This window comes from Sphingobium sp. MP9-4, assembly GCF_005281675.1.
GTDB classification, from domain to species: Bacteria; Pseudomonadota; Alphaproteobacteria; order Sphingomonadales; family Sphingomonadaceae; genus Sphingobium; species Sphingobium yanoikuyae.
Genome location: NZ_LUFI01000026.1, coordinates 1 through 57,671, shown reverse-complemented (window position 1 = coordinate 57,671; position 57,671 = coordinate 1). Strand labels below are relative to the sequence as shown.

At 64.3% G+C, this 57,671-nt stretch carries 44 protein-coding genes and 1 pseudogene (1 of these 45 running past the window's edge); 22 read left to right on the top strand and 23 right to left on the bottom strand.

Going from position 1 to position 57,671, the window contains the following annotated elements; all coding sequences use genetic code 11:
* Positions 1-1,089, bottom strand: the 5' portion of a protein-coding gene (locus tag A0U87_RS07525) for a dicarboxylate/amino acid:cation symporter (protein ID WP_037521091.1). It extends 213 nt beyond the left edge of the window; only the first 1,089 of its 1,302 coding nucleotides appear in the window; the start codon lies at positions 1,087-1,089; its stop codon lies beyond the left edge, outside the window.
* A 194-nt stretch (positions 1,090-1,283) separates the two neighbouring features.
* On the opposite strand from A0U87_RS07525, the gene A0U87_RS07515 reads away from it, so the two are divergent.
* Positions 1,284-2,666 carry a M20/M25/M40 family metallo-hydrolase gene (locus A0U87_RS07515; protein ID WP_234415746.1) on the top strand — a complete coding sequence of 461 codons (1,383 nt, stop codon included), beginning with the start codon at positions 1,284-1,286 and terminating at the stop codon, positions 2,664-2,666.
* A gap of 118 nt (positions 2,667-2,784) precedes the next feature.
* Here A0U87_RS07515 and leuA read toward each other — a convergent pair whose 3' ends face one another.
* The 8 genes from leuA to miaA form a co-directional block, all read right to left on the bottom strand.
* The gene (leuA, locus tag A0U87_RS07510) at positions 2,785-4,458 is read right to left on the bottom strand and encodes a 2-isopropylmalate synthase (protein WP_048937305.1); all 1,674 of its coding nucleotides are present in this window, start codon (positions 4,456-4,458) and stop codon (positions 2,785-2,787) included.
* A gap of 229 nt (positions 4,459-4,687) precedes the next feature.
* Positions 4,688-5,293 (bottom strand): YceI family protein, encoded by a 606-nt coding sequence (locus A0U87_RS07505; protein WP_048937304.1) that lies wholly within the window; start codon positions 5,291-5,293, stop codon positions 4,688-4,690.
* Between the two features lie 4 nt (positions 5,294-5,297).
* Entirely contained in the window at positions 5,298-5,918 is a 621-nt protein-coding gene (locus A0U87_RS07500; RefSeq protein WP_037507477.1) for a YceI family protein, read from the bottom strand.
* Between the two features lie 115 nt (positions 5,919-6,033).
* A complete protein-coding gene (gene ilvC, locus A0U87_RS07495) occupies positions 6,034-7,053 on the bottom strand; it encodes a ketol-acid reductoisomerase (RefSeq protein ID WP_004211826.1) in 1,020 nt (339 codons plus the stop codon).
* Between the two features lie 89 nt (positions 7,054-7,142).
* Positions 7,143-7,658 carry an acetolactate synthase small subunit gene (gene ilvN, locus A0U87_RS07490; protein WP_004211828.1) on the bottom strand — a complete coding sequence of 172 codons (516 nt, stop codon included), beginning with the start codon at positions 7,656-7,658 and terminating at the stop codon, positions 7,143-7,145.
* Entirely contained in the window at positions 7,658-8,005 is a 348-nt protein-coding gene (locus A0U87_RS07485; protein WP_010337168.1) for a hypothetical protein, read from the bottom strand. Before A0U87_RS07485 ends, ilvN begins: the two co-directional genes overlap by 1 nt.
* Positions 8,002-9,753 carry an acetolactate synthase 3 large subunit gene (locus A0U87_RS07480; RefSeq protein WP_048937302.1) on the bottom strand — a complete coding sequence of 584 codons (1,752 nt, stop codon included), beginning with the start codon at positions 9,751-9,753 and terminating at the stop codon, positions 8,002-8,004. Before A0U87_RS07480 ends, A0U87_RS07485 begins: the two co-directional genes overlap by 4 nt.
* Positions 9,754-9,857: 104 nt before the next feature.
* On the bottom strand, positions 9,858-10,802 hold the full coding sequence (miaA, locus tag A0U87_RS07475) for a tRNA (adenosine(37)-N6)-dimethylallyltransferase MiaA (protein WP_048937301.1): 945 nt from the start codon (positions 10,800-10,802) through the stop codon (positions 9,858-9,860).
* On the opposite strand from miaA, the gene serB reads away from it, so the two are divergent.
* The 3 genes from serB to A0U87_RS07460 all read left to right on the top strand — a co-directional run bounded on the left by serB (position 10,801) and on the right by A0U87_RS07460 (position 13,719).
* On the top strand, positions 10,801-11,739 hold the full coding sequence (serB, locus tag A0U87_RS07470; RefSeq protein WP_048937300.1) for a phosphoserine phosphatase SerB: 939 nt from the start codon (positions 10,801-10,803) through the stop codon (positions 11,737-11,739). The two genes, miaA and serB, sit on opposite strands and share 2 nt — an antisense overlap.
* A gap of 160 nt (positions 11,740-11,899) precedes the next feature.
* On the top strand, positions 11,900-12,157 hold the full coding sequence (locus tag A0U87_RS07465) for a hypothetical protein (protein WP_010337163.1): 258 nt from the start codon (positions 11,900-11,902) through the stop codon (positions 12,155-12,157).
* Positions 12,158-12,225: 68 nt separating this feature from the next.
* Entirely contained in the window at positions 12,226-13,719 is a 1,494-nt protein-coding gene (locus A0U87_RS07460; protein WP_048937299.1) for a L,D-transpeptidase family protein, read from the top strand.
* Positions 13,720-13,771: 52 nt separating this feature from the next.
* On the opposite strand, the gene A0U87_RS07455 is transcribed toward A0U87_RS07460, so the two are convergent.
* Entirely contained in the window at positions 13,772-14,536 is a 765-nt protein-coding gene (locus tag A0U87_RS07455) for a MauE/DoxX family redox-associated membrane protein (protein WP_048937378.1), read from the bottom strand.
* Between the two features lie 67 nt (positions 14,537-14,603).
* On the opposite strand from A0U87_RS07455, the gene A0U87_RS07450 reads away from it, so the two are divergent.
* On the top strand, positions 14,604-15,011 hold the full coding sequence (locus A0U87_RS07450) for a MerR family transcriptional regulator (RefSeq protein WP_048937298.1): 408 nt from the start codon (positions 14,604-14,606) through the stop codon (positions 15,009-15,011).
* On the opposite strand, the gene A0U87_RS07445 is transcribed toward A0U87_RS07450, so the two are convergent.
* The 3 genes from A0U87_RS07445 to A0U87_RS07435 form a co-directional block, all read right to left on the bottom strand.
* Positions 14,993-15,157, bottom strand: coding sequence for a hypothetical protein (locus tag A0U87_RS07445; protein WP_004211842.1), 165 nt, complete (start codon positions 15,155-15,157; stop codon positions 14,993-14,995). The two genes, A0U87_RS07450 and A0U87_RS07445, sit on opposite strands and share 19 nt — an antisense overlap.
* A 299-nt stretch (positions 15,158-15,456) precedes the next feature.
* Positions 15,457-15,930 (bottom strand): Holliday junction resolvase RuvX, encoded by a 474-nt coding sequence (ruvX, locus tag A0U87_RS07440; RefSeq protein ID WP_048937297.1) that lies wholly within the window; start codon positions 15,928-15,930, stop codon positions 15,457-15,459.
* A 5-nt stretch (positions 15,931-15,935) separates the two neighbouring features.
* Positions 15,936-17,060: a DUF3089 domain-containing protein gene (locus A0U87_RS07435; protein ID WP_122928160.1), complete on the bottom strand. Its 1,125-nt coding sequence runs from the start codon at positions 17,058-17,060 to the stop codon at positions 15,936-15,938.
* A gap of 171 nt (positions 17,061-17,231) precedes the next feature.
* Here A0U87_RS07435 and gatC point away from each other — a divergent pair, with 171 nt between their 5' ends.
* The 3 genes from gatC to gatB are packed head-to-tail and all read left to right on the top strand — an operon-like array spanning position 17,232 to position 20,510.
* The gene (gene gatC, locus A0U87_RS07430) at positions 17,232-17,519 is read left to right on the top strand and encodes an Asp-tRNA(Asn)/Glu-tRNA(Gln) amidotransferase subunit GatC (protein ID WP_004211845.1); all 288 of its coding nucleotides are present in this window, start codon (positions 17,232-17,234) and stop codon (positions 17,517-17,519) included.
* A complete protein-coding gene (gene gatA / locus A0U87_RS07425; protein ID WP_137405401.1) occupies positions 17,519-19,003 on the top strand; it encodes an Asp-tRNA(Asn)/Glu-tRNA(Gln) amidotransferase subunit GatA in 1,485 nt (494 codons plus the stop codon). The genes gatC and gatA overlap by 1 nt, the downstream gene beginning before the upstream one ends.
* A gap of 1 nt (position 19,004) precedes the next feature.
* The gene (gatB, locus tag A0U87_RS07420; RefSeq protein ID WP_010337156.1) at positions 19,005-20,510 is read left to right on the top strand and encodes an Asp-tRNA(Asn)/Glu-tRNA(Gln) amidotransferase subunit GatB; all 1,506 of its coding nucleotides are present in this window, start codon (positions 19,005-19,007) and stop codon (positions 20,508-20,510) included.
* A 275-nt stretch (positions 20,511-20,785) separates the two neighbouring features.
* On the opposite strand, the gene A0U87_RS07415 is transcribed toward gatB, so the two are convergent.
* The 4 genes from A0U87_RS07415 to A0U87_RS07400 form a co-directional block, all read right to left on the bottom strand.
* A complete protein-coding gene (locus A0U87_RS07415) occupies positions 20,786-24,001 on the bottom strand; it encodes an autotransporter domain-containing protein (protein ID WP_048937294.1) in 3,216 nt (1,071 codons plus the stop codon).
* A gap of 102 nt (positions 24,002-24,103) precedes the next feature.
* Complete coding sequence (locus A0U87_RS07410; protein WP_048937293.1) at positions 24,104-26,548, bottom strand: TonB-dependent receptor; 2,445 nt, start codon at positions 26,546-26,548, stop codon at positions 24,104-24,106.
* Entirely contained in the window at positions 26,532-27,461 is a 930-nt protein-coding gene (locus A0U87_RS07405; protein ID WP_037507458.1) for a FecR domain-containing protein, read from the bottom strand. Before A0U87_RS07405 ends, A0U87_RS07410 begins: the two co-directional genes overlap by 17 nt.
* 55 nt (positions 27,462-27,516) lie before the next feature.
* Entirely contained in the window at positions 27,517-28,029 is a 513-nt protein-coding gene (locus A0U87_RS07400; protein WP_029547652.1) for a sigma-70 family RNA polymerase sigma factor, read from the bottom strand.
* A 158-nt stretch (positions 28,030-28,187) separates the two neighbouring features.
* Between A0U87_RS07400 and A0U87_RS07395 the strand changes: the two genes are divergently transcribed.
* The 7 genes from A0U87_RS07395 to A0U87_RS07365 all read left to right on the top strand — a co-directional run bounded on the left by A0U87_RS07395 (position 28,188) and on the right by A0U87_RS07365 (position 39,591).
* Positions 28,188-29,393 carry a serine hydrolase domain-containing protein gene (locus A0U87_RS07395; RefSeq protein ID WP_048937292.1) on the top strand — a complete coding sequence of 402 codons (1,206 nt, stop codon included), beginning with the start codon at positions 28,188-28,190 and terminating at the stop codon, positions 29,391-29,393.
* A gap of 119 nt (positions 29,394-29,512) precedes the next feature.
* Positions 29,513-31,978: a glycogen/starch/alpha-glucan phosphorylase gene (locus A0U87_RS07390; protein ID WP_048937291.1), complete on the top strand. Its 2,466-nt coding sequence runs from the start codon at positions 29,513-29,515 to the stop codon at positions 31,976-31,978.
* Between the two features lie 39 nt (positions 31,979-32,017).
* Positions 32,018-34,192 carry a 1,4-alpha-glucan branching protein GlgB gene (glgB, locus tag A0U87_RS07385; protein ID WP_048937290.1) on the top strand — a complete coding sequence of 725 codons (2,175 nt, stop codon included), beginning with the start codon at positions 32,018-32,020 and terminating at the stop codon, positions 34,190-34,192.
* A 48-nt stretch (positions 34,193-34,240) separates the two neighbouring features.
* Complete coding sequence (gene glgC, locus A0U87_RS07380; RefSeq protein ID WP_048937289.1) at positions 34,241-35,500, top strand: glucose-1-phosphate adenylyltransferase; 1,260 nt, start codon at positions 34,241-34,243, stop codon at positions 35,498-35,500.
* Between the two features lie 8 nt (positions 35,501-35,508).
* Positions 35,509-36,960, top strand: coding sequence for a glycogen synthase GlgA (glgA, locus tag A0U87_RS07375; RefSeq protein WP_137405400.1), 1,452 nt, complete (start codon positions 35,509-35,511; stop codon positions 36,958-36,960).
* On the top strand, positions 36,957-38,861 hold the full coding sequence (gene glgX / locus A0U87_RS07370) for a glycogen debranching protein GlgX (RefSeq protein WP_048937287.1): 1,905 nt from the start codon (positions 36,957-36,959) through the stop codon (positions 38,859-38,861). Before glgA ends, glgX begins: the two co-directional genes overlap by 4 nt.
* Positions 38,862-38,958: 97 nt before the next feature.
* Complete coding sequence (locus A0U87_RS07365; protein ID WP_048937286.1) at positions 38,959-39,591, top strand: PaaI family thioesterase; 633 nt, start codon at positions 38,959-38,961, stop codon at positions 39,589-39,591.
* 123 nt (positions 39,592-39,714) lie between these two features.
* Here the strand turns inward: A0U87_RS07365 and A0U87_RS07360 are convergent, their stop codons facing one another.
* Positions 39,715-40,779 carry a Gfo/Idh/MocA family oxidoreductase gene (locus A0U87_RS07360; protein ID WP_137405399.1) on the bottom strand — a complete coding sequence of 355 codons (1,065 nt, stop codon included), beginning with the start codon at positions 40,777-40,779 and terminating at the stop codon, positions 39,715-39,717.
* 20 nt (positions 40,780-40,799) lie between these two features.
* A complete protein-coding gene (locus tag A0U87_RS07355; protein WP_048937284.1) occupies positions 40,800-41,309 on the bottom strand; it encodes a hypothetical protein in 510 nt (169 codons plus the stop codon).
* A gap of 113 nt (positions 41,310-41,422) precedes the next feature.
* On the opposite strand from A0U87_RS07355, the gene A0U87_RS07350 reads away from it, so the two are divergent.
* The 4 genes from A0U87_RS07350 to A0U87_RS07335 all read left to right on the top strand — a co-directional run bounded on the left by A0U87_RS07350 (position 41,423) and on the right by A0U87_RS07335 (position 45,452).
* The gene (locus A0U87_RS07350) at positions 41,423-42,448 is read left to right on the top strand and encodes an oxidoreductase (RefSeq protein ID WP_137405398.1); all 1,026 of its coding nucleotides are present in this window, start codon (positions 41,423-41,425) and stop codon (positions 42,446-42,448) included.
* A gap of 88 nt (positions 42,449-42,536) precedes the next feature.
* On the top strand, positions 42,537-43,058 hold the full coding sequence (locus A0U87_RS07345; RefSeq protein ID WP_048937283.1) for a sigma-70 family RNA polymerase sigma factor: 522 nt from the start codon (positions 42,537-42,539) through the stop codon (positions 43,056-43,058).
* Positions 43,059-43,061: 3 nt separating this feature from the next.
* Positions 43,062-43,826, top strand: coding sequence for a hypothetical protein (locus tag A0U87_RS07340; protein WP_004211880.1), 765 nt, complete (start codon positions 43,062-43,064; stop codon positions 43,824-43,826).
* Entirely contained in the window at positions 43,827-45,452 is a 1,626-nt protein-coding gene (locus A0U87_RS07335) for a GMC family oxidoreductase (protein ID WP_048937282.1), read from the top strand.
* Between the two features lie 257 nt (positions 45,453-45,709).
* Here A0U87_RS07335 and A0U87_RS07330 read toward each other — a convergent pair whose 3' ends face one another.
* Positions 45,710-48,805, bottom strand: a complete 3,096-nt coding sequence (locus A0U87_RS07330; protein WP_137405397.1) for a DUF4982 domain-containing protein — start codon at positions 48,803-48,805, stop codon at positions 45,710-45,712.
* 143 nt (positions 48,806-48,948) lie between these two features.
* Positions 48,949-50,868: a rhamnogalacturonan lyase gene (locus A0U87_RS07325; RefSeq protein WP_276309029.1), complete on the bottom strand. Its 1,920-nt coding sequence runs from the start codon at positions 50,866-50,868 to the stop codon at positions 48,949-48,951.
* A 193-nt stretch (positions 50,869-51,061) separates the two neighbouring features.
* Between A0U87_RS07325 and A0U87_RS07320 the strand changes: the two genes are divergently transcribed.
* The 3 genes from A0U87_RS07320 to A0U87_RS07310 all read left to right on the top strand — a co-directional run bounded on the left by A0U87_RS07320 (position 51,062) and on the right by A0U87_RS07310 (position 55,960).
* On the top strand, positions 51,062-54,142 hold the full coding sequence (locus A0U87_RS07320; RefSeq protein ID WP_240700529.1) for a TonB-dependent receptor: 3,081 nt from the start codon (positions 51,062-51,064) through the stop codon (positions 54,140-54,142).
* A gap of 496 nt (positions 54,143-54,638) precedes the next feature.
* Positions 54,639-55,058 (top strand): helix-turn-helix transcriptional regulator, encoded by a 420-nt coding sequence (locus A0U87_RS07315; protein WP_199909701.1) that lies wholly within the window; start codon positions 54,639-54,641, stop codon positions 55,056-55,058.
* Between the two features lie 128 nt (positions 55,059-55,186).
* Positions 55,187-55,960 carry a hypothetical protein gene (locus A0U87_RS07310; RefSeq protein WP_137405395.1) on the top strand — a complete coding sequence of 258 codons (774 nt, stop codon included), beginning with the start codon at positions 55,187-55,189 and terminating at the stop codon, positions 55,958-55,960.
* On the opposite strand, the gene A0U87_RS07305 is transcribed toward A0U87_RS07310, so the two are convergent.
* On the bottom strand, positions 55,949-57,061 hold the full coding sequence (locus tag A0U87_RS07305; protein ID WP_206366585.1) for a DNA cytosine methyltransferase: 1,113 nt from the start codon (positions 57,059-57,061) through the stop codon (positions 55,949-55,951). The two genes, A0U87_RS07310 and A0U87_RS07305, sit on opposite strands and share 12 nt — an antisense overlap.
* A gap of 481 nt (positions 57,062-57,542) precedes the next feature.
* Positions 57,543-57,671 (bottom strand): annotated as a pseudogene (locus A0U87_RS07300) (IS5/IS1182 family transposase); the annotation flags it as partial.

Here is a 57,671-nt window from a genome sequence, read left to right as displayed (position 1 = left end):
GGTCAGGCCGGCGGTCGCGGCCGAGCCGATGACCGAGACGAAGACGATCAGCACATAGTCGATGAAGTGCAGCGGGATGCCATAGAAGCCCGCGACGAAGATCGCTGCCAGTGCCGGATAGATGGAGGCGCAGCCGTCCATCTTGGTGGTGGAGGCGAGCGGGATCGCGAAGGCGGCATAGCCCTTGTCGACGCCCAGCCGCTCGGTCACGGTCTCGGTCACCGGCAGGGTGCCGACCGACGAGCGCGAGACGAAGGCGAGCTGGATCGCCGGCCAGGCCTTGGCGAAGAAAGGGCCGGGCTTCAGGCCATTGGCGATCAGCAGCAGCGGATAGACCACCAGCAGGACGAGGCCGAGGCCGAGATAGATGGCGGCGGTGAAGGTGCCGAGCTGCGCCAGTGCGCTCCAGCCATAGGTGGCGATCGCGGTGCCGATCAGCGCGGCCGAGCCGATCGGCGTCAGGCGGATGACCCAGCCCAGGATCGCACGGACGACGGCGAGCAGCGAGCGGACGAAGGAGAGGAAGGGCTCCGCCTTGTCGCCGACCTTCAGCGTGGCGAGGCCGACCGCGATCGAGATGACCAGCAACTGCAGGATGTTGAACGAGATGCTGGTGCTGGCGCTGCCGTCAGTGATCTTGGTGCTACCCGACAGGGCCAGGCTGTTGCCGGGGACCAGACCCTTGAGGAAATCGAGCCAGCCGCCGACCGAATCCGCCTTGCCCATGGCGAGCGCGGTGCCGTGCAGGCCCGCGCCCGGCTGAACGATCAGGCCGATGGCGAGGCCGATGCTGACCGCGATCAGTGCGGTGATCGCGAACCAGAGCAGGGTCTGGCCGGCGAGACGGGCGGCATTGTCGAGCGCGCGCAGATTGGCGATCGACGCGACAATCGCGGCGAAGACCAGAGGTGGAACGATCGCCTTCAAGAGCGAGACGAAGATCGATCCGACCGTCTTGAGCGTGGTCGCCAGCCAGTTGAGGTCGCCATCCGGACCGGCGCCAATCTGGCGCGCGACGAGACCGAGGGCAAGGCCCACGACCATGCCGAGCAGAACCTGGAAGCCGAAGCTGCGATAATTGAGGGCCATGATGGCATTTTTCCTTTGGACGACCGGCGCGCTATATCGGATGGCATCTATCCGATTGCGCGCAAGCAATTCTTTCAAGGGGTTCAGTGCGGATAAGGTGGCCCTCTTTCCGCGCGCCGTCCGATCAAACGCATGGAACGGCGCGATCCGCTATGCCACAATCGTCGCTCGGGTCCATCAGGGAGTATAAATATATGCAATTGCGGGGGATATTGCTGGCAGGGGCGATGCTGGGAGTAGGGGGGCTGGCAATGCCAGTCGGGGCGCAGGCGGCAGCGGATGCCGGCGCGGCCAAGGAGATATTGAAGCGATCGGTCGCGTTCAAGACGGTCGAGGGGGCGGGGCAGGTGCCCGCGCTCGCGACCTATTATGCGTCGGTGCTCAAGCAGGCGGGCTTTGCCGATGCCGATATCGTCATCACCCCGATGGGCGAGACCGCGACCCTGGCGGCGACGATCAAGGGGCGGGAACCCAGCCTCAAGCCGATGCTGATGATCGGTCATATGGACGTGGTGGCCGCCAACCGCGCCGACTGGACGCGCGATCCCTTCGTCCCGGTCGAGGAGGATGGCTATATTTTCGGGCGCGGGTCGGAAGATAATAAATATGACGTGGCGATGATGGTTGCGACGCTGGCGCAGCTCAAGAAGGAGGGCTGGACCCCGCGCCGCAGCGTCATCCTGCTGTTGTCGGGCGACGAGGAGACCAACATGGTCACCACCAAGGCGCTGGCGGCCAAATATAAGGATGCCGAACTGCTGCTGAACGGCGATGGCGGCGGCGGTCTGCTCGACGAGAGTGGCAAGCCCGTCCTCTACCAGTTGCAGGCGGGCGAGAAGACCTATGCCGATTTCGAGATCGGCTTCACCGATCCGGGCGGCCATTCGAGCGCGCCGACGCCAGGCAATCCGATCTATCGGTTGGCCAAGGCGATCGACCGGATCGCGGCCTATCAGTTCCCGCCGATGATCAACGAACTGACCAAGGCGTCGCTCAGCTTGTCGGCGCAGCGGATCGGCGGCGATGTGGGGGAAGCGATGCGCCTCTATGCCGCGACCCAGGATCCGGCCTCTGCGGAACTATTGTCGAGCCGGCCCGAATTTGTGGGGCAGGTGCGCACCACCTGCGTCGCGACCATGCTGTCGGGCGGCCATGCGCTCAACGCCCTGCCGCAAAGTGCCAAGGTCAGCGTCAATTGCCGCATCTTTCCCGGCGTGAAGATCGACGATGTGAAGGCGCAACTGATCAAGGTGGTGGATGATCAAAGCGTGACCTTCACCACGCTCAACGACCCCACTGGCAGCGACGCCTCGCCGTTGCGCGACGATGTGGTGAAGGCGGTGGCGGCCGCGATCAAGGCGCGCTCGCCCGCGATCACGGTGATGCCGGGGATGTCGGCCGGCGCGACCGACAGCCTCTATTTCCGCGCGCTGGGCGTGCCCAGCTATGGCGTATCCAGCCTGTTCATGAAGGCGCAGGACGGCTTTGCCCATGGCCTCAATGAACGGGTGCCGGTGGCGGGCATCGCCGCCTCGCTGGCCCAGTGGGACAGCGTGGTCCGGGCGCTGGCGAAGTAAGGTTTATCCTTAATTCGTTTGGGCTGAGCGAAGTCGAAGCCCGACACTGAGCGAAGCGAAGTGGCCTCCCGATGGTCGGCCGTGCCCTTCGACTTCGCTCAGGGCGAACGGATGGATATCAGCCTCGCACGGCCACCGCATTGGCGGCCGAGAGGACGGCCTTGACCGATGCGGTCGCGACGTCGCTGTCGGTGCCGATGCCGAAGACGGTGCGGCCGTCGGCGGTGCGGCATTCGACATAGGCGGCGGCGTTCACGTCGGTGCCGGCGCCGATGGCGTGCTCATTATAGTCGGCAACCTCCAGCACCACGCCCAGTTCGTCGCGCAGCGCAGCCAGCACCGACGAGATGAGGCCGTTGCCGCGACCCGAGATCGAGCGTTCGCCGCCTTCATGGACGATCTTGCCGGTGAAGATGCGGTCGCCCGCGCTGCCGCTCTCATGATAGTCGATCAGGCTATAGGCCTGGTCGCCGGTCTGATGATAATAGTCGTCGAACGCGGCCGAGATGTCGGCGGCGTTGAGTTCGCGGCTCGACTGGTCGGCCAGCGCCTGCACCACCTTCGAGAAGTCGGCCTGCATCCGCTTGGGCAGCTTATAGCCCTTGTCCTGCTGCAGCACCCAGGCGACGCCGCCCTTGCCCGACTGCGAATTGACGCGGATCACCGCCTCATAGTCGCGGCCCAGATCCTTGGGGTCGATTGGCAGATAGGGGACGTTCCAGAACAGGTCGTTGCGCGCTTCCTGCGCGGCAAAGCCCTTCTTGATCGCGTCCTGGTGGCTGCCCGAGAAGGCAGTGAACACCAGTTCGCCGGCATAGGGGTGGCGCGGGTGGACGGGCAGCTGGTTGCAATATTCGACGGTCTGGATGACTTCGTCGATGTCGCTGAAGTCCAGCTCCGGATCGATGCCCTGTGTGTACATGTTGAGCGCGACGGTCACCAGGTCGCAATTGCCCGTGCGTTCGCCATTACCGAACAGGCAGCCTTCGACGCGGTCGGCGCCGGCCATGATGCCCAGTTCGGCGGCGGCGACGCCGGTGCCCCGGTCATTATGGGTGTGCAGCGAGATCACCACGCTGTCACGGCGCGAGATGTTGCGGCAGATCCATTCGATCTGGTCGGCATAGATGTTGGGGGTCGCGCACTCGACGGTGGCGGGCAGGTTCAGGATCAGCGGCCGATCCGGTGTCGGCTGCAGGATGTCCATCACCGCCTCGCAACATTCCAGGCTGAAATCCAGCTCGGCGGTCGAGAAGGTTTCGGGGCTATATTCGAAATGCCAGTCGGTGTCGGGCATTCGCGCCGCATTGTCGCGCAGCAGCTTGGCGGCGTTGATCGCGATCTGCTTGATTTCCGGGCGTTCCATCTGGAACACGATGTTGCGCCAGGCCGGCGAGATCGCGTTATAGACATGGACGATCGCCTGCTTCGCGCCACGCAGGCTTTCGAAGGTGGTGGCGATCAGATCCTCGCGCGCCTGGGTCAGCACCTGGGGCATGACATCGTCGGGGATCGCGCCTTCCTTGACCAGGCCCGAAATGAAGTCGAACTCGGTCGCGCCGGCGGCGGGGAAGCCGACCTCGATCTCCTTGACGCCGACCTTGACCAGCAGGTCGAAGAAGCGACGCTTCTTTTCCGCGTTCATCGGGTCGATCAGCGACTGGTTGCCGTCGCGCATGTCGGTCGACAGCCAGCGGGGCGCCTTGGTGATGACCTTGGACGGCCATTGGCGATTGGGCAGGTCCACCTGGGGGAAGGGGCGGTATTTCTGCGAAGGATCGGTCAGCATCATGGGATCAAACTACTTCCTGGCTCGGGACGCTATTGCGCGCTCCGGGGTACGACTTGACTGTGATGAATGCCCTTAGGCGGATCGACGCTGCCCTTAGCCGGAAGGCAGCACAAAAGCCACGCCTAAGGGCGTGTAAGTCGTAGCAGGGTAAGAAGCGCGACGCTCTGCATGATGCTGTCCCATAAACGCGGACAGGAGGAGCGTAAAGCCGTTTCTTGCGAAAGGGGCGTCAGGCGCGACGGAAAATTGCGTCGATGGTCAGGTCGACCTTGTCCGACACGAAGGGGCGGCCAAAGCCCATGCCATAATGGCTGCGCTCGACGCTCATGCTGCCGGTGAAGTGCAGGATGGCGATCCCAGGCGCTTCGTCGGGCGTGACGCCGGTCAGCCGGACCGACAGGGTGACCGCGCGGGTCTGGCCATGCATGGTGAGTTCGCCCGGAATGATCGTCGCGCTGTCGCTGCCGGCCAGCGGCGCGTCCCTGGCGGTAAAGCGCACGGTCGGGAAATGGACCATGTCGAAAAAGCTCTCGCCTTTCAGTATGGCGTCGGTCGAAGGATCGCCCGTGGTCATCTTCTCGACCGGGAAGCGGATATCGACGTCGGCCCGCTCGGGCCGGGCGGGGTCGATCATCACCATGCCCTCGGGCTGGGTCAAATCGCCTTCATAGCCGCCAACCAGCGCCTTCACATGGAAGTGGACTTTGGTCGCTGCGCCATCCACCAGATAGCGGCCCGGCGCATAGAGCGCAGGGCCGCCATCCGGACTGGCCACCGCCGGCCCGCACGCGATCAGGCTCAGAAGCAGGATCGCGCGGGCCGGGCGGGGGATCATCGCATCACTTCTGGAAGGCGACGATGATCTTCAGTTCGACATTGTCGCCGACGACGGGGACGAAGCCGCCCATGCCGAAATCGCTGCGCTTGATCGTGCCGGTCGCGACGAAGCCGACATTTTCCTTCTTGTTCATCGGGTTCGCACCGGCGCCATAGAATTCGGCATCCAGCGTCACCGGCTTGGTGATGCCCTTGATGGTCAGGTTGCCGGTGATGTCCGCGCCGGTCGCGCCGTCGGGCTTCACGCCGGTCGACACGAAGGTCGCGGTCGGGAATTTGGCGGCGTCGAAAAATTCGGGCTTGGCGAGATGCTCGTTCAGCGCCGGGATGCCGGTGGTGAGGTTGGCGATCGGCAGGGTGATCGACACCTTCGATGCCGAGAGATTGGCCTTGTCCAGTGTCAGCGTGCCGGTCGGCTGGGTGATGACGCCCATATTGTTGGTGAAGCCCATATGGTCATAGGCGAAGACGATCTGGGTGTGGCTGGGCTCGACGCTGTAGGTACCGCCGGTGACCTTGGCGACATCCTTGCTGCCGGGGACGGCCATCGGGGCCTGGGCGATGACGACAGTGCCGCCGGCGACCGCGATCAGGGCAGCGGCAGAGATCAGATATTTGCGCATGGGAAACGCTCTCCAAAAGCATTCAAGGGACGCGGCACAGAATATGCCACGTCCCTCGATTGTTCCAGAGGCGTAACCGGAAACGGATCGTTCCGTTTCCGGTGCGCGAAAGGGCTTAGTTCTTGTCCTTGTTGACCAGCTTGTTGGCGCCGATCCAGGGCATCATGGCGCGCAGCTGCGAACCGGTCTTTTCGATCTGGTGGGCGGCAGCCTGCTTGCGGCTGGCCTTGAGTTCGGGCTGACCGGCGCGGTTGTCGAGGATGAAGTCCTTGACGAAGCGGCCCGACTGGATGTCGGCCAGAACGCGCTTCATTTCCTTCTTGGTTTCCTCGGTGATGATGCGCGGGCCGGTCTTGATGTCGCCATATTCGGCGGTGTTCGAGATCGAGTAGCGCATGTCGGCGATGCCGCCTTCATACATCAGGTCGACGATCAGCTTCAGCTCGTGCAGACATTCGAAATAGGCCATTTCCGGGGCATAGCCGGCTTCGACCAGGGTTTCGAAACCTGCCTGGACCAGCGCGGTGGCGCCGCCGCACAGAACGGCCTGCTCGCCGAACAGATCGGTTTCGCATTCCTCGCGGAAGTTGGTTTCGATGATGCCGCTGCGGCCGCCGCCGACGCCCGAGGCGTAGGACAGGGCGATGTCATGGGCGTTGCCGGTCGCGTCCTGATGGACGGCGATCAGGCAGGGGACGCCGCCGCCGCGCTGATATTCGCCGCGCACGGTGTGGCCGGGGCCCTTGGGCGCGATCATGATGACGTCGATGTCGGCGGGGACCTCGATCAAGCCGAAATGGATGTTGAGGCCATGGGCGAAGGCGAGCGCGGCGCCGGGGCGCAGATTGCCCTTGATGTCGGCTTCATAGATGGCGGCCTGATGCTCGTCGGGCGCCAGGATCATCAGTACGTCGGCCCACTGGGCGGCTTCCTTGTTCGGCAGCACCTTGAAACCGGCGCCTTCGGCCTTCTTGGCGCTGGGCGAACCGGGGCGCAGGGCGATGGCGACTTCGGCAACGCCGGAGTCGCGCAGATTCTGCGCATGGGCGTGGCCCTGCGAGCCATAGCCCAATATGGCGACCTTCTTGCCCTTGATCAGGCCGATGTCTGCGTCGCGATCGTAATAAACCTTCATTGGAAAACCCCTTCTCGTCCCCCCATGCAGGGGGCGTTAGACAATAGTGGTGGAAAGAAACGCCGCCTGTGACGGCGCGGAATGGAATATCAGGCCGGCTCCTTGCCGCGGATCAGGCCGGCTACGCCGGTGCGACCGACCTCGACCAGGCCGATCTGGCGCATCAGGCCGACGAAATTGTCGATCTTCTCGGTCGTGCCGGTGATCTCGAAGATGAAGCTCTCGATCGTGGTGTCGACCACCTTGGCACGGAACACGTCGGCCAGGCGCAGCGCCTCGATCCGGTCCTCGCCGGTGCCGGCGACCTTGACCAGCGCTAGTTCGCGCTCGACGAACGGGCCGGCGTCGGTCAGGTCGGTGACCTTGTGGACCGGCACCAGCCGATCGAGCTGGGCGATGATCTGGTCGATCACCTTGGGCGGGCCGTTGGTGACGATGGTGATGCGGCTGATCGCATGATCGTCGGTAATGTCGGCCACGGTCAGGCTGTCGATATTATAGCCGCGCGCGGTGAACAGGCCGGCGATGCGGGCCAGGATGCCCGCCTCGTTCGACACCGTCAGCGACAGGACGTGCCGCTCGCTCTGTTCTTCGTGGATATGCATCAGATGCTGTTCCCGTCTTCCATTTCTTCGCGCTCGGGGCGCGGCGAGATCATGCCGATAAAGGCATAGTGCCAATCATCGTCCTGCGGGTGGGCGAGGCGGACGGGAAAGGCCGTCACCGCGTCGAACATCCGCAGAAGATGTTCGCCCACATAGCGTGGGCCGGCCAGCAGCCGATCGACCTGCAGGCCATGATATTCGAACCCGCTATCCAGATGCACTTCCCATTCCTCATTGTCGGGGTCAGCATGGTCGCTGGTCCAGCCGGTGAGTTCGGTCGTGCCTGTGATCCGTTCGAAATCCCAGGGTTCGGTCACGAAAATGCGGACCTTGGCGGGGGTGGTCACACCAGTGCCTTTGCCTCGTCCGACATGACGCCTTCGATCTGGTTGGGATCGAGCAGCATTTCGGTATGGGCCGCACCCGACGGGATCATCGGGAAACAGTTGGACAGCTTTGCCACGCGGCAATCGACGATCACGGGGCCGTCGGTTTCCAGCATCTGGCGGATGCCGGCCTCCAGTTCCTGCGGTCCTTCGATGCGGATGCCGGTCCAGCCATAGGCTTCGCCCAGCTTCACGAAGTCGGGCAGGCTGTCCGAATAGCTGTTGGAATAGCGGCTTTCATAGGTCAGTTCCTGCCACTGGCGGACCATGCCCATATATTCATTGTTCAGGATGAAGATCTTGACCGGCAGGCGATACTGGCTGGCCGTCCCCATTTCCTGGATGTTCATCTGGATCGAGGCGTCGCCGGCGATGCAGATGCTGATGCTGTCGGGATTGCCCATCTGCGCGCCGATGGCGGCGGGGAAGCCATAGCCCATGGTGCCCAGGCCGCCCGAGGTCAGCCACTTGTTCGGTTCTTCAAAGCCGAAATGCTGGGCCGCCCACATCTGGTGCTGGCCGACTTCGGTGGTGATGATGATGTCCTTGCCGGTCGCGCGGGTGGCCTTGTAGAGGTCTGCGATCGCCTTTTGCGGCATGATCTCGCTGCCGCTTTCGGGGTAGGACAGGCTCTTCTTGGCACGCCATTCGGCAATCCGCGCCCACCAGGCCGACAGGTCCGCCTTTTCATGGCCGCGCTGCTTCCACAGGGCGATCATGTCCTCCAGCGCGCTGCCGACATCGGCAACGACCGGGACGTCGACATCGACGATCTTGTTGATCGAACTGCGGTCGATATCGATATGCACCTTGCGGCTGTTGGGCGCGAAGGCGTCCAGCCGGCCGGTGACGCGATCGTCGAAACGCGCGCCGATGCACAGGATCAGGTCCGCCTGGTTCATCGCCCAATTGGCTTCATAGGTGCCGTGCATGCCCAGCATGCCGACCCACTGGTCGGACGACGCGGGGAAGGCGCCCAGGCCCATCAGGGTCGAGGTGACGGGCGCGCCGGTCATCGCCGCCAGTTCGCGCAGCAGGGCGCTGGCCTGCGGACCCGAATTGATGACGCCGCCGCCTGTGTAGAAGATCGGCCGCTCGGCCGCGGCCAGCATTTCGACCGCCGTATCGATCGCGGCGGCATCCGCCTTGGTCTGCGGATGATAGCTGGCATGGACCTTCAGTTCCGGCCGGGCATAGGGCGCGGTCGCGATCTGGACATTCTTGGGAATGTCGACGACGACCGGGCCGGGGCGGCCGGTGGTGGCGATATGGAACGCCTCATGGACGATGCCGGCCAGCTTGGCCGGATCCTTCACCAGATAATTATGCTTGGTGCAGTGGCGCGTAATGCCGACCGTGTCCGCTTCCTGGAAGGCGTCGGTGCCGATCAGTTGCGTCGGCACCTGACCCGTGATGACGATCATCGGGATCGAATCCAGCAGCGCGTCGGTGATACCGGTGACGGCATTGGTCGCGCCGGGGCCAGAGGTGACCAGGACGACGCCGGGCTTGCCGGTCGAGCGGGCATAGCCCTCCGCCATGTGGGTCGCGCCCTGCTCGTGGCGCACTAGGACATGCTTGATCGTGGGGTGATTATAGAGCGCGTCATAGATGGGCAGCACGGCGCCGCCCGGATAGCCGAACACAACTTCGACGCCCAGATCAACCAGGCACTCGACCAAAATGTCCGCGCCGCTCTTTTCGGCCACGATGAAACTCCTCTTTTTTAAGATGCTGGCTCGCGGGTCTGCGCCGTCGCGCCCGCATTGGCAAGGCGCCAGCGTCTAGAGGACATAAAATGCGTGGTCAACCCCTATTGTTGTAATTTAATTGCTAATTCATTGGCAATTTCAGCATCAATCGATCTCTTTTCGCGATGCCAGTCCTGCGGCGGCTGGTTGGAGAACCAGGTATATTGGCGTTTGGCATATTGGCGCGTGGCGAGCTGGCCACGCGCCATCATCGTGTCACGATCGATGTCACCTTTGAGCCAGGCGGCGATTTCGGGCACGCCGATCGCCCGCATCACCGGTAGGTCGGGGGTGAGGTTGCGGGGCAGCAGCGCCTCCACCTCGGCAACGGCACCCTGATCGACCATCTGTTCGAACCGCCGGTCGCAGCGTTCGATCAGCCAGTCGCGGGGCGGCAGCAGGATCATCGGGGACAGGTTGATGCGGTCGGCGATGCCGCCCTGCTTGTGCTGCTGCCATATCTTCAGCGGCTTGCCGGTCGATCGCACCACTTCCAGCGCGCGGGCGACGCGGGTGGTGTCGGCCGGGGCGAGGCGGACGGCGGCTTCCGGGTCTTCGCTGCGCAGTGCTTCATGCGCCTGCGCCACCGGCATGGCGCGGACGGTGGCGCGGATATCGGCGTCTATCTCCGGCACCGGCGCGATGCCGTCGAGCAAGGTCCGTATATAAAGGCCGGTGCCGCCAACCAGCACGGGCAGCTTGCCGGCTTCATGGGTGGCGTCGATCTCCGCCCTGGCCTCGGCGGCCCAGCGTGCGGCGGAGCAGGCTTCCGCTCCATCGATATGGCCGAACAGGCGATGGGGCACGCCGCCCATTTCCTCTTGCGACGGGCGGGCGGACAGGATGGCGAGGTCGGCATAGACCTGGCTGGCATCGGCATTGATGACGACGCCGTCGGCGATCTGGGCCAGGCGGACGGCGAGCGCGCTCTTGCCGCTGGCGGTCGGCCCGGCAATAAGCGCGACCGGTGGGCGGGATTCGCCCGGCATATGTGCGGGAGTGTTCATGTTCGTCGCGACCTTAGTGGCAAAAGGTGGGTTGGACCACGACCTGCTCAGCGAAATTGCGCACCAGTTTGATCGCGATTGTACTGCGGGCGCTGGTTACTCCATATCCATGATCGACGACGGCATCGCTGCGGACATCTTCTTTGAACCGGCGGACGGTGTCGAAAAATCGGATTGCCTCGAAATTTCGCGAGCGATCAAAGAGATCGCACTTTCCATCGCGCAGGGCGGGTATGGCCGCGACTTGGCTTTGGATGTGATCGTCCAACCTGCCGCCACACGCGAGAAGACGCTGCTGATCGCCGACATGGATTCGACCATGATCACGGTCGAGTGCATCGACGAACTGGCCGATTATGCCGGGATCAAGCCGCAGATTGCCGAGATCACCGAACGGGCGATGCGCGGCGAACTGGATTTCGAAGGCGCGCTGCATGGCCGCGTCGCCCTGTTGAAAGGGCTGCCCGACAGCGCGATCGACCAGTGCCGCGAGGAGCGGGTGGTGATCATGGGCGGTGCGCGCGAACTGGTGCGCACAATGAAGGCGCGCGGCGCACGCACCCTGCTGGTTTCTGGCGGTTTCACCCGCTTCACCGGGCCGGTCGCGGCGGAAATCGGCTTCGATGTGCATGTCGCCAATGTGCTGGAAATTGCCGATGGCGCGCTGCTTGGCACCGTCACCGTCCCGATCGTCGATGCCGCGCGCAAGCGCACCGAACTGGAGGCCGCGATCGACGGCGGGATCGACCGTGCGCTGACGCTGGCGGTGGGTGACGGCGCCAATGACATTCCGATGATCGAGGGGGCTGGGCTGGGCGTCGCCTATCATGCCAAGCCCAAGACCCGCGCGGCGGCAGCGGCCGAGATCGTCCATGGCGACCTGTCGGTGCTGCTTTATGCGCAAGGCATCGCTTCGGCCGAATGGGTCCGCGACTGATCCCATATGCTCAACGGTTGGGCGCGCTTGAGGCACGCCCTGCCGTCATTGCACAAGGGTAATGGATTCCATTTCGCCCCTGAACCGTTGTCGTCGCACTGCATCCCGGCAGTGGGTCCAATTGGCGTCGCGACAGGATCGTGGCGCACAGGGAGATGGTATGAAAATCCAGACAATGGCGCTGGTCGCCGGTAGCCTGCTGGCGCTGAGCGCCTGCTCGAAAAATGATGCGCCGGTGACCAGCGCGCCGCCGCTCGGGCCGGGCGCGATTGCCGGCACGGTGGCCGCAGACCGCAACGGCGATGGCTATGTCGACGGCTATTATACGTCGGATGGCATCTATCACCCGGTCCAGGGACCGCCCTGTCCGCCGCCCCCGCCGCCGCCGGCGCCGCCCCGTTCCGGAGAACGCGGCTGAGCAATCTTCCTTTCCGGGCGCGGCATTTCCGCCGCGCCCCCCGACATCCTGTTTCCCTGATCCTCGTCATGCTGATCGCCGGTTCCGTGCCGGGGATGGTGGCTGCGCAGCCGGCTGCCAGCGACACGGCGGCGCGGTCGAGCGTGGCAGCTGAAATCCGGTCGGCGGCAAGCGGCAAGCTGCGCGATTTCTATGGCACGCGCGGCTATTGGCCGCTGTGGAGCGACAAGGGCAAGGTCCGCGCCGAACCGGCGCAAGCGCTGCTGACGCTGCTCGACAGTGCCGATCAGGACGGGCTGCGATCGCGCGACTATGATGCCAGGGGGGTGTTGCGGGCGATCAAGGAGGCCGATGCCTCGGGCGACCCCAAGGCGCTTGCGCGGGTCGACGTCGCCCTGTCGAAGGCGCTGGCCACCTATGTCGCCGATGTCCGCCGCCCGTCCAAGGCGGTGAAGATGCGCTATCTCGACCCCGAGGTGGAACCGCAGGCGCCAGATGCGGCGGAGGTGCTGCGCGCGGCGGCGGTCGCGCCGTCGCTGGCGAGCTATGTCGAGAAGGCGGGCTGGATGAGCCCGCTCTACATGAAGCTGCGCGCGGCAAGCGGCGCCTATGCAACGCGCTGGGGCGGCCTGCCGGCGGTGAACGTGCCGACCGACGTCAAGCTGCGGCCGGGCGGATCGAGTGGCGAGATCGCGATCCTGCGTCATCGGTTGGGGCTGCCCGACGGGGTCGATTATGACAAGGCGCTGGCGGCCAAGGTCAAGCTGTTCCAGGCCGATCACGGGCTGGATGCGGACGGCATTGCCGGCGCGCAGACGATCGAGGCGCTCAATCGTGGTCCGGGCCATTATGGCCGGATATTGACCCTCAATCTGGAGCGTGCGCGGCTGCTGCCCGGCCCATGGGTGCGGCATGTCGAGGTCGATGCGGCATCAGCGCGGCTCTATTATTATAGCGGCGGCGAATTGGACGGATCGATGAAGGTCGTGGCCGGCGCCAAGGAAAGCCAGACGCCGATGATGGCGGGCATGATCCGCTATGCGACGCTCAATCCCTATTGGAATGTCCCGCCCGACCTGGTCGAGCGCAAGATCGCCCCCAAGATCCTGGACGGGGCGACGCTCAGGAAGATGCGCTATGAGGCGTTGAGCGACTGGACCGCTGACGCGCAGACGCTTAACCAGAGCGAGATCGACTGGCAGGCGGTGGCAGCGGGGCAGCGCGAATTGCGCGTGCGCCAGTTGCCCGGCGGCAATAATGCCATGGGGAAGATCAAGTTCATGTTCCCCAATGACCTGGGCATCTATCTGCACGACACGCCCGACCGGGCGCTGTTCGCCAAGCCGGTGCGCCATTTCAGCAATGGCTGCGTCCGGCTGGAGGATGCGCAGCGTCTGGGGCGCTGGTTCTTCGGCAAGACGCCGACCGCAGAGAGCGACGCGCCCGAACAATATGTGCCGCTGCCCCGTCCGGTGCCGGTCTATCTTACCTATCTGACGGTGGTGCCGACGGCGGACGGGGTGCAGTTCCTGCCCGACGATTATGGACGGGACGGGGAGTGATCTCCCCGTCCTGCCGGCTCAATGGATGCTGGCAACCATCCGCGTTGTTGGATTAGTGTATGCCTGCCAGCATCCACAGGGCCATGGCGACCATCATGACATTCTCGGTGAGCGAGACGAAGCCGAGCGGCACGTTGCTGCTGCCGCCGACGCAGGCGCATTTGAGTTCGCGCTTCTCGATATAGACCGCCTTGAACACCGACACGGCGCCGATGCCGCCGATGAACAGGGCGACCGGGATCGACAGCCAGGGGGCGAGGCCGGTCAGCATCAGCGCGCCCGCGCCCAGTTCCAGGAAGGGATAGATACGGCCATAGGGAATGACGCGGCGGGCGAGCAGGTCATAGTTGAGGAACATGGTCGCGAACCGCTCCACATCCTGCAGCTTCAGCATGGCGAGCAGCATCATGGCGATGGCGATGAACCGTTCGAGTGTCAGCAGTCCGATCAGCGGCGCCAAGGTCAGCCAGTTGATCGCCAGTGCCAGCAGCGCGGCGACGGCAAAGACGGCGAGGACGGGCACATAGCTGGTCGCGCCGGGAACCGGCACCTTGAGGCCCAGGAAGCGGCGCAGATCGTCATGGCCGCCGATCCGCCGGCCATCGATGAAGATTTGCGGCGTCGTCTTTACGTCATGCTGTGCCTTGAAGGCGTCGGTCTCGGCCCGGCTGCTAAGGGCATGATCCTCGACCCGATAGCCATGGCGGCGCAGCAGCCAGCGCGCCTTGAGGCCATAGGGACAGACATGGCCGGGCATCACCATGCGGTAGAGCTGGGCCGGCTTTTCCGGGGCCGGATTTCCCGAGGCTGGGGACATTGCATCATCCTTGTTTACGCTGCGATGCCCCTCATATAGGGTCTGTACCATGGTACGGAGTCAAGGCATGAGCATGACAATTTCCGCACTGGCCCGCGCGGGCGATGTCGGGGTGGAGACGGTGCGCTTCTACCAGCGGCGCGGCCTGCTGGATGCGCCCGATCGGCCGGAGGGCAGCGTGCGCCGCTATGGCGAGAGCGACGTGCGGCGGTTGCGCTTCATCCGGTCGGCGCAGGCGGCGGGCTTCACGCTGGAACAGATTGGCGAACTGCTGCAGCTCGATGCCGGGCAGGATCGCAAGCGGGCGCGCGAGCTGGCGGCCGATCGGATCGCGGCGCTGGATGTGAAGATCGCGGAACTGGAGGCGGCGCGGGCGGCGCTGACGCGGCTGGCCCGGCAATGCCATGCCTCCGATGAAGGGCCGTGCCCGATCATCGCGGCGTTCGAGGACGGCGCTCAGACGTCCTGCGTCTGATCGTCCTGCTTCTGCGCCATCTGCCGGCGCGACATTTCCCGACGCACCGAGTAGCTGGTGGGATCACGGCGAAAATGGTCGCGCATCATGCGCCGCTGTTCGCTGATGATGTGCCAGATATCTTCCGGACTCTTGCCTTCGGTCATTGATCCGTCCGCCCTTTTCCGTTCGACTGCAGGGCAGGGAATATCGCTTTCGCAACGATCAATCCGTGAGCGCGATCACGTAAACGGCGCTTTAACGCTGTTACTTCAGATATATGCAACTCCGGCAGCGCGCGCTGGGCGGGATGACTGTTGGAAATCGCACGCTTAACTTCGCATATTTCCCGCACATTCTGACATTATGTTGCGTTCCGCTGATCCTATCGGAAAGCGGCGTGGGATCACGATGGGAAAGAGCCGCCGGGAATGTAGCGGGGCGGGACGTTGTAGGACAGGCGTGCCTATTCCAGCCCGGCGACGAGGCCGTCGATCGCGCCCTGAAGGATGTAGCTGGCGGCGAGTTTGTCGACCAGTTCGTCGCGGCGGGCGCGGCTGGCGTCCGCCTCCAGCAGGGTGCGGGTGACGGCCTGGGTCGACCAGCGCTCGTCCCAGAGCAGCACGGGCAGGCCGATATCCGCCACATTATGGGCGAAGGCGCGGCTCGCCTGGCTGCGCGGGCTGTTGGTGCCGTCGAGGTTGAGCGGCAGGCCGATGACGATGCCCTTGACCTGCTGCCGCGCCATGAAGGCTTCGAGCGCCGGCTTGTCCTTGCTGAACTTGCCGCGATTGACGGTGTAGGCGGGGCTGGCGATCGACCATTGGGCATCGCACAGGGCAAGACCGATCGTCTTCGTCCCCACATCCATGCCGATCAGGCGGCCGCCCTCGGGCAGGGCTGCGCGAAATTCCGCGCGGTCAGTCGTGACAAGTTTCATGGGTCTCAGTGTGTCTTGGTGAAAGCGGCCAGTCGCTGGCGGGCGTCGTCGCGCACATTGCCCCAGAACAGGCTGTAATCATAGACATGATAATTATTGCCCGGCAGCGTGTAGGGGCCCATGTCGACCGGCTCGCCGATCATCAGCACGCCGCTGGTGTCGCAGCGGGCAGGGACGATGCCGGCGACCAGATGAGCCGGCTTGTCGGCGGCTCGGGCGTCGAGCGTGCCGATATTGGCGCTGGCGGGCGCATTGCCGTTGAAGGTGCCGGTGATCGGATTGGTGCAGAGCATGTGCGTGCCCTTGCGCGGCTGGCCATTGAGGCCCTGCTTGCGCTCGAAGCTTTCGACCACGGCGGACGGATCGGCCGGTTCGGCATAGCTTTGCCAGCTGACGATGCAGTGCGATTGATCCCGCCTGGCACAGGCGGGGAAGCCCAATGCAGGCAGGTCGGCCTCGACCGAGATCGGCCAGCCCACGGCATAGATGGCGGCGACCCGGTCAGCGACCGGCTTGCCCGCCACCTGTTCGCGCACCAGTTGCAGCAGGTGGCGTGACCCCTGGCTGTGGCCGGCGAGGATCAGCGGGCCGGTGGGATTGGCCTTGAGGAAGGCGGCGAAGGCCTGGGTCACGTCGCGATAGGCGGCTGCGAGCGCCTGGTCGCCCTCTGCCCCGGTGGTGAGGAAGGCGCCATAATTGGCCTGGCGATAGCGCGGCGCCCAGACATTGCCGGCGGCGCTGAAGGCACTGGCCTGGCCGAGCACGAAGCGGCGCGCGGTCGCATTGCTTTCCGCATCGTCCAGCGGTGCATTCCAATGGGCATTGCCAAGCGGCGTCACATAGCTGGTCGGGTGGATGAAGAAGACCGCGGCCTTCTGCGCAGGCGGCGCGAGCCTGGCCGCGCCTTGTGGTGTCCAGAGCGCGGGATTGTCCTTGGTCAGGTCGGGGCGGGCGATCCACATTTTCGGATCGTCATAGGCGTTGGCGGGCAGGGGCTGGAGCGGCTGGAACGCTTCGCGCGGGACCATCACCGCCCGCATGATCTGCATCCCCCAGATGCGATAGGCGAGCAGCATCGCAAGCACCAGCACGACCAGGCCGGCGACGATATAGAGGAATTTGCGGGCCACTTGCTCTCGTCTCCATCCCTGTGCGGGGATCGCCCCGCCTTCGTGCGGCCTGTCTGGCCCATGCGCGGCAGTCATGCAAGATGGGGGCATGCAAGATGGGCGCATGCAAGATGGCAGATGGTGCAGCAGGACACTTGAAGCGGACTGGTGCGGGTGCTAGCGGCTTGGCCCATGTCGATAGACCTTCAGACCGTGAAAAAGATCGCCAGCCTTTCGCGCATTTCGGTGACGGATGCGGAAGCGGAAGCCATGGTGCCCGAACTCAACAATATCCTTGGCTGGGTGGAACAGCTGGGCGAGGTGGACGTGACCGGCGTGCAGCCGATGACGGCCGTCATCCCCAACCATCAACGCCTGCGCGACGATGTCGTCACTGACGGCAATGTGCGTGACAAGGTGCTGGCCAATGCGCCGCAGGCCGAACATGGCTTCTTCGCGGTGCCCAAGGTGATCGAATAATGACTAATCTGACTGATCTGACGGTTGCGGAAATCCGCGACGGCTTCCGCGCGGGCGATTTTTCGGCGCGCGAAGTGGCCGAGGGCTTCAATGCCAATGTCGCTGCTGCCAAGGCGCTGAACGCCTTCATCGTCGAGACGCCCGAAAAGGCGCTGGCAGCGGCCGACGCGGCCGACAAGGCCAAGGCCGCCGGCGAGACGCTGGGCCAGCTGGCTGGCGTGCCGATCGGCATGAAGGACCTGTTCTGCACCGAAGGCACGCAGACCACCGCCGCGTCGCACATGCTGGAAGGCTTCGTGCCGACCTATGAATCGACCGTGTCGGGCAAGCTGTGGGCGGCCGGCGCGGGCATGCTGGGCAAGCTCAACCTCGACCAGTTCGCCATGGGTTCGTCCAACGAGACCAGCTATTATGGCAATGTGATCTCGCCCTGGCGGCGCGGCGGCGGCGATAACGCCGCACTGGCGCCCGGCGGTTCGTCGGGCGGTTCCTCCTCGGCCATTTCCGCGCGGCTCTGCCCGGCGGCGACCGGCACCGACACTGGTGGCTCGATCCGCCAGCCCGCCGCCTTCACCGGCATCAGCGGCATCAAGCCAACCTATGGCCGCTGCTCGCGCTTCGGCCTCGTCGCCTTCGCCAGTTCGCTGGACCAGGCCGGGCCGATGGCGCGCACCGTGCGCGACAATGCGATCCTGCTGGAAGTCATGTCGGGCTTCGATCCCAAGGATTCGACCAGCCTCGATCTGGCGGTTCCGCAGTGGGAAGCCAATTTGTCGAGCGATCTCAAGGGCAAGAAGGTCGGTATTCCCAAGGAATATCGCCCCGATGGCCTGAACGCCGAAATCTCCGCCATGTGGGATCGCGGCATCGAATGGCTCAAGGACGCCGGCGCCGAAGTGGTCGAAGTGTCGCTGCCGCATACCAAATATGCGCTGCCGACCTATTATATCATCGCGCCTGCCGAAGCCTCGTCGAACCTCGCCCGTTATGACGGCGTGCGCTATGGCCAGCGCGACCTGCCCGATGGCGCAGGTTTGCAGGACATGTATGCCGCGACCCGCGCTGCCGGCTTCGGCCCGGAAGTGAAGCGCCGCATCATGATCGGCACCTATGTGCTGTCGGCCGGCTTCTACGACGCCTATTATACCCAGGCGCAGAAGGTGCGGGCGCTGATCGCGCGCGATTTCGAGCTGGCGTTCGAAAAGTGCGATCTGCTGCTGACGCCGACCGCGCCGAGCGCCTCCTTCGCGCTGGGCGAGAAGCAGGCCGATCCGCTGGCCATGTATCTGAACGACGTCTTCACCGTGCCGGCCTCGCTGGCCGGGCTGCCGGCGATGGCGATTCCGGGCGGGCTGGATTCGGCCGGCCTGCCGATCGGCCTGCAGGTGATCGGCAAGGCGCTGGACGAACAGACCGTGCTGAACGCCTCGCTCGCAATCGAAGAACGCGCTGGTTTCAGCGCACGCCCTGACAAGTGGTGGTAATATGACTGAATCAACCTATCGCATCCAGGGCGCAACCGGCGAGTGGGAGGTCGTGATCGGCCTGGAAGTCCATGCGCAGGTGACGTCGAACGCGAAGCTCTTTTCCGGCGCCGCGACGGCGTTCGGCGCGGAGCCCAATACGCAGGTCAGCCTGATCGATGCGGCCATGCCCGGCATGCTGCCCGTGCCCAACCGCGAGTGCATCCGCCAGGCGGTGCGCACCGGCATGGCGATCGACGCGCAGATCAACAAATGGTCGCGTTTCGACCGCAAGAATTATTTCTATGCGGATCTGCCGCAGGGCTATCAGATCAGCCAGCTCTATCACCCGATCGTGGGCGAAGGGCAGATCGAGATCGTGCTGGACGAGAAGAACCCCGAAGCCAGCACCAAGGTGATCGGCGTCGAGCGCATCCATGTCGAGCAGGATGCCGGCAAGCTGATGCATGACCAGCATCCGACCAGCTCCTATGTCGACCTCAACCGGTCGGGCGTGGCGCTGATGGAAATCGTGTCGAAGCCGGACATGCGTTCGCCTGCCGAAGCAGGGGCTTATCTCTCGAAGCTGCGGACCATTCTTCGCTATGTCGGCTCGTGCGACGGCAATATGGACCAGGGGTCGATGCGCGCCGACGTCAACGTCTCCGTGCGTCGTCCCGGCGAAGAATTCGGCACCCGCACCGAGACCAAGAATGTGAACTCGGTCCGCTTTGTCATGGCCGTGGTCGAGCATGAAGCGAACCGCCAGGTCGACGTGCTGGAAGCCGGCGGCAAGATCGTGCAGGAAACGCGCCTCTATGACCCGGATCGGAACGAGACCCGTTCGATGCGGTCGAAGGAAGATGCGCATGACTATCGCTACTTCCCCGATCCCGACCTGTTGCCGCTGGAACTGGACGATGCCTTCCTGGAGGAATGCCGCCAGTCGCTGCCGGAACTGCCGGACGCGAAGTTGCGCCGCTATGCCCAGGATCTGGGCCTGTCCGCCTATAATGCCGCGACCCTGACCGCCGACGCCGACACGGCGCGCTGGTTCGAGGCGCTGCTGGCCGAAGGCGCGCGCATCCAGAAGAAGAGCGAGGGCGAGGTCGCCAAGGCATCGGCCAACTGGCTGCTGTCGGAGCTGTATGGCGCGCTCAACCGCATTGGCAAGAGCCTTGAGGAAAGCCCGGTAAGCCCCGAGGAAGGCGCCGAATTGCTGGCGCTGGTGGCCGATGGCACGATCAGCGGCACGATCGCCAAGCAGGTGTTCGAGATCATGCTGGAAACAGGCGACAAGCCCGGCAAGATCGTCGAGGAAAAGGGCCTGAAGCAGACCAGCGACACTGGCGCGATCGAGGCGGCTGTGGCCGATGTCCTCGCCAAGAATGGCGACAAGGTCGAGCAGTATCGCGGCGGCAAGGAAGCCCTGTTCGGCTTCTTCGTCGGCCAGACGATGAAGGCGATGCAGGGCAAGGCCAACCCCCAGGTCGTCAACGAACTGGTCAAGAAGGCGCTCGCCGGCTGACAGCAGGACGTCAATTGATAGGCAAAGAAGGGGTGATGGCGATGCCATCGCCCCTTTTTCTTGGTCGTAGCCACATGGTTGGACGTTGCTGCACCAAGCGACTGCGAGGGCGGAACGGAACTAGCCCATGAAAAAAGGGGCGCCGCTCGGGTGAAACCCATGCGACGCCCCTCTTTTTTGCCTTGGCGTCCCTTGGGGAGGAACATCATGCCGTGGCGCAACTGGCGGACCGGGAGGGTCTGTGGGGTGTGGCCCGCCAATTCCTTATTCAGACGTCACAGGACGAAGTTAACCGTCGCCCGGAATGAGATTGCGACGTGATTTTGTTGTTCTTCCGCACCGAACTCACCGCCGACGCGGAACGTGTCGGTGCCGCCATAGAGGCGAGCCCGGCCGGTCCAGCCGCTGGTGCGCTTGTCGGCGACCAGGACGAAATCATCGCCATCCTTGAAATGGGCGACCGTGTCGCCGAGCGACCCGCCGATCAGTTGGCGGCGTCCGCCTTCCAGTTCGAACCGTGCCCAGCCATCCTCGCGATTGAGGCTGCCGAAATCATAGCCGGCGGCGATCGTGCCGTTGGCGGTCATTTCGTCGCTGGTGCGGCCATCGACGGTCAGGTTGAACGCGTCGCCGCCGCCGCTTTCGCTATAGCCGCTTTCCTTCAGGCGATAATAGTCGAAGCCCACGCCCGGACGCAGGCTGAAGCGGTTGAACTGGAGCTGATAGGAAGCCCCGGCCGTGGCCGAATAGAGCTTGCCCGACCAGTCACCGGTCGCCTTGCGCACGACATCGTCGAGCGCGAAGTTGCGGGTGCCGTCAAAGTCGATATGCGCCGCCGAAACGCGCGCGAAGGCTTGGAGCGGACCCCAGCTGCCGCGCCAGTGCGCCGCCAGTTCGAACTGGTCGGAATCCGCCGAGCTGTTGGAGCTGTCGCTGGTGTCCCGGCCATGGATATAGGCGAAGGAACCACCGAAGGCGCCAAGATCGGTCAGATATTCGACGCCGCCGCCAGCGCCCCAGCCATTGATGTCGTAGGAAGCGGTGTCGCCGATGCTCTTGGAACTGCCGAACGCGACCTGCTGCAACCAGAAGCCCAGCTTGCCGTCCTTGGTCCGGTAGATGCCGTTGGGATCGGACAGGATGCGCGCGGTCGCCCGCGAGCCGGCGGTGACGGCTTCGAAGGTGCTGCCGGAATGTTCAGGCAGCATCTGGCGCAGCGCACCGTTCAGCGTCTGGCCGTCGGTCACGTCCAGATAGGCGTTGGCCAGCGTGCTGTCATTGTCGAGCGCGTTGAAGATCGCCGAATAGGCCCTTGAAAGCGAACCGGTCAGGCCCAGTTCCGACGTGGTCTTGGCGGCGATCGACAGGGTTACGTCACCGGTCGTGGTGTCGCTGCTGACGCTGCCCTTGAACATATAGGGCAGCAGGGTCGCGCTATCGAGCGCCGGGGTGCCGGACAGCGATGCGGCGCGGACGATGACATAGTCGCCTTCCGATCCGCCGACCTGGGTCAGCGCCACCTTCACCTTGGAACCGCTGGCGAAGCTGGCAGCGCCGGCCACGTCATAGACGGTGTTGGTGCCATCGGCGCCGTTGATGGTGACGCCCAGCGCCGAGCCGGAGGAGGCGCTGAGCGAGGCGAGCGCGACCGAACCGGTGTTGCTGACAGCCAGCGTGCCGCCGTTCAGCACCAGCGCCATATTGCCGCTGTTGCTGATCGCGCCGGTATAGCTGGAGGTGCCGTTCAGCGTCATCGTGCCGCTGGCGCCGCCAAAGTCGAGCGCGCCGGTGACGCTGGCGGTATCGGCCAGTGTCAGGGTGGCGCCGGTGCCGGCATAGCTGAGATCGCCGGTCAGGGTCGAACTGCCCGAGAGCGACAGGCTGTTGTTGCCGGCGCCCAGGCTGACATCGCCGACGATCCGGCCAGCCGATACCGTCATGACGTCATCGCCCGAGCCGAGCTTGACGTCGCCGACGATGCTGGGCGCGGTCGCGGTCGAGGAGGCGAGTGCCTGGGTCAGCGTCACGCCGCTGCTGTTGGCGCTGAGGTCAATGGCGGTGTTGGTAAGGCCGCCGGTCGCCGAGATGGTGCCGGTGTTGCTGAGGCTGGAGACGGTGCCCGAGGAATCGAGGATCGCGATCGCGCGACCCTTTTCATCATCGGCGGCGACGGCCGCGACGGTGCCGCTGACCTTGACCGAATTCACCTGTGCCCCGGCGTCGATCACCACGCCGCGCGACGTGGTGTTCGCGAGCGCCGCGCCCGATGCGGCGACGGTGCCCGAAATCTCGATCGCGTCGCTGGTCGCGCCCGAACCCAGGCGCAGCGCGGTGGCGTTGCTGTCATAGGAGATGGCGGTGATCGATCCGGCGACCAGGACGCCCTTGGCAATGTCGACATCGCCGCCCAGGCCGCCGATCACCATCGCATTGGCATCGACGCCGTCATAGATGCCATAGCCCGCGATCGCGCCGCGCACGACCACGCCATAGCCCGAACTGTCGCCCTGGACCACGCCGATGCTGGTGTCGGCCGTGGCCGAGCCGATCTGCACCGCAGCCGCCGAGCCATAGTTGATGACCGTGGCGGTGGTTTCGGTGCTGTCGAGCAGGCCGTCATCATCGATGTCGGTGTCATCTTCGTCGTCATCGTCGCTGGCGGTCGGCGCGACGTCGAACACGATGCCGCCGCTGGCATTGCCGGCGATGACGAGGGCGGGGCCGCCCTGCAGCAGGTCGTCGGCATCGAGCTTGGTGACGTCGCTCGGGCGGGTGGTGGAGCGATAGCCGGTGCTGACGATCGTGCCCTGGATCTTCACTGCGCCATCGACATCGCCCAGCAGGGCGACGGCGGTGCTGTTTGCGCCCTTAGTGCTGATCGAACCGCGGATCGTGGCGTTGCCGTCAATATCGTTGGCGACCACGCCATAGCTGTTGTCGCCGACGACGGAGATGGTGCCATAGGTCGACAGATTGCCGATCAGGGTCGAGTTGACGCGGATGCCGGCGCTGTTGTTGCCTTCGATCGAGATCGCGCCAGTGGTGTCGATATTGCCGGTGTGGGCCGCGCCGGATTCGACCAGGATGCCATTGCGGTTCGTCCCTTTGGCGAACGTCCCGTCAATGTCGCCGTCACTGTCCGTGTCCGTCGCGGTATAATCTTCCGTCAGCGTGATCGTGCCGCTGTTGGTGATGTTGCCGGTGGTGCCGGCCTTGATCAGAATGCCGGTCGCATTGTCGGCATCGTTGATGGTCAGCGAACCGGCGTTGCTGACATTGTTGTTGCTGTCCATCGTGATCGCGGTGCCGCTGGTCAGCGTGATGCTGCCAGCCGAGCTGACCGTGATCGCATCGGCCGCGCCCGAGGCGACGGTGGAGGTCTTGACGGCGGTGGTGGTGGATGAACCGATCGTGGTTTCCGCCGCGGCGTTGGTTGCGGTCAGCGCAACCAGAACCGGGGCGATGGCCGTGCAGGCCAGCAAATGTCGCATGATATCTCCTCTGAATGCCGCGCCGTTTGATGGGCACGTACATGCGGGAGGGACGCCGCCGCCGGGCCGGTTCCGTCAGGAAAAATGCCGTCCGGTGTGATTTTAGAAGGCGAAATCCAGGCCGATGCGCACGGTGCGGGGACGCAGCGGCGTATAATAGTCCGTGCTCAGGTCGAACGGCGTGCCGAGCGAGAAACGATTGCCGTCGCTGTCGAACAGGTTGGTGAGCGAAAGCGAGAGTTCGACCGGGCCGCGGGTGACGGCGGCGGACAGGGCCGTATCGACATAATCCCCCTGTTCGCGGCCCAATATCGGCCCGACGCCCAGGCGCGACTTGCCGACATAGCGGGCCGAGGCCGACAGGTGCAGGCGCATGTCGTCGCCCAATGGCGCGCGATAGTCGGCGGCAATCCGGCCGCCCAGATTGGCGACATTGGGCAGGGTCAGCGAGCGCCCTTCATAGGAAAGAGCGCGCACGAACTGGGCCGGCTGGGTCAGGCGGCTGTCATTATAGATGATCGAGCCGTCGAGCGTCAGCGGCGGGATCGGGCGGACCACGATCCGGCCTTCCACCGTATAGATGCGTCCATCGCCGATATTGGCGGTGGTCGGCAGGCCGATGCGGTCGGTGACGTCGGCCTGGATATCGCGCCAGTCGGTATAGGCGACATTGCCGCTGAGCGCGACCGTGTCGCGGCCCGGCACGCCCTTGCGGAAGCCCAGTTCCATGGTCGAGATGCGATCGTTACGGAAGCTGCGCGCGCGCTGATCGTCGACCGCCAGGCCGCCGGGACGAAAGCCCTGTTCGAACCGGGCATAGAGGGTGAGCCCCTTCACCGCATCGCTGAGCAGCGAGAAGGAGGGGAGGAAGATGGTTTCGGAGCGATCGGCCTGCGCCTCGACACGGGCAAGGTCGGCGACGGCCGAAAGCATCGCCACCGGATCGATCGCCTCGCCGCTGAGGCGGCTGTTGGTGAGGCGTCCGCCGACGGTAGCGACCAGCCCCTGGAGCGGTTCGAACGAGGCTTCGCCGAACAGGGTCGCTTCCTTGATCCGGTTGCGCACGCCGGTGGCCGTGGCAGGACGTCCGCGACCATAGACCGGGACGCCCGGCAGGATCTCGATCGCCGGTGCACTCAGGGGGCCATAGCCGGTCAGCGACCGCTGGATGGTCGAGGTGCTTTCCAGATAGGAAACGCCCAGCAGCCAGCCCAGGCCATTGTCGAGGTCGCGGACCAGCCGGTTCTCGGTCGAGAAAAGTTCGACCTTGTTGCGCTGGCGGAACAGGGCGGGTGCGCCGCCCGGCTGGGTCGCGTCGTAGCTTTCGGCCAGGACATTGCGAACATAGCCGGTCGAGGAGACGAGGCGCAGATCGTCCCACTGATGCTCGATCCGCGCATTGGCTAGGATATAGTCGGAATGATAGGGCTGGGCGACGCTGGAGGCGCGTTCCAGTCGGCCGACCTCGCGGCTGGCATATTGGGCGTCGTCACCTTCGATATGCTGATAGGCGGTGCTGAGATCGATCGTCCAGTCGTCCGCCGGTGCGATCCGCAGCGTGGCGCGGCCGCCATAGGTGCGGGTGCGATTGACGTCATCCTTGTCGCGCAGGACATCGTCGATATAGCCGCCTTCCTGCACGCCATAGCCGACGACGCGCAGCGCCACCTTCTCGGCCACGATCGGCAGGTTGAGGATGGCCGACAGGTCGCCGCCCGGATCGCCATGCTGGGTTGCCGACACGCCGGTCGAGATCTGGCCGCCGAACTGCGCGAGATTGGGGGCGTTGGGGATGATGCGGATGATGCCGCCGAGCGAGCCGGCGCCGTAAAGCGTGCCCTGTGGCCCTTCCAGCACCTCGACCCCGCCGACGTCATAGAGGCGCAGGTCGGGATCGGGCGCGGCATAGTTGAGGCGCATGTCGCCCAGATATTGGCCGGTCGTCGCCTGGGTCGGCCCGGCGACGCCGGAATCGGCGATGGCGCGGATGAACAGCTTATTGCGGCCGGCACCGGCATGGGTGGAGCTGAGGCTGGCGACGCGCGAGAGCAGCGCGGCCGTGCCCTGTGCCGCGTCGGCGGTCTCGAATAGGCCGCCGGTCACGGTTTCGACCATGCCGGCATAGCGGGGCAGGGGAATGTCGCGCTTGGACGCAGTGACGATGATGTCGGCCGGCGGTTCCTGAACGACCGGCGCGAGTTGCACCGCTGCGGCTGGCGTCGGCGACGGGGGCGGAGTGCTTTTGCGGGCACGCACGATGCGCCAGGTGCTGGCGTCGATCTGCCGGGCCTTGGCGCCGCTGCCGCGCAGCAACTGGGAAAGGGCGCCTGCGGTCGACATCCGGCCCCGGATCGCTGGGGTGGCGATGCCGGCCAGTGACTGGTCCGACATGCCGATGCTGGCGCCGGTTTGACGGCCGAGCGCCACCACCGCCTCGCCCAGGCGTCCCGGAGCGAGGTCGATCGACTGTCTGTCCGCCGCTCGCGCAGGCGATGCGGCCGCTATGGCGAAGGCGGTGACGAAAAGGACGTCAGTTTTGCGACCCATCCCCTTCCTTCAGCAGCCATCCATTCCCCTGTCGGATGGCGGACAGCCCCATCAGGGGCGCGGCAGCGGCGAAGAAGCGGGACGGATCCCGTTCAAGCCGGATCGTGCCGGTAAAGCGCATGGCCTGCGCGCCGGGCGTCGCGGCCAGCGTCACGCCCAGCGAACGGGCGATATCCTGGGTCACGTCGCCGACCGGCGCATTGGCATAGATGAGTTGGCCCTGGCGCCAACTGGCGACGGCCTGGGGCGCGACGTCCATCACGCGCAGCCCTTCCGCGCCGTCGCTGAGCGCGCGGCCGGCGGGCAGCGAAATGGCTTCGGCCTGCGGATTGTAGATCACCTTGCCCTCGGACACGCCGATGCGGGTGGCGTTGCCGCTATGGACGATATTGAAGACGGTGCCAGCATCCTCGAACACGGCGTCGCCCACGGTTACGCGGAACGGATCAGCGGCATCATGGCGCACGGTGAAGGCGGCTTCGCCCGCGTCGAGCGCGGCAAAGCGCGCATTCTTGCGGTCGAGGCGCAGGGTGGTGCCGCCGTTCAGTTCGATCCGGGTGCCGTCGTCGAGCGCGATGCTGCGGGTTTCGCCGGGACGGGTGGTGATGCTGTAGATGTCGCTGCGGTTGAGCAGGCCGACCGAGACGGCGGCCACCAGCGCGGCGGCGATCGCGCCGCCGCCGATCCAGCGCAGCGGGCGGCGGTGACGTTCGCCGGCATCATTGGCGGCAACAGGCATGACGACGGGTTCTGCCGGAACCATGTCCGCCAGATCCGCGTCGGCCGCCATCAGCGCATCATAGGCGGTCGCGCGGGCGGGATCGCCCTCCAGCCAGATGGTGAAGGCGTCCCAGTCGTCAAATTCGGGATCGCGCGTGCGGATTACCCATCCGAGCGCCTCCTCGTTCATCATGGCCTGTGCCCTGTTCATTTCTTGCCCCTTGAAGAGCCAGACGCCGCCGATCCGCTCATTCCGTATCCAGACTTTGCTTGAGCGCAAGCATCGCCCGATAGGCCTTTTGCAGATCCTTCTCGACCGTGGTCAGGCTGACCCCCAATTCCTCCGCGATCAGCCGCTGGCCGACCCCCTCTATGCGGAAACGGCGGAACACCAGTTCGACGCGGGGGCCAAGATCGGCCAATATGCCGCGCGCCTGTTCCAGCCGCTGATTGAGGATCATGCGTTCGTCGACCGCCAGATCGTCATTCGGATCGGCCATCACGCCGCCGGCGCCTTCGGCCCAGTCCTGCTCGCGCCGCTCGCGCCGCGTGGCGGAGCGATAGCGATCGAGCATCAGGTTGTTGGCCATGCGATAGAGATAGGGCAGGGGATCGGCGACCGGCCCCAGATCCTTGGCCTCCAGCTTCATCCACATGTCCTGCAGCAGATCTTCCGCATCCTCCCCCGCACCGCGCGCGCGCAGGAAGCGCAGCAAAGCAGCGCGGTTCTGGAAGAAGATAGCAGAAAGGCCCGTGGCCATGCCTGTGGTGCGTCCGGTATTGGCGATCAGGCGGGTTGCCATAGAGGCAGGGGTGGGGTCTTGGCAATGGCAAGGCGCGGATCGACCGGTCATGGCCTGAAATCATTTACCTAGTGCGCGGCTTGCTCTAGCCCGTTCCGGATATGGCAGGAGCGGACATGGCGACAGCGAAGGTGACGGATGCAGCAGCGGCGCGGGCGGCGGGGATGGACCCTGACCGGCTGGATGCGCTGGTGGATCATCTGGACCGGACCTATGTGCAGAGCGGCAAATTGCCGCATATGCAGATGCTGGTCTCGCGCGACGAGGTGCCGTTGTTGTCGGTCAGCCGGGGGCAGGCGCGGGCGACTGGCGAGCCGTTGCAGGCCGATGCGCTGTTCCGCATCGCGTCCATGACCAAGCCGATCACCAGCGTCGCCTTCATGCGGCTGGTCGAACAGGGCAAGGTGGCGCTGGACGATCCGGTGACCGACGTGCTGCCCGAATTTGCCGACTTGCGCGTCGGCGCGGACGGAACCGGGCGGATTACGCGGCCGATGCGGATGATCGACCTGCTGCGCCACACATCGGGTCTGACCTATGGGTTGCAACGGCAGACGCCGATCGATGCGCGCTATCGCGAACTGGGGCTGGACGAGTTCCAGCAGAAGCGATCATCGGACGAATTCATCGCCGCGCTGGCCAGCCTGCCGCTGGAATTTTCGCCGGGCGAGCGCTGGAATTACGGCGTGTCGACCGATGTGCTGGGCGTGATCGTCGAGCGGCTGTCGGGGCAGGATCTGGAGACGCATTTTCGTCAGAATATCTTCGATCCGCTGGGCATGAAGGACAGTTTCTTCACCTTGCCTGAGGACCGGACCGACCGACTGACCGATGCCTGGGGGCTGGGCGAGGACGGGTTGCGGCTTCGTGACCGGGGCGCGGCCAGCAGCTGGCGGCGCAAGCTGCGTTTCCGATCGGGCGGGGGCGGGCTGATTTCCTCCACGGCCGACTATCATCGCTTTGCCCGGATGCTGCTGCGCGGTGGCGAGATGGATGGGGCGCGGCTGTTGCAGCCCGAAACGGTGGTGCAGATGCGAAGCAATCACCTGCCCGGCGGCGGCGATCTCGCCAGCATGTCGCAGGCGATGTTCAGCGAAGCCGATTATGCCGGCGTGGGTTTCGGCCTGGGCTTCGCGATGACGCTGGCGAACCAGCAATTTTACTGGGGCGGGGTGTTTTCGACCTATTTCTTCATCGATCCGGTCGAGCGGCTGATCGGCCTGTTCATGACCCAGCATCTGCCGTCCAGCACCTATCCGGTGCGGGCGGAATTGCGGGCCGGGATCGGGGCGGCGATCGTTACGCGACGCGGTCAGGGCTGAGGCAGGCCAAGCCCGCGGAAAGAAGCGGGAAAAGCCCATGCTGCGCTGCAAAAAATGGATTGGCATGGCGAAGCGCGCTGTGCCATCATCCCGGTGACTCATAGAGGGAGATCCCGGCCATGAATCTCAAGGGCGAGACGCAGCTTCCCAAGCCGGCACCCCGGCAGGTTGATCCGCAGATTCTGGCCCATGAGATTGTCGAGCGATTGACCTATCGCATCGGCAAGGATGCCAAGGCGGCCAAGCCGCATGACTGGCTGCATGCCGTTATCCTCTCGATCCGCGACCGGGTGATCGACGCCTGGATCGAGTCCACCCACAAGACCTATGAAGAGCAGGGGCGCAGGGTCTATTATCTGAGCCTGGAATTCCTGATCGGCCGGCTGATGCGCGATGCCGCATCCAATATGGAGATGCTGGACGATTTGCAGGCCGCGCTCGAATCGCTCGGCGTCGATCTGGACCTGATCGCCGCGCTGGAGCCGGATGCGGCGCTGGGCAATGGCGGCCTGGGGCGGCTCGCCGCCTGCTTCATGGAGAGCATGGCGACGGTCGACATCCCCGCCTATGGCTATGGCATCCGTTATGTGAACGGCATGTTCCGGCAGGAGATCAGCGACGGCTGGCAGGTGGAACTGCCGGAAAACTGGCTGGCGCACGGCAATCCCTGGGAGTTCGAGCGGCGCGAGGCAAGTTACGAGGTCGGGTTCGGTGGGCGTGTCGATCCGGCCGAGTGCGCGAATTGCGGCCCCTATCAGATGAGCTGGCGTCCCGCCGAACGGGTGATCGCCACCCCCTATGACACGCCGATCGCCGGCTGGCGCGGCAAGCGGGTCAATACGTTGCGCCTGTGGGAGGCGCAGCCGATCGACCCGATCCTGCTCGACAAGTTCAATGCCGGCGACCATCTGGGCGCGCTGTCCGAAAGCAACCGGGCCGAGGCGCTGACCCGCGTCCTCTATCCTGCCGACAGTTCGCCGGCGGGGCAGGAGTTGCGGCTGCGGCAGGAATATTTCTTCTCCTCCGCCTCGCTGCAGGACATTGTACGTCGGCACATTCAATATTTCGGCGACATCAGAACCTTGCCGGACAAGGCGGCGATCCAGCTTAACGATACCCATCCGGCGGTGTCGGTGGCGGAGCTGATGCGCATCCTGGTCGACGAGCATGGGCTGGATTTCGACGAGGGCTGGGACATTGTCCGTCGCACCTTCGGCTATACCAACCACACTCTGCTGCCCGAGGCGCTGGAAAGCTGGCCGGTGCCCTTGTTCGAGCGGTTGCTGCCACGGCACATGCAGATCGTCTATGCGATCAACAGCCGCTTGCTAGGCGAGGCGCGCAAGTCCGGCCAGTTCGACGATCATGCGATCGGCACCATCTCGCTGATCGACGAGGGCGGCGAGCGGCGGGTACGGATGGGCAATCTGGCCTTTGCCGGATCGCACAGCGTCAACGGCGTGTCAGCGCTGCATACCGACCTGATGAAGGTCACGGTCTTTGCCGACCTGCACAAGCTCTATCCCGCGCGGATCAACAACAAGACCAACGGCGTCACCTTCCGCCGCTGGCTGATGCAGTGCAACCATGGCCTGTTCGAGCTGATCCGTGAGGCGATCGGCGACCGCTTCATGGACGATGCCGAGGCGCTGCGCGAGCTTGACAATTTCGCCGACGACACCGCCTTCCAGGAACGGTTCCTGGCGGTGAAGCGCTTCAACAAGGTCGCGCTGGCCGACCTGCTGCGCAAGCGCATCAATGCGCGGATCGACGCCGACGCGCTGTTCGACATCCAGATCAAGCGCATCCATGAATATAAGCGGCAATTGCTCAACATCATCGAGGCAGTGGCGCTCTATGACCAGATCCGTTCTCACCCGGAAAAGGACTGGGTACCGCGGGTCAAGCTGTTCGGCGGCAAGGCGGCGCCCAGCTATCATAATGCCAAGCTGATCATAAAGCTGGCGGGCGACGTGGCCCGCGCGATCAATCATGACCCGTCGGTTCAGGGACTGCTGAAGGTGCAGTTCGTGCCCAATTACAATGTCTCCATGGCCGAGATGATGATCCCGGCCGCCGATCTGTCGGAACAGATTTCGACCGCCGGCATGGAGGCATCGGGCACCGGAAACATGAAGTTCGCGGTCAATGGCGCGCTGACCATCGGCACGCTGGACGGCGCCAATGTCGAGATGCGCGACCATGTCGGCGAGGATAATATCGTGATCTTCGGCCTGACCGCGGCCGAGGTGAACCAGCGCCGGGCCGAGGGCTATAATCCGCGCGCGGTGATCGAACAGAGCCGGGAACTGGGGCAGGCGCTCAATGCCATTGCCAGCGGCGTCTTCTCGCCCGACGATCCCAATCGCTACAAGGATCTGATCCAGGGCATTTATGACCATGACTGGTTCATGGTGGCGGCCGATTTCGACAGCTATGCCGCCGCCCAGCGCCGGGTCGATGGCATCTGGCAGGATCAGGCATTGTGGGCGAAGAAGGCGATCCACAATGTCGCGCGCATGGGCTGGTTCTCGTCCGACCGGACGATCCGCGAATATGCCGCCGACATCTGGAACATGGGATGATAAGAATGGCCGCGATCGGCGGAGACGGGAGATAGGAGCGTGCTGACGCCGGAGCAGATCGACCGGCTGGTCGAAGGGCGGGATGCCGATCCCTTCGCGACGCTTGGCGTGCATCCGGCCGATCCTGACAGCGGCAAGACCGGCTTTACCGCCTGCGTGCTGTTGCCCGATGCCGTCAGCGTCAGCGCGCAGACGCTGGATGGCAAGCCGGTCGGCGAACTGGCGCTGATCCACCCGGCCGGACTGTTCGAGGGCAAGGTCAAGATCCGCAAGCGCCAGCCGCTGCGCTATGAAGCGCAATATGCCGATGGCGGCACCTATGCGACGATCGACCCCTATGGCTTTGGCCCGGTGCTGGGGCCGATGGACGATTATTATTTCGCCGAAGGATCGCACAAGCGGCTGTTCGAGAAGTTGGGCGCGCATCCGATGGAGCATGAGGGGGTTGCCGGCACCCATTTCGCGGTCTGGGCCCCCAATGCCCGGCGCGTGTCGGTGGTCGGCGACTTCAATCGCTGGGACGGGCGGCGCGCGGCGATGCGGCACCGGCAGGATGCGGGCGTGTGGGAAATCTTCCTGCCCGAAGTCGGCATCGGCCAGCCCTACAAGTTCGAGATTGTCGGGCCGGACGGCGTGGTGCTGCCGCTCAAGGCCGATCCCTTCGCCTTCCGCTCGGAACTGCGCCCGTCGACCGCGTCGATCGTCAACGGTCCGCCCGCGCATATATGGGGCGATGCGGATCACCGCGACCATTGGCAGAAGGCCGATGCGCGGCGCCAGCCCATCTCCATCTACGAAGTGCATGCCGGATCGTGGCAGCGCGACGAAAATGGCGATTTCCTGCACTGGGACGCGCTGGCCGAGCGGCTGATCCCTTATGTTGTCGGCATGGGATTTACCCATATCGAGTTCCTGCCGATCAGCGAATTTCCCTATGACCCAAGCTGGGGCTACCAGACGCTGGGCCTTTATGCGCCGACCGCGCGCTTTGGCGATCCGGCGGGCTTTGCTCGTTTCGTAGATGGCGCGCACCGAGCGGGGATAGGTGTCCTCCTCGATTGGGTGCCGGCGCATTTCCCGACCGACGAGCATGGTCTGGCCCGGTTCGATGGCACCGCGCTTTATGAACATGCCGATCCGCGCAAGGGCTTCCAGCCGGACTGGAACACGGCGATCTATAATTTCGGCCGGCGCGAGGTGGCGGAATATCTGACCAACAATGCGCTCTTCTGGGCCGAGCGCTATCATGTCGACGGGCTGCGGGTCGATGCGGTCGCCTCGATGCTCTATCTCGATTATTCGCGCAAGCCCGGCGAATGGATCCCCAACGACCATGGTGGGCGGGAGAATGTGGAGGCGGTGGCCTTCCTCCAGGGGATGAACAAGGCGCTCTATGCGGACTCGCCCGGCGTGATGACGATCGCCGAGGAATCGACCAGCTGGCCGCAGGTGTCGGCGCCGGTGCATCAGGGTGGCCTCGGCTTCGGTTTCAAATGGAATATGGGCTTCATGCACGACACGCTGCGCTATCTGGCGCGCGAGCCGGTGCATCGGCAGCATCATCATGACGACATCACCTTCGGCTTGCTCTACGCCTTCAGCGAGAATTTCGTGCTGGCGCTGAGCCATGACGAGGTGGTGCATGGCAAATCGTCGCTGCTGCACAAGATGGCGGGCGACGACTGGCAGAAATTCGCGACGCTGCGGGCTTATTATGCCTTCATGTGGGGCTATCCCGGCAAGAAGCTGCTGTTCATGGGGCAGGAGTTTGCCCAGCGCGCCGAGTGGAGCGAGCAGCGGGCGCTCGACTGGAACCTGGTCGATCATGCGCCCCATCAGGGCGTGCAAATGCTGGTCGGCGACCTCAACCGTCTCTATCGCTCGCGGCCGGCATTGCATGCGCGCGATTGCGAGGCGGAAGGGTTTGAATGGGTGCTGGTCGACGGCGCAGCGGACAGCGTCTTTGCCTGGCAACGACGGGCGCCCGGCCACAAGCCGATCGTCGTCGTCAGCCATTTCACGCCGGTGCTGCGCCATGGCTATCGCATGCGGCTGCCCGTGGGCGGTCGCTGGCGCGAGATACTCAATAGCGATGCGTGTGAATATGGCGGCAGCGGAGCCGGCAATATGGGCGTGGTCGAGGCCGATGAGAGCGGATGGGCGAACATAACCATCCCGCCCTTCGGAACCTTGATGCTGGAACTGGACTATTGATACCGAGGAACGCGTGCAGGCGGTCGCGGGCATGAGAGAGGAGCCCTAATGCAACAACGCAATCAGCCGATCGCGCGCGACGCCATGGCCTATGTGCTGGCCGGCGGACGCGGCAGTCGCCTTGCCGAGCTGACCGACCGGCGGGCCAAGCCAGCTGTGCATTTCGGTGGCAAGGCGCGGATCATCGACTTTGCGCTGTCCAATGCGCTCAACAGCGGTATCCGCCGGATCGGCGTCGCGACCCAGTATAAGGCCCATTCGCTGATCCGGCATTTGCAGCGCGGCTGGAACTTCCTGCGGCCCGAGCGCAACGAGAGCTTCGACATATTGCCCGCCAGCCAGCGCATTTCCGAAAGCCAATGGTATGAGGGCACGGCCGACGCGGTGTTCCAGAATATCGACATCATCGAAAGCTATGCGCCGGAATATATGGTCATCCTGGCTGGCGATCATGTCTACAAGATGGACTATGAGCTGATGCTGCAACAGCATGTCGACAGTGGCGCGGATGTCACGGTCGGCTGTCTGGAGGTGCCGCGGATGGAGGCGGTCGGCTTTGGCGTGATGCATGTCGACGAGGCGGACGTCATCACCGCCTTTGTCGAAAAGCCCAAGGATCCGCCCGCCATTCCCGGTCAGCCCGACATGGCGCTGGCATCGATGGGCATTTATGTCTTCCGCACCCGCTTCCTGATCGAGCAATTGTTGCGCGATGCCGACGACAAGGACAGCAGACGCGATTTCGGCGGCGACATCATCCCTTATATCGTCAAGCACGGCAAGGCGGTGGCGCATCGCTTCTCCAGCAGCTGTGTGCGGGCGGAAAGCGAACTGGTGCCCTATTGGCGCGATGTCGGCACGATCGACGCCTATTGGCAGGCCAATATCGACCTGACCGACGTGGTTCCGAGCCTGGACCTTTACGACCGCAGCTGGCCGCTCTGGACCTATTCGGAGGTCACGCCGCCGGCCAAGTTCGTCCATAACGAGGATGGACGGCGCGGATCGGCGACCAGTTCGCTGGTGGCGGGCGGCTGCATCGTGTCGGGCTCCTCGCTGCATCGCAGCCTGCTCTTTTCCGAGGTGCGCACCCACAGCTTCTCGTCCATCACAGAGAGCGTCATCATGCCCAATTGCGTGATCGGGCGGGGCGCGCGGCTGCACAAATGCGTGGTCGATTCCGGGATCAGCATCCCGCCGGGCCTGATCATCGGCGAAGACCCGGCCTTTGACGCGCAGCATTTCCGTCGCACCGACAGCGGCATATGCCTGGTGACGCAGCCGATGATCGATCGGCTGGTGGCCTGAAACGAAGGATGAAGATGAAGCTTCTGTCGGTTGCGTCCGAAATCTATCCGCTGATCAAGACCGGGGGGCTGGCCGATGTCGTCGGCGCGCTGCCCGGCGCGCTGGCCGGCCATGATGTCGAGACCCGGACGCTGGTGCCCGGCTATCCGTCGGTCCTGTCGAAGCTGGGCAAGGCCAAGGCGGTGCGCCGCTATGACAAGCTGTTCGGCGCCCCGGCGACGGTGCTGGCGGGGAAGGTCGGTGACCTCGACCTGCTGGTGCTGGATGCACCCGATTTCTATGCGCGCGAGGGCGGGCCCTATGGCGACCATGGCGGCAATGACTGGGGCGACAATTGGCGGCGCTTTGCCGCGTTGGCGCGGGTCGGGGCGGACATTGCGGCGGAGGGCGTGAAGGGCTGGGTGCCCGATATCGTCCATGTCCATGACTGGCAGGCGGCGATGACGGCGGCCTATATGCGCTTTGGCCCGGCCCATGCCGTGCCGCGCGTCGTCACCATCCATAACCTGGCCTTTCAGGGGCGGTTCGGACCGGAGATTTTTGCCCAGCTGGGCCTGCCGGCCGAAGCCTGGGGCATGGATGGCGTCGAATATTATGGCGGCACCGGTTTCCTGAAGGCGGGGCTGGTGTCGGCCGATGCGATCACCACGGTCAGCCCGACCTATGCCGAGGAAATCCGCTCGCCGGTCCATGGCATGGGGCTGGACGGGCTGATCAACGGGCGCAGCGACAAGCTGCACGGCATATTGAACGGAGCCGATACCGATATCTGGAACCCGGCCGAGGATGAACTGATCGCGCGGCGCTATAGTGCGCGCGCTCTGAGTGGACGCAGCGCCAACCGGCGGGCGCTGGAAAAGCGCTTCGGCCTGCAGCGTGACGATGCGCCGATCTTCGTCATCATCAGCCGCCTGACCTGGCAGAAGGGCATGGACCTGATGATGAACGCGATCGACCATCTGGTCGGGCTGGGCGCGAAGCTGGCGGTGCTGGGATCGGGCGATCATGCGCTGGAAGGCGGTTTTCTGGCGGCGGCGGACCGGCATTGCGGCCGGGTGGGCGTGCAGATCGGCTATGACGAGCCGCTGTCGCATCTGTTGCAGGCGGGCGGCGACGCGATCCTGATCCCGTCGCGGTTCGAGCCATGCGGCCTGACCCAGCTTTATGGCCTGCGCTATGGCTGCGTGCCGGTGGTGGCGCGGGTCGGCGGCCTGGCCGATACGGTGATCGACGCCAATGAGGCGGCGGTGAGTGCGGCCGTGGCGACCGGCATCCTGTTCGCCGGCGACGATACGCTGGCGCTGCACGGCGCGATTGCGCGGACGGTGCGGCTGCATGGCGAGCCCGAGGCCTGGCAGGCGATGCAGCGCGCGGGCATGCGCGCCGATTTCAGCTGGACGCACAGCGCGGCGCGCTACGCGGCCCTCTATCGCAGCCTGCTGGAGCGCGAAGCCGCATGAGCGCGGGCGGGTTCGGGCCGGTGATCGATGCCGGCGGAACCCGCTTTGCCGTCTGGGCGCCGGAGGCGACGCAGCTCTGGCTCTGCCTGTTCGATGCCGACGACCGGGAAACCCGCCTGCCGATGGCGCGGGGGGGAGAGGGTGTCTGGCAGGTCCATGCGCCGGGCGTCGGTGCCGGGCGCCGCTATGGCCTGCGCGCCGATGGCCCTTATGATCCCGATCATGGCCTGTGGTTTGACCCCGACAAGCTGCTGCTCGATCCCTATGCGCCGGCGATCGACCGGGCCTTCGTCCACGACCCGATGCTGGCCGCACCGCGCGGGCAGGGGGAGGACACGGCGCCGCTGATGCCCAAGGGCGTGGTCGCCGCGCCGTTGCCGCCGGTTGCGCCGAAGCCGCCGTGCTTCCAGCCGGGCGGGCTGATCTATGAATTGCAGGTGCGCAGCTTCTCGCTGTTGCATCCCGACATTCCCGAGGCGCAGTGCGGTACGATCGCCGCACTCGCCCATCCGGTGGTGATCGATCATCTCCAAAAGCTGGGTGTCGGCGCGGTCGAGCTGATGCCGATCAACGCCTGGATCGATGAGCGGCATTTGCCGCCGCTCGGCCTGCGCAATGCCTGGGGCTATAATCCGGTCAGCTATTTCGCGCTCGATCCGCGGCTGGCGCCCGGCGGGCTTGCCGAACTGCGCGATACGGTGGCGGCGCTGCACGACGCCGGGATCGGCGTGATCATGGACATGGTCTATAATCATGACGGCGAAAGCGACAGGTTGGGGCCGACCTTGTCGCTGCGCGGCCTCGATGCCCGCGCCTATTTCCGGCACGAGGCGGACGGACGGCTGATCAACGATACCGGCACCGGCAACAGCGTGGATTGCAACCAGCCGATGGTGCGCCGGATGATCCTGGAATCGCTGCGCCATTTCGTGGTGCAGGCGGGGGTCGACGGCTTCCGTTTCGATCTGGCGCCAGCGCTGGGGCGGCTCGCGGACGGGTTCGATCCTGATGCGCCGCTGTTGGCGGAGATGCGCGCCGATCCGGTGCTGGGCGACCGCATCCTGATTGCCGAGCCATGGGATATCGGGCCGGGGGGCTATCAACTGGGCCGGTTCGGGCCACCCTGGCTGGAATGGAATGACCGCTATCGCGACGATATGCGGCGTTTCTGGCGGGGCGACGCCGGTACGATCGGCGCCTTCGCCACGCGGTTGGCGGGATCGTCGGACCTGTTCGATGGCATCACCCGCAGCGTCAATTTCCTCGCCGCCCATGACGGCTTCACTTTGGCCGACTGCACCGCCTATGCGGACAAGCATAACCTCGCCAATGGCGAGGACAATCGCGATGGCCATGGCGAGAATTTCAGCTGGAACAACGGCGTGGAGGGGGTGAGCGACGATCCGGCGGTGAACGCGGCGCGGCGGCGCGACATCAAGGCGCTGCTCTCCACCCTCTTCTGCTCGCGCGGGACGATCATGCTGACGGCGGGCGACGAGTTCGGGCGCAGCCAGATGGGCAACAACAACGCCTATGCGCAGGATAATGGCATCAGTTGGATCGAGTGGGACGCGCGCGACCGGGAGATCGAGGCGCATGCCTTTGCGCTGGGCCAGTGGCGGCGGAATTGTGCCGAGCTAACCGACGTGGCGCTGCTGGGCGAGGGCGATGTCGTCTGGCTGGACGAGGGCGGGCAGCCGCTGACCGTTGCCCAATGGGAAGACCCCGCGCGGCGGCGGCTGGTGCTGCATTTCCGGGCGTCGGGCCTCAGCCTGTGCATCAATGGCGCGGAGGAGGATTTTCTTTTCGAGACGCCTGGCGGTCCCCTGATGGTGCCGGGGCGCAGCGTGATGCCGCAACGCCGTAGCGTTATCCCGGAAGGCGCGACCGCGCCCGATTGATGCGCGGCGATCCAGCCGCCATCCTGCCCGCCGATCGGGGGCTTCCTTCGCCCGCCAAAGCATGGCTAAGCAGGGGGCAAAGGGAGCAGGACGACAGATGACGGAAGCAGGATCGGCGGCAGGACCGGGATCGGACGAGGAGCGGGATCTGCTGGGCGGGCGCTGGCTGACGGGCGATACGCCCTATGGCGCGATGATCGACCGGCTGCGCGACTTCCTGGATCATGTCGCGGCGGCCAAGCTGGACGACGCTACGGCGCAGGCGCTGGACGCGGACCTGGCCGCCTGGACGCAGCGTCTGACGCCGATGGTGGCGGACGAGGCGCATCGCATGTTCGGCCGGGTGCGCGACGCGCCGGGCCATGGCCAGGTGTTTGCGCCGGCCTTCATCCCCGATCAGATGGGCGATGATTCGCTCCATGCCCGCGTCACCTTTGGCGCCTTCCATCTGGGCGCCAACTATGCCGCCCATGGCGGGGCGGTGGCTTTGCTGTTCGACGAAATATTGGGGCTGCCGGCGAACATGAACGCGCAGCGCATGGCGCGCACCGCCTATCTGCATGTCAATTATCGGGCGATCACGCCGATCGACAAGGAATTGCAGGTGAGCGCCTGGGTCACCAAGGTCGAGGGGCGCAAGCGTTTCGTGCGTGGCGAACTGCGTGACGGCGATCTGCTGTGTGCCGACGCCGAGGGGCTGTTCATCGAATTGCTGCCGCATCAGCAATAAGGCGGGAACCATCGCCGCATTGGCCCGTTCTGTTGCATGAGGCCGCCGCACTTCCCCCCCCGCTCGGGCGGTCTCGCAGATCGGGCCCGTCGACATCCCCCCGTCGACGGGCCTTCTCTCTTTTCAGGACAATGTGACGAGCGCGCCATCCTGCGCGGCGGACTGGCGGATGGCGTCGAGTAGCGCCATCGCCGCGACGCCATCATGGAAGGTCGGGACCGGGACGCCATCGGGCATGGGCCGCCCTTCGACGCCGGCGCGTAGCGCTTCGCACAGGCGGATGAAGGGGGCGAGTTCGAACAGTATCGCCGCCTTGCGTGGGTCGTCGGTTTCGATCGGCGGCAGGCCAAGGTCGGCATCGACCGGCAGGTCGCGCACGCCATCCCGGTCGGCGATCTTCACCACCCCCTTGTCGACCCAGAGCGTGCCATGGGTGCCGGCGACGCGGCTGATATTTTCGGATGGACCCCAGACGCCGGCGCTGTGTTGAAGTACGCCTTGAGCGCCATTCTTCATGCCGAAGCGGACGACATAGCTGTCCTCCGCCGCGTCGGCCGGGCGGTCCGACACGGTGGGCAGGGTGGCGCTGAGGCTGTCGACCTCGCCCAACCAGACGCGCAACTGGTCGACCAGATGCGAGCCATGGGCGCCGAGCCAGCCGCCGCCGGCGCCGGCATCGAACCACCAGCGCGGCATGCGGGCAGCGGGATCGGCGACGATCGGCAGGACGCTGGACAGGGTCACATAGCGCGGATCGCCGATCAGCCCGTTGGCGATGGCGCGGCCGATCATCGCGCGATCGGGCGCCCAGCGAAACTCGTTGCCGATCAGATGCGTGACGCCCGCCTGTTCCGCCGCCGCCAGCATCGCGCGGGCCTCGGCCAGGTCGGCGGCCATCGGTTTTTCGCAAAGGATATGGCAGCCGCGCCCGATCGCGGTCAGGGCAAGCGCGGCATGGCTGGCGGGGGGCGTGGCGATCGTCACCGCGACCGCGCCGGTGCGGTCGATCGCTTCGCTGAGATCCGTGAAGATGTCAGCGATGTTGACAGCATCGGCGCGGCGGCGGGTGCGGTCCGGATCGGTGCCGATGAGGCCTGCCACCTCGAACCCGGCAGCGCGCAGTGCGGGGACATGGATGCGACAGCCAAAGCCGGTGCCGACGACGATCGCGCGGGGGGCAGGGGACATGGTTGATCCTTTCGGGCGGGTCAGGTGGCGGGGACGGCGGCGAAGAAGTCGATCCCGGCCTGGGTCGGGAAAATATATTCGAGATAATGGCCAAGCTCCGGCGCATCGACGAAACAGCTGTCCATGAAGCCCGGATTATGGCGGACATGGGGGACGGGCAGGCCGTCGGCTTGCGCGCGGGCGAGCAGGGCCTGCCACTGCGCGGCGTCGTGGATCAGGTAGCCCAGATGATGATGGCGCATCTGGAAAACATCGCCGGGGGCGAGCCGGTTCATGTAGATGTCCGATCCCGGCCCGGAGGCGGTCAGCAATTCATACATGACCGGACCGACCCAGGCCAGTTCGACGCGGATCTGGCCGCCGGCCGCCAGCGGTCCTTCGAGCCGACGAAAGGTGCCGATGCCATAGCGGTCAGCCAGGATCGCCTGCGCCCGGTCGATATCGTTGGTCGCATAGGCGATCTGGAAATGTTCGGCGCGCAGCACGCCCGATGCCGGGTCGACAAGCGGCGATGGTCGGCGCAACAACATGGGCGCTATCCTCTCGGCATGATCCCGTTCGCGGGATTCGGTATGAAGATAGTATATGCTATCTTTATGGAGCAAGGCGCGTACGCCCTGATCCGCCCCGGCGATATGGGACGATGATGATGCAGGAAATCGGCGTGGGCCTGATCGGCTATGGGCTTGGCGGGCGGGCGTTCCACGCGCCCTATGTGCTGGCGACGCCGGGCATGGCGCTGCGCGCGGTGGTCTCGCGCGATCCGGCCAAGGTCCATGCCGGCCTGCCGGGCATGCAGGTGGTGCCCGATGTCGATGCGCTGCTGACATTGCCGGGGATCGATCTGGTGATCGTGTGCAGCCCGGACGAACTGCATGCCGACCATGCGATCGCGGCGCTGCGGGCGGGCAAGCATGTGCTGGTGGACAAGCCCTTCGCCACAAGCCTAGCCGATGCGCGCCGGGTCGCGGCCGAGGCGGAAGGCGCGGGCAGGTTGCTGGCGATCTTCCAGAACCGGCGCTGGGACGCGGATTTCCGCACCTTGCGCCGGTTGATCGCCGAGGGACGGCTGGGCGAGATCATCCAGTTCGAAAGCCATTTCGACCGCTGGCGGCCGACCCCGGCGACGACCTGGAAGGATGCGCGGGCGGCGGGCATCTGGCAGGATCTGGAGCCGCACCTGATCGACCAGGCGCTGTGCCTGTTCGGCAAGCCCGAAGGGGTGAGCGCGGACATTGCCGCTCTGCGCGAAGGGGCGGTGTCGCCCGATTATTTCCATGTGACGCTGCGCTATCCGCGCCATCGCGTGCTGCTGCATGCGACCAAGCAGGCGGCGGCGCATGGTTTGCGCTTCGTCGTCCATGGCACGGGCGGCAGCTGGATCAAGAATGGGACCGACGGGCAGGAGGCGGCGACGGTCGCGGGGCAGCGGCCCGAGGGGGCGGACTGGGGCGTCGATCCGCAGCCGGGCCATCTGACCGATGCGGCGGGCGATAGCCATATGGTTATGAATGAACGTGGCGATTACCGGCTGTTCTGGCAGGCGCTGGCCGATGCGATCCGGGGCGAGGGCGCCAATCCGGTGCCGGCGAACGAGGCGATCGCGGTGATGGAAATATTGGAAGCAGGCCTGCGCAGCAGCGCGGAAAGGCGCGAAATCCGACCCTGATCCCCGGTCGGGGAAAGCCCCGATACATGGTCTGGAAATAATTTGGTAGCAAAGGGGATTAAAGCCGCCACTGAGGCGTAAGTGACGTATGAAACCCACGTCGCCCAAGGTCGTCGACCTGCTGCCCGCGCTGATGCGCTACGCCCGTCGACTGACCGGCAATGAAAGCGATGCCGAAGACCTGGTCCAGGATGCGCTGGTGCGCGCCTATGCCAATGCCGACAGCTATCAGCGCGGCCGGCCACTGCGCGTCTGGCTGTTTTCCATCCTGCATAATGTCTTCGTCAGCGGCACGCGACGGGCGGCCGTGCGCGAACGGTTCCGCGCCGACGCCGTGGCGCAGGCCGAGCCGGTAGCGGCGCCGGCGCAGGAGCAGATGGTGCGACTGCACCAGATCGAGGCGGCGCTGACCGCCCTGCCGGAGGAGCAGCAGGCCGTGCTGCATCTCGTCGCGGTCGAGGGGCTTTCCTATCAGGATGCGGCCGACGCGATCGGCATTCCCATCGGCACGCTGATTTCGCGCCTGTCCCGCGCCCGCGCGAAGCTGCGCGCACTGGAGGAGGGGGCGCCAGCCGTGCGCCCCGGCCATCTGCGCATCGTGAGGGATTGAGCCATGGCGGAACTCACCATCACCGAATGCGAACTGCACGCCTATGTCGACGACCAGCTCGACGCCATGGGGCGGCTGGAAGTGGCCGATTATCTGGTGCGCAATCCCGATGTGGCCGCGCGCGTGCTGGCCGATCTGTCGGTGCGCGACGCGATGCGGGCACTGGCGGAGCGCGACGAGCAGCCGGTGCCGCAACGCTTGCATGACAGCGCCCGCAAGGTGGAAGGCGCGCTGCACCGCAGCCGCCTGTTTCGCCGGTTGAGCGGCGGGCTGGCGATGGCGGCGGGCATCGTTGCCGCGGTGGCGCTGGGCGTGGGCAAGCTGAACATGGGCGTGGCGCCGACGGCGCAGGCGATGCCGGTGTTCATCGAGGAGGCCTTGATGTCGCACAAGACCGCGCTGGTGCGGTCGCACATGAAGTCGCAGCCCGAAATCCCGCATTTCGACCCGGCCGATGTCCGGTCGGCCACCCATATCAACGTGCCGGTACTGCCGGCGGGCTGGCGGGTGCTGGATGTGCAGCTCTTCCCGTCGGACTATGGGCCGAGCCTGCAACTGGTGATCGATGCGGGCGAAAAGGCGCCGGTATCGCTGTTCGCGGCGCGGGCTGTCACCGGCCTGCCGGAAACGCCGCGCACCCAGGTCGTCGACGGCGAGACCATCGCCTACTGGGCCCGCAAGGGCACCGTCTATGTGCTGACCGGCGTGGAATCCCAGGATTTCCTGCAGAAGCACGCGGCCGATCTGGCCAATAATCAGGACGCATGAATGAGCATTGATCTCTCGCAACAGACCGGCGCGCTGCGCCGGCAGGCAGATGTCTGCGTCATCGGCGCGGGCGCGGCCGGCATCACCACCGCGCGCCGGCTGCTGGCGGCCGGGCATCAGGTGCTGCTGCTGGAAAGCGGCGGGCTGGACTATGAGCGGGAAACCGCCGACCTCAACGCCGGCAAGAATGTCGGCCAGGCCTATTATGATCTGGACGATGCGCGGCTGCGCTTCTTTGGCGGCACGACGGCGATCTGGGGCGGGCGCTGTGCTACGTTGGACCCGATCGACCTCCAGCGCCGCGACTGGGTGGCGGGATCAGGCTGGCCGCTGTCCTGGAACGAACTGCAGGACTATTATGGCCAGGCGCGCGGCATATTCGAGATTGGCGACGAGCCGGCCAGTGCCGACGCGCTGAGCGCCCATGGCGTGCCGCTGCCGGGGTTCGATCGGTCGGAACTGCACATGCCGGTGTGGAATTTCGATCCGCGCTTCAACCGCTTCACCTTCGACGCGTGCCAGGATCTGCGCGATCATCCGCGCTGCGAGATCATCACCCATGCCAGCGTCACGCGGATCGTTACGAAGGATGGCGCGATCAGCCGGATCGAGGCGAAGGCGCTGGCCGGCGCGCATCTGCATGTCGAGGCGCGCGCCTTCGTGCTGGCGGCGGGCGGGATCGAGAATGCCCGGCTGCTGCTGGCGTCGAACATCGGCAATGAGCGCGACCAGGTCGGCCGCAACTTCATGGAACATCCCCATGCGCGCGGCGGGCGGATCGTCGATGCCAAGGCCTGGCCACTGCTCAAGGCCTTCGGCCGGCGGCACCGGATCGGCGGCCATGACATGGCAGCGCTCATCACGCCCTCTGCCGATCTGCAGCGGCGCGAGGGGCTGCTCAACAGCTCGCTCACCATCGTCGGGCGGCAACCGGCGCGGGCGTCGCAATTCTGGGGCATGCGCGCCTATGGTTCGCTCAAGCATGACATGTCGCCGACCCGCAGTGGCCGGCGGATGTGGATGATGACGAAGAAGGCGGCGACCTGGGCCCAGCGCCATGTCGATCCGCTCCGCCCCTGGCTGTTGCACAAGGCGCGCAAGCTGGAAATCGCGCTGCTGGTGCGGGCCGAACAGGCGCCCAATCCCGATAGCCGGGTGCTGCTGACGAAGGAGCGCGACGCGCTGGGCGTGCCGCGCGTGGCGCTGGACTGGCGGCTGTCGGCGATCGACAAGCATAGCGTGACGGGATTGGTCGATGGCCTGGGCCGTGAACTCAAACGGCTGGGCATGGGCCGGGTCGAGCGCGCCGACTGGCTGGACGAGCCGGGCGAGCTGTGGCGCAACGATCCGCTCATCTCGTCCCACGCGATCGGCGGCTATCATCATATGGGCACGACCCGCATGGCGACCGACCCGCGCCAAGGCGTGGTGGATGCCGACGGGCGCGTGCATGGCCAGGCCAATCTCTATGTCGTGGGCTCTTCGACCTTCCCGACGTCGAGCTGGGCCAATCCGACGCTGACCATCGCCGCGCTGGCGCTGCGCACGGCCGATCGGCTATCGGTCGTGCTTAACCGGCCAGTGGCGCAGCCGGTACGGGTGCCGGGACTGGCCAAGGCGTCGTAGCGCGCGCTTTGAGGTTCGTCGAATGGCGGCGATGCGGTGGGAACAAGACATAGCCCCTCCCTTGCAGGGAGGGATTGGGGTGGGTTGCGAGCATAGCGAGCGTAGCGAGCTTCTGCCCTATCGACCGTAGACCGCCGCTACGCGGCGCACCCACCCCCGGCCCCTCCCTGCAAGGGAGGGGAGTAGGAAACGTCCGCTTCTGGTCGTTTCTCGACAGGCTCGAAACGAACGGATGTGGGTGCTGCGGGCAGAGGGCGTCAGTCGACCGGGCCGTGGAATTCGGCTTCGACGATGCCGAGGTGCCAGCCGGGCGGGACGGCGTCGGCGCCGGTGTCGCCGGCCTGGCGGGCGCTGGCCAGTTCCACCACCTTGCCGAAGGCGTCCTTGTCCTGCACCGGGCCGGTCTGGCGGATGCGCAATGACTGGCCGGTCGTGGCGGGGAAACGCAGCGTGGTGTAGCCGAGCTGCCGTTCGGTCTCGCCGCGCCAGACGCTCTTGCCGTCGATCGTCAGTTCGAGCGGATAGGCGCGCGAGCGCCAGCCGACCAGTTTCAGGTCGATTTCGCTGAGGCGCACCGGCGTGGCGAAGCGATATTCGATCCAGCCATTGTCCGGCTTGCCGTCGCTCGCCCAGCGGGTGAGTTCATTGTCGTCGACGGTGGCGCCGGCATCGGCCTGTCCTGACCCGGCGCGGATATCCTGCGCAACGAAGGTTGTGCGATGCTGCGTGAAGCTGGGAGTGGCGGGCGTCGGGCCGCGCACCAGGCTGCCGGGCTGGAAGGCGTCGGCGAAATCGGTGGAGAGCCCGCCCTTGGTGGCGGCGGGCAGCTTGGTCTGGATCGACAGGCTGGCGGCCTTGAGGCCCGGCGCGGTCGCGGTGAGCGATACGATGCCGGCCTTGGTGCCCGCGCGGATCAGGACGCGGTTAACCCCGCCCTCCAGCGGCAGGTCGGGTGAGAGGATATAATTATCCTCCTCGCGCGCGGTGCCGGCATAGGAGGTGGTGCCGTCCGCGCCATGCGCCTTGGTTACCACCGCTTCACCTTCGGTCTGGCCGGCGCGGACCTTGCCCTGACTGTCGCCCTGGGCAATGCCGCCGCGCCAGAGCGCCGGCCCCTTGAGATCGAAATGGACCTTGCTGGCGTCCACCGGCACGCGGCGGCCCTGCGCATCGACCGCCTCGACATCGACCAGCGCGATGTCGGCACCGTCCATGACGAAGCCGCGCGGCGAGACATGGGGGGTGAGTTTGAGCGCGACCGCCGGGCCGGTGGTGGAGAGGCTATATTCCGACGTCTTGCCATCGGCGTGGGTGGCGACGGCGCGCAGCGTGCCGGGGGCGAAGGCGATAGCCTTCCAGCTGAAGAGGAAGCTGTCGCTGCGCTGGCCCTTGCCGAGCGAGCGGCCGTTGAGGAACAGTTCGACGCTATTCCCATTGGACACGACGGCCATGTCCTTGACCGTGCCGGGGGCGTAGTTCCAGTGGCCGATAATGTGGGTAGCGGGAGTGACGCTGTCGACCCAGTCGTTCCACATCACCTGATGCGCGAAAAAGCCCTGCTTGGGGATGCGCACGGCGTCGACCTCACCCGAGCGGCGGTAATTATTGTCGCCGCGATAATGGGTGTTGCTGTCCGACCAGATGATGTTGACGCCGCCGGAACTGACGCGGGTGCCGGTGCCCGGCCGCATGACATAATAGTCGTTCCAGCGCTTCACATCCTCGATGGCGTGGCTGTCCTGGTTGCGATTATAGGCGGGCGCATCCTTGTGGAAGGGCGGGGTGAAATTGTCCTGATAGGCGCGGGCGGCTTCGTCGCGGCTATATTCCATCGACCACATCGGATGCTTCGCGCTCTTGTTGATATACATCATCTCGCCGCCATATTCGGCGACTTTGCTGTCCAGCATTTCGCGCGATCCGATGGCGCGGCCGCCATGGGGATCGTAGAGGTCGCGGATCGCCTTCATCTCCGCCATATGCGCTTCGCTGATATTCTCGTTCCCGCTTTCGTAGAAGAGGATCGAGGGATTGTTGCGATTATAGATGATCGCGTCGCGCATCACTTCCTTGCGCTGGTCCCAGCGGCGGCCGGTGACGTCGCTTTCGGCGTCGCCCGCCGGCATCGCCTGCATCAGGCCGACGCGGTCGGCGGATTCGATGTCCTGCTTTAACGGGGTGACGTGCATCCAGCGGACCAGATTGCCGCCGCTCTCCACCATCAGCGCGTTGGAAAAGTCGCTGATCCAGGGCGGGATGGAGGTGCCGACGGCGGGCCATTCGTTGGAGGTGCGCTGGGCATAGCCATGGACCATGATGGTGCGGCCGTTGAGGTCGACCTTGCCATCGCCGAAGCGGGTCTGGCGGAAGCCGGTCTTCGTGTCGACGCTGTCGATCACCTTGCCCTTGTCCATCAGGCTGGTCGTGACGGTGTAGAGATAGCCATAGCCCCAGCTCCAATAATGGAGGTCGGCGACCGGCGCGGCGGCGGCGAGGGTAGCGCTCTGGCCGGGCGCGATCGAGGTGGCGGCGCTGTCGAACCGGGCGACGCGGCGGCCGGCGGGATCGCGGATTTCGACGCGCAGCGACAGGGCGCGAGCGGCGGCGCTGTCGTTGCGGACCTGGCTTTCGGCATGGATATTGGCGCGGCGGCCGGCGATGTCGAAACCATCGGCCCAGACATATTGGCCGGTGGTGCCGAGCGTCGAATAGAGCGGCAGCGTCTGATAGACTGGCCCGGTCAGGTGGAGCCGGACATTCTTGGTAATGCCGCCATAATTGACGTTGAAATTGTCATTGTTCCACTGGAAGCCGCTGCCAGTGGCGCGTTCCTTGTATTTCCAGTCATTGTCGACGCGCACGGCAATGACATTGTCGCCGGGCTTGAGTGCGGCGGTAATGTCGGCGCCGAAGGCCATCACGCCATGTTCGGACAGCGCGACCGAGCGGCCATTGACCCAGATTTCGGCGGCCTGGCGCACGCCTTCAAATTCCAGGAAGGCCTTGCCGCGCGCCGCATCGGCGGGGAGGGTGATGTGCTTGCGATACCAGATGATGCCGGTGGACAGCGCCTTGATATCGCGGGCGAAGGCCTGCGTCTCGTTGAAGGCGTTGGGCAGGGTGACGTTCTGCCATCCCTTGTCGTCAAAGCCGGGCTGCTGTGCGCCGGCCTGATCGCCGGTGGTCATCAGCCAGCCGGGATTGAGATTATAGGTCTGGCGCGGCGAGGCGGTGACGGTGGAGGCGTCATGGGCGGCGGCGGGGAGCGCGGGCAGGAGCGGCGCCAGCGCCAGCAGGGCCAGGCCACCCCGCAACTGACGCACCCGCGCGCCGACAGCCGATTTCCGCTTCATGCCCTTGCCCTCTCCGAATATTGGTCAGGCCACTTTGGGCGATGCCGGGCGAGGGGTCAATAGATATCCCTAAAAATGGATATGTGATCCATATATTGGTCAGTCAGGTGGGGCGTGTGTGGCGCCGCCCACCCGATCGAGGGTCAGCGTTCGCCCTGCTTGCCGGCGCCCAGATAGAAGCTGGTGTGCGGCGGCTGGTTATAGGCGGTGTTCTGCCAGGCGACGCCGAGGCGATAGACCGGATCCTGCATCAGCGTGACGAAGCGGTGCGTGGTCGGATAGGGGGTGGTGTAGATGCGCAGTTCGCGATTGTCGGCGCTGCGCCATACCACTTCCTCGCGCCAGTCGCCGATCAGGTCCGCCTGCAGCGCTGGTGTCGCCTTGGTGCCGTTGTTGGACGACAGGCCCTCGGGCGAGAGCAGGGGGATTTCCTTGCCATTTTCCCAGTCCCATTTGGAAATGGTCGTCTTGTCGAGCAGTTCGCGCAGCAGGTCGCCATCCCACCAGATGGCGAAGTTCATCTGGCGCGGGCGCGGGCCGATCGGCTTGCCGGCGACGTCGAACAGTTCGGCCGAACTGGAATTCCAGAACTCGGCGCCCCAGTGGCGCGGATCGATATCGGCGGCGACGCCGCGGCCGGTATCCTTTTCGGCCGGGGTGGACCAGAGCATCTGGCCGGTGCGCGCGTCGAGAAGGGCGGAGCCGATCATGCCATTCTGGCGCTGATCCTCGAACACACCGAATTTTTCGAGGCCGGGGCGGGCGGGGTCGAGATCGCTGACATGCATGGTGTCGCCGTGGAAGAGCGGCTGGGTCCACAGCCCCTTGCCATCGTCGTCGACCGCCATCGAGCCGTAGATCACCTCGTCGCGGCCGTCGCCATCGACATCGGCGATCGAAAGCTGGTGATTGCCGCGCCCGGCATAGTCGCCCTTGCCCGGCTGGCTGCTGTCGAACAGCCAGCGCTGGGTCAGCTTGCCGTCGCGCCAGTCCCAGGCGGCGATCGCGGTGCGGGCATAATAGCCGCGACCAAAGACCATCGAGGGCAGATGGCCGTCGAGATAGGCGACACCGGCCAGGAACCGGTCGGACCGGTTGGCATAGCCATCGCCCCAGCTTTCGGTCAGCTGCTCGGTCGTGGGATTGCCGCCGGGATAGCGCGGCGGATCATAGGGGGCGGTGGCCAGTGCCTTGCCAGTGAGGCCGTCGAAGACGGTCAGATATTCCGGCCCCTTGACGATGCGGCCCTGCATCGGCGCGACCTTGGTGCCATCGGCAAGGACTTTGGCGCCGGTGCGGTCGCGCTGCGGCACTTCGCCATCATGGCCGCGCCAGTCGGCCTTCGCGTCGCCGATCACCGTGCCGATGCCGTCGATCGTGCCGTCGGCGGTCTTCATCGCCACTTCGGCGCGACCGTCGCCATCGAAGTCGAAGGCCAGGAACTGGGTATAATGGGCGCCGGCGCGGATGTTGCGGCCAAGGTCGATGCGCCATAGCCGCGTGCCGTCGAGCCGATAGGCGTCGAGGAAGACCGAGCCGCTATAGCCGCCCTGGCTATTGTCATGGCTGTTGGTCGGATCCCATTTCAGGATGATCTCGTAACGGCCGTCGCCGTCCAGATCGGCCGCGCTGGCATCATTGGCGGTGTAGCTGAACGACTCGCCGGCCGGGGTGACGCCGTCGGCGGGGGGCGTGAGGGGGATGGAGAGATAGGATTTGTCCCACATCATGGCGGGGGAGGGGGCGCCCTTGTCGCCGATCCGCTGCACCGCATAGCGGCTGGTCGTGCTGCCCTTCCTGTCGACGAAGGCGGTGGCTTCGCCGACGCGGCTGTCATGGATCGGCTTGCCGTCGCGCAGCAGGCGGAAGCGGATGGTGGCGGGATCATCGGTCAGTAGACGCCATGTAATAAGCATGCCGCCGCCTTGTGTTGGTAGCGCTACCGCGCCACGATCAAGTCGTTCGGCCGCTATTCGGGCGGTGGGGCCAGTTGCTAGTGCCATGGTCGAAGTCGCCAGCCCGAGCATCATGGTAAAGGCCCGAATAGTGGTGCGCATTTGCATCAATCTCCCCTCTGGATCACTACTGATCCAAATATTAGAATTGCATCCCACATATAGGTTCAGTAACTCTCCGTCTAGAAACTGATTCGACGACCGTGGGGAAACGGAGTCGGTCATGGGTGTTCTGGGAGAGAGGGGATCGGCTATGCGCGAGCATACCACTGAAAGTGCACGAAATTTTTCAAACATCGCAATGGTTCGCCGGACGCTGAAGGGCGCCTCTGCCCTCGCCATGGCGGGCGTCATGCTGATGTCGGCTTCAGCCATTGCTCAGACAAATGACGAAGGCGAAAAGAAGGAAGGCGCCGTTTCGGCCGCCGATATCGTCGTCGTCGGCACCCGTGCCTCGCTGCAATCGGCGATCAACCGCAAGAAGGAAGCGAACACCGTCGTCGACTCGATCGTCGCCGATGATATCGCCAGCTTCCCCGACAAGAATATCGGTGACTCGCTCGCCCGCATCACCGGCGTCCAGCTGAGCCGCGAATTTGGCGAGGGCAACCAGATTTCGATCCGTGGCGTCGAGCCCGACCTCAACCGCGTCGAGATCAACGGTGTCAGCCAGGTCAGCGCGCTCGGTTCGCGCGCCGGCGACTTCCGCGAAATCGCGGCCGAACTGGTCAAGTCGATCGACGTCTACAAGGGCTATGCTGTCGACCTGACCGAAGGCGGCATTGGCGGCACGGTGCGCGTCGAAACGCGCAAACCGCTGGAACTGAAGGATCCACTGATCTCGATGGTCGCGTCGGGCCAGCATCTGGATCTTACGGAAAGCTGGAAGCCGCGCCTGACCTTCTTTGCCGGTGCGCCCAAATCCCTGATCGATGGCCTGGGCATCCTGGTCAACGCTACCTATAGCGACGTCGACACACGCCAGGATTATATCAGCAACACTAATTGGCAGCGGCTGGCCGATTTCGATCATTCGACCGATAAGACGGTCGCTAACCCGCTCTACAGCAACTATAATACATATGAGAGCTGCGCTGGCGTCGGTGGTGCGACCACCGGGGCCGCCACCGCCAACCGGCTGGCGTGCGAAACCCAGTTCTTCGACTGGGCGCCGACCGTGCCGCGCTATCGCCAATTGGTGCGTAATGACAAGCGCATCTCGGCCGATGTCACATTGCAATATCAGGTGGCGCCCAATTTCCGCGCCTATGTCAACGGCCAGGTCAATCTGCGCAACCAGAAGCTGCAGGACACCAACTATTCGGTGGATTTGGGCCGCATCGAGCGCTTCAACCTCGATCCGCAGCTGGCAGCCGGCGCGGGCGGCGGCACGTCGCGTCGCCGGGTCCAACTGGGCACTTCGACGGTCAACGGGAACCATGTCGTCACCGGCCTCACCACCGCGCTTGACGCCGTCAACATCGGCACCGCAACCAACCCCAACTGGAATGGTGCGGCGAACATCATCGGCGTGCAGCGCCGCGACTTCGATTATGACCAGGACAGCAAATATTTCTCGGGCGGCTTTACCTGGGAACCCAATAGCCGGTTGAAGATCGACGTGATGGGATCGCATGCGACCGCCCATACCGATCAGCAGACCAACCTCATTTCGCTGGGCACCAGCGTGTCGGGCATCACCATCGACCGCAACAATGACCAGGGGCTGCCGGTCTTCAGCTTCCCATCCAATTTCGACCCGGCCGATCCGGCGGTCTATGCCGACTTCACCCGCACCGGCGCCAATGGCCAGGTGCTGCCGGTCTATGGCCCCGGCCTGCAATATCGTCCGGGTGAGTTCAACAATACCGAAGATCAGTTCAAGATCGACGTCGATTGGGAAATTGATCACCCGATCGTCAGCAAGATCGAATTTGGTGCCCAGGGGCGCAAACAAAAATTCCTGAACTATCAGGGTGGTGGTTCGGTCCTGCTGAATCCGACGACGATGACCTATCAGTCGTCGGCGAATGTCTCCTACACTACCAATATCGTTGCCAATCCGACCCAGACGCGCAACGGCAATACCTGGTATATGACGCCCGCCCAATATACCGCGCTGATCGGCGCGATTGGCGGCACCACGGGTGGCGCGCCGCTCTTTTCCGGCCTGAAGGGCGCGCCGGCTGGCCTGCCCACGGGGCTCGCCTTCCCCAATTTCGATGCCGAGGAACTGGGGAAATTCTACGATCTTTCGGGCTTCGATCATGATCTGGTCCGCTTCGCCGATGGTTTCCCGCAGGTGCCCAGCGCCAAGATCGACGAAACCGTGCTGGCGGGTTATGTCATGGCGGATATCGATACCCAGATTTTCGGCATGCGCCTGACCGGCAATGCCGGCGTGCGCTGGATGCATACCAAGGATGAAGGGACCGGCACCAATGTCAGCCGTGTGACCCGCTTCACCCCGACGGGCGGCACGGAAACGGTCGTGCTGGCGGCGCAATCGGTGACGATCAGCAACAGTTACACGGACATCATGCCGGCCTTCAACGCCAATCTGGAACTGGCGCGCGACCTGTTCCTGCGGGCCAACTGGGCCAAGAATTTGGCGCGACCGCGCCCGACCGACCTGGTGCCCAACATCAATTGCTTGGATGACATCACCATCACGGGCACGGACGATACCTGCACAGCGGGTAATCCGGCGCTCAAGCCCTATCGCGCAGACCAGTGGGAAGTGAACCTGGCCTGGTATCCCAACGCCGACACGATGCTGAGCCTGGGCTATTGGAAGAAATATGAATCCAGCTTCGTCATTCCCAATGTGACCCGCAGCGGCGTGGACCTGTTCAACGACGGCTCCAGCTATACGGTGCGCCAGCCGGTCAATGGCTTTGGTGCGCTGCTCGACGGCATCGAGGCGAATGCGCAGACTGCCTTCACCTTCCTGCCCAAGCCGTTCGATGGTTTCGGGGCTAGCGCGAATTTCAGCTATTCGCGGGCGTTGCGGACCAACCTCACCAACAGTGCGACCGGGGCGGAACTCAAAGAATATCCCGGCATGTCGAAATATACTTATAATGCCAGCTTCTTCTACGACAAGGATTGGCTCAATTTCCGCCTGAGCTACAATTATCGCTCCAAGTGGATGCAGACGGTGATTGATGCCAATAACGGCAATAACCCGCTCTATCGCAAGGGTGAAGGCTATCTGGACGGCAAGATCACGCTGCGCTTCCCGCAATATCATTTCAGTGTCTTCCTGGAAGCGCAGAACCTGACCAAGGAATCCACCAAACTCTATATCAACAGCGATATGCCGGTGGAGATGGCCTATCCCGGTCAGCGCTTCTTCGTCGGTATCCAGGGCAAGTTCTGATCCCATTCCCTTGGGGAAGGGCAAAGACGCGGTTCCGGGCATGTTCCGGGGCCGCGTTTTCTTTTGCGGGTGGGCGCGACGGGGCAGGTCGGGTCATGGGAAGGTGACGCGCCCGCTTTTCGAAAACCGCGGTGTGCGCCCCGGATATTGGCAGCGGGCGCGTCGCCCGCTCGATATCATCCGGGCGCGTCCTGTCCTGTCGTTTGTCGGCACGACAGTTGTGCGCCGTGCGCAGAAATGGCGTGGATGCGCGCGCTTGATCGGCAAGGATACACAGGGATCGGTTGCTGTCGCGATGTTGGGGGGGCAGCTGGGTTCGAGCCAGCGACCTACTGATTGAAAGCCCCGCTACATCGCGCCATTCGAGGTCAATTATGGTCATCGGGCGGCTCGCGGGCACGTAAAACCGCGACATTCAGTCATTCGGCGTCAGTCGACGGCAGTGAAGGATAGCGGCCGTTCGGTGCTCGGCGCTGTGCTTGAAAAGGAATGTCGCTTGGTCATACGCAATCTCACCGAAGCCCGCATCAGGGACCTGCCTCTCGCCTCCGGAATCTTCCGGGACGAGCAGGTCAAAGGCCTGATGGTCATATGCCACAAGACAGCGCGCTGCTATGCCGTTCAGGGCGACGTGCGTCACGTCAGGACGGTGCGGGTCAAGATCGACCGCTGCGACCGGATCGGATTGCGCGAAGCTCGTAACCGGGCGAAGACGTTGATGTCGCAGATACAATCCGGCGTAGACCCGACGGAGGGGCCGGCCGAGACAGGCATAACGTTGGCGCGGGCTCTGAAGACCTATCTGCGCGGCATCGAGGCGGGCCGCAGCAACCCATCTGGCGCCATCGTCGGCAGATTAGCAGCTGTTCTCGGTTGCCACCCGAGCGCACTGCTGGATCAAGGCACAGTGGGCTAAGTGGCCGTCTGTCTCAATCAAACTCTGACGTTAGCCTGGAAGAGAAGCCCTGGAATACGCTCGTGCGGACCTTGACCGACAGGCTCTGGCTCACAATAGTTTCCTGAACTCAATAATTTGGAAAATTCATGCCAGACGAGAATGCAAAACGGCAAGATATTGAGCAGGCAGTCAATGCCCTTCGATCACTTTCCCCCATCCAAGTTGAAGTCCTTACGGACATCATTGCCAAATTTGCGGAGGAGCAAATTAGCGAGCACATCCGTAATGATTTTCTCGATGAAGATGCATTCGAATATTTTTCTACTCGTCTTGCCGCGCATCATGCATCAAGCGGAGTGGCACTGAAAAAGGAGAACTTCGAACACATACTCGAACAATCCTTTAAACGCACCGGCCATGATGCGAAGCGAACGGATAGCATGGTCCACCGAGGCGCTGATCTTGAAGTCGATGCTCGCTTTTTCTCGCTTAAAACTGAAGCCGCCAAGGGCTTAAATCCCAAGTCGATCACGATTTCAAAGTTGATGGAGGCCCGGTGGATTAGAGACCTGAACGGTCCTGAAGATGCTCCCGAACAGGTGAAAGAACGCATTCTCTCGCATCTCCAAGAATATGAGCGAATTTTCATGCTTCGGAGCTACGGCAACGAGGAACGGGTCCGTTATGATCTTCGGGAAATCCCGAAAGATGTCTTGGCTGCGGTGGCAAACCTGGAGGCAAAAGATTTTGGGAAGATTACAAAAGCCGGTGGTACTAGCGCAGAAGTCAGATTGAACGGCCGAAAAGCGTTCAGGCTTGTCCTTGACGGCAGTCGAGAAAATCACAATCTCAGGCTTAGATACGGAACTATGCCCGCTGCATGCGTGGTGGGAGCTAGGCCGTCCCGGTTAGACAGATAGAGACAACTGACCGCTAGCCTGTGAAGTCGCCTCCAATTCCCCATCGATGTCAGCAAGGATTGCGCGTGCTATCTGGCCCGCCACCACCGGCGGCACAGCATCTCCGATCTGTCGGTACTTGAACGACAAGCTTCCCTTGAACTGGTAATCGGCAGGGAAGCCTTGGATTAGAGCCGTCTCCCTCACTGTAAGGAGCCTGTCCTGCTCGGGATGAGAGTAGCGGCCGTTGCCGGGGTGGCTGCACTCGCGGGTCACCGTCGGCGCCTGCCGGTCCCATGCAAGCCTACCGTAAATGTCGGGGAATGACCCAGGCTTTTTCGAGTTCATGCTCGGAATGCGCAAATGAGCCAGTTTCTCTGGAATGTCGGTCCAACTCCCCCCATCCTTCGGGATGGCCTGCATCCGCGCCATGGACCCATCCGTCATACGAGGAGACACATGCATCGGGTCGTCAGGGTGCTGCTCTCCCGCCTGAACGGCAGGCAGGTGGCCGATTGCGTCCCTTACAGTCGCGAACGATTGCCGTTCCGGAACGTGCCACTCGAAGCGACCGCCCAATTTTGCAACGATCAGGGAGCGAATACGACTCTGCGGAAGGCCCAGATGTTTGAGATCGTGCACCTCGGCAAAGACGTCGTACCCAAGTTCTGTCAACCGACGATGAAGGCCCTGATAGTGGTGTTTGTGTCGTCCACGAAGCAATTCCTTGACGTTCTCGACCACCACATATTTCGGCTTCCACGCCTCCGCATAGACAGCCGTGCGCTCGACGAGGTGGTTGCGGGAATCATCGCGGGCATGGTTGCGCGATTGCTTCTGGCTGAAGCCAGTACAGGGCGCACAGGAAATGAGCAGGTCAACATCGTTCGGCTTAAACCCAAAGTGGGCGGCGACGTCTTCAGGAGAAATAACCGCAAGGTCAGCAGAGAGGGGCCGGAGCCCTAGGTTCGCCTCGTAGGTATCGTTGCAGGCAGTCGCGCCGACTGGATGGCTGGGCTTAGCTACCTCAAGGTCCACGGCACCGATCGGCGTGAAGCGCCCCGTGCGGGCAAATCCAGTGGATATTCCGCCACCGCACGAAAACAGATCAACGAACTTCAATTCCCTACCTCACAAACGGCGGTAAGCTTCCACCATCTATACCGAAGGCGAACAATTCGGGAACGATGAAAGCGCCGTTGATGGAAAATTATCACAACAGACACGAATGATGCATCCCATTGCTCCGACTTTTTCGGTGCCTATTGGGTACTCAGATGGAAGATGTCGCGCGCTACGGCGGCATAAGTGCCATCAAGATGATGTTTTATAAGGGTTAAAATGGTGAGTCCAGCTGGGTTCGAACCAGCGACCTACTGATTAAAAGAGCGAAAGTTGTGGCGTATTTATATTTCAATTCAGGTACTTAGCTGCACCCTTGCTTGACCGAGATATGAATGCGCCACAATGATTTATTTCGACATACAAGCACAGTCGCACAAATCTGGACACGCGCAGCGTCGTGATGCCCACGCTGGGGATGGCCATGCAGAATTGATCCCACTGCAAGTTCCATCCTAAGAGCCTGTCTTGAATCTCGTGCGTAACGAGCGATGCGCCTGATGAGGACGACAGCAGCAGCGGCATATAGAAGTGCAGTTGCGGATTTGATGGTTCGCTCGAAGTCCTTTGCCAAGCGTCGATTTCGATTGAGCCATGCGAAGGTTCGTTC

Coding starts and splice junctions, on each gene's coding strand:
- A0U87_RS07515 (WP_234415746.1), top strand. CDS start 1,284: ATGCAATTGCGGGGGATATTGCTGGCAGGGGCGATGCTGGGAGTAGGG.
- leuA (WP_048937305.1), bottom strand. CDS start 4,458: ATGATGCTGACCGATCCTTCGCAGAAATACCGCCCCTTCCCCCAGGTG.
- A0U87_RS07505 (WP_048937304.1), bottom strand. CDS start 5,293: ATGATCCCCCGCCCGGCCCGCGCGATCCTGCTTCTGAGCCTGATCGCG.
- A0U87_RS07500 (WP_037507477.1), bottom strand. CDS start 5,918: ATGCGCAAATATCTGATCTCTGCCGCTGCCCTGATCGCGGTCGCCGGC.
- ilvC (WP_004211826.1), bottom strand. CDS start 7,053: ATGAAGGTTTATTACGATCGCGACGCAGACATCGGCCTGATCAAGGGC.
- ilvN (WP_004211828.1), bottom strand. CDS start 7,658: ATGCATATCCACGAAGAACAGAGCGAGCGGCACGTCCTGTCGCTGACG.
- serB (WP_048937300.1), top strand. CDS start 10,801: ATGTTCGTCGCGACCTTAGTGGCAAAAGGTGGGTTGGACCACGACCTG.
- miaA (WP_048937301.1), bottom strand. CDS start 10,802: ATGAACACTCCCGCACATATGCCGGGCGAATCCCGCCCACCGGTCGCG.
- A0U87_RS07465 (WP_010337163.1), top strand. CDS start 11,900: ATGAAAATCCAGACAATGGCGCTGGTCGCCGGTAGCCTGCTGGCGCTG.
- A0U87_RS07460 (WP_048937299.1), top strand. CDS start 12,226: ATGCTGATCGCCGGTTCCGTGCCGGGGATGGTGGCTGCGCAGCCGGCT.
- A0U87_RS07455 (WP_048937378.1), bottom strand. CDS start 14,536: ATGTCCCCAGCCTCGGGAAATCCGGCCCCGGAAAAGCCGGCCCAGCTC.
- A0U87_RS07450 (WP_048937298.1), top strand. CDS start 14,604: ATGAGCATGACAATTTCCGCACTGGCCCGCGCGGGCGATGTCGGGGTG.
- A0U87_RS07445 (WP_004211842.1), bottom strand. CDS start 15,157: ATGACCGAAGGCAAGAGTCCGGAAGATATCTGGCACATCATCAGCGAA.
- ruvX (WP_048937297.1), bottom strand. CDS start 15,930: ATGAAACTTGTCACGACTGACCGCGCGGAATTTCGCGCAGCCCTGCCC.
- gatC (WP_004211845.1), top strand. CDS start 17,232: ATGTCGATAGACCTTCAGACCGTGAAAAAGATCGCCAGCCTTTCGCGC.
- gatA (WP_137405401.1), top strand. CDS start 17,519: ATGACTAATCTGACTGATCTGACGGTTGCGGAAATCCGCGACGGCTTC.
- gatB (WP_010337156.1), top strand. CDS start 19,005: ATGACTGAATCAACCTATCGCATCCAGGGCGCAACCGGCGAGTGGGAG.
- A0U87_RS07415 (WP_048937294.1), bottom strand. CDS start 24,001: ATGCGACATTTGCTGGCCTGCACGGCCATCGCCCCGGTTCTGGTTGCG.
- A0U87_RS07410 (WP_048937293.1), bottom strand. CDS start 26,548: ATGGGTCGCAAAACTGACGTCCTTTTCGTCACCGCCTTCGCCATAGCG.
- A0U87_RS07405 (WP_037507458.1), bottom strand. CDS start 27,461: ATGATGAACGAGGAGGCGCTCGGATGGGTAATCCGCACGCGCGATCCC.
- A0U87_RS07400 (WP_029547652.1), bottom strand. CDS start 28,029: ATGGCCACGGGCCTTTCTGCTATCTTCTTCCAGAACCGCGCTGCTTTG.
- A0U87_RS07395 (WP_048937292.1), top strand. CDS start 28,188: ATGGCGACAGCGAAGGTGACGGATGCAGCAGCGGCGCGGGCGGCGGGG.
- A0U87_RS07390 (WP_048937291.1), top strand. CDS start 29,513: ATGAATCTCAAGGGCGAGACGCAGCTTCCCAAGCCGGCACCCCGGCAG.
- glgC (WP_048937289.1), top strand. CDS start 34,241: ATGCAACAACGCAATCAGCCGATCGCGCGCGACGCCATGGCCTATGTG.
- glgA (WP_137405400.1), top strand. CDS start 35,509: ATGAAGATGAAGCTTCTGTCGGTTGCGTCCGAAATCTATCCGCTGATC.
- glgX (WP_048937287.1), top strand. CDS start 36,957: ATGAGCGCGGGCGGGTTCGGGCCGGTGATCGATGCCGGCGGAACCCGC.
- A0U87_RS07365 (WP_048937286.1), top strand. CDS start 38,959: ATGACGGAAGCAGGATCGGCGGCAGGACCGGGATCGGACGAGGAGCGG.
- A0U87_RS07360 (WP_137405399.1), bottom strand. CDS start 40,779: ATGTCCCCTGCCCCCCGCGCGATCGTCGTCGGCACCGGCTTTGGCTGT.
- A0U87_RS07355 (WP_048937284.1), bottom strand. CDS start 41,309: ATGTTGTTGCGCCGACCATCGCCGCTTGTCGACCCGGCATCGGGCGTG.
- A0U87_RS07350 (WP_137405398.1), top strand. CDS start 41,423: ATGATGATGCAGGAAATCGGCGTGGGCCTGATCGGCTATGGGCTTGGC.
- A0U87_RS07345 (WP_048937283.1), top strand. CDS start 42,537: ATGAAACCCACGTCGCCCAAGGTCGTCGACCTGCTGCCCGCGCTGATG.
- A0U87_RS07340 (WP_004211880.1), top strand. CDS start 43,062: ATGGCGGAACTCACCATCACCGAATGCGAACTGCACGCCTATGTCGAC.
- A0U87_RS07335 (WP_048937282.1), top strand. CDS start 43,827: ATGAGCATTGATCTCTCGCAACAGACCGGCGCGCTGCGCCGGCAGGCA.
- A0U87_RS07330 (WP_137405397.1), bottom strand. CDS start 48,805: ATGAAGCGGAAATCGGCTGTCGGCGCGCGGGTGCGTCAGTTGCGGGGT.
- A0U87_RS07325 (WP_276309029.1), bottom strand. CDS start 50,868: ATGCAAATGCGCACCACTATTCGGGCCTTTACCATGATGCTCGGGCTG.
- A0U87_RS07320 (WP_240700529.1), top strand. CDS start 51,062: ATGGTTCGCCGGACGCTGAAGGGCGCCTCTGCCCTCGCCATGGCGGGC.
- A0U87_RS07310 (WP_137405395.1), top strand. CDS start 55,187: ATGCCAGACGAGAATGCAAAACGGCAAGATATTGAGCAGGCAGTCAAT.